Annotated in this window: 49 protein-coding genes (1 of these 49 running past the window's edge); 26 read left to right on the plus strand and 23 right to left on the minus strand. The window is 59.9% G+C overall.

Annotation, left to right across the window (positions count from 1 at the left end; genetic code table 11):
- Positions 1-75, minus strand: the beginning of a protein-coding gene (locus H8F21_RS23260; RefSeq protein ID WP_203585418.1) for an alkaline phosphatase family protein. Its footprint begins 732 nt before the window's first position; only the first 75 of its 807 coding nucleotides appear in the window; its start codon is at positions 73-75; its stop codon lies off the left edge, out of view.
- A 91-nt stretch (positions 76-166) separates the two neighbouring features.
- Entirely contained in the window at positions 167-1,231 is a 1,065-nt protein-coding gene (locus H8F21_RS23265; RefSeq protein WP_203585419.1) for an ABC transporter substrate-binding protein, read from the minus strand.
- A 292-nt stretch (positions 1,232-1,523) separates the two neighbouring features.
- Between H8F21_RS23265 and phnR the strand changes: the two genes are divergently transcribed.
- Positions 1,524-2,237, plus strand: a complete 714-nt coding sequence (gene phnR, locus H8F21_RS23270; protein WP_203479600.1) for a phosphonate utilization transcriptional regulator PhnR — start codon at positions 1,524-1,526, stop codon at positions 2,235-2,237.
- Here phnR and H8F21_RS23275 read toward each other — a convergent pair.
- The 7 genes from H8F21_RS23275 to minC form a co-directional block, all read right to left on the minus strand.
- Positions 2,234-4,390 (minus strand): mechanosensitive ion channel family protein, encoded by a 2,157-nt coding sequence (locus tag H8F21_RS23275; RefSeq protein ID WP_203479599.1) that lies wholly within the window; start codon positions 4,388-4,390, stop codon positions 2,234-2,236. The genes phnR and H8F21_RS23275 overlap by 4 nt on opposite strands.
- A gap of 48 nt (positions 4,391-4,438) precedes the next feature.
- On the minus strand, positions 4,439-4,603 hold the full coding sequence (locus H8F21_RS23280; protein ID WP_168198441.1) for a hypothetical protein: 165 nt from the start codon (positions 4,601-4,603) through the stop codon (positions 4,439-4,441).
- 151 nt (positions 4,604-4,754) lie between these two features.
- On the minus strand, positions 4,755-6,044 hold the full coding sequence (locus H8F21_RS23285) for a M18 family aminopeptidase (RefSeq protein ID WP_203479598.1): 1,290 nt from the start codon (positions 6,042-6,044) through the stop codon (positions 4,755-4,757).
- 124 nt (positions 6,045-6,168) lie between these two features.
- A complete protein-coding gene (locus tag H8F21_RS23290) occupies positions 6,169-6,804 on the minus strand; it encodes an RluA family pseudouridine synthase (RefSeq protein WP_203479597.1) in 636 nt (211 codons plus the stop codon).
- Positions 6,805-6,962: 158 nt separating this feature from the next.
- Positions 6,963-7,217 (minus strand): cell division topological specificity factor MinE, encoded by a 255-nt coding sequence (gene minE / locus H8F21_RS23295; protein ID WP_007898843.1) that lies wholly within the window; start codon positions 7,215-7,217, stop codon positions 6,963-6,965.
- A 3-nt stretch (positions 7,218-7,220) separates the two neighbouring features.
- Positions 7,221-8,033 carry a septum site-determining protein MinD gene (gene minD / locus H8F21_RS23300; protein ID WP_136475035.1) on the minus strand — a complete coding sequence of 271 codons (813 nt, stop codon included), beginning with the start codon at positions 8,031-8,033 and terminating at the stop codon, positions 7,221-7,223.
- Between the two features lie 99 nt (positions 8,034-8,132).
- Positions 8,133-8,894, minus strand: coding sequence for a septum site-determining protein MinC (minC, locus tag H8F21_RS23305; RefSeq protein ID WP_408004466.1), 762 nt, complete (start codon positions 8,892-8,894; stop codon positions 8,133-8,135).
- A 111-nt stretch (positions 8,895-9,005) separates the two neighbouring features.
- Here minC and H8F21_RS23310 point away from each other — a divergent pair, with 111 nt between their 5' ends.
- Together H8F21_RS23310 and H8F21_RS23315 are read left to right on the plus strand one after the other, a co-directional pair.
- Complete coding sequence (locus tag H8F21_RS23310; protein WP_203585420.1) at positions 9,006-9,938, plus strand: lipid A biosynthesis lauroyl acyltransferase; 933 nt, start codon at positions 9,006-9,008, stop codon at positions 9,936-9,938.
- A 36-nt stretch (positions 9,939-9,974) separates the two neighbouring features.
- Complete coding sequence (locus tag H8F21_RS23315) at positions 9,975-11,138, plus strand: patatin-like phospholipase family protein (RefSeq protein ID WP_203543010.1); 1,164 nt, start codon at positions 9,975-9,977, stop codon at positions 11,136-11,138.
- 6 nt (positions 11,139-11,144) lie between these two features.
- On the opposite strand, the gene H8F21_RS23320 is transcribed toward H8F21_RS23315, so the two are convergent.
- Entirely contained in the window at positions 11,145-11,930 is a 786-nt protein-coding gene (locus tag H8F21_RS23320; RefSeq protein WP_136475039.1) for an MlaA family lipoprotein, read from the minus strand.
- Positions 11,923-13,221 carry a serine/threonine protein kinase gene (locus H8F21_RS23325; RefSeq protein WP_203585421.1) on the minus strand — a complete coding sequence of 433 codons (1,299 nt, stop codon included), beginning with the start codon at positions 13,219-13,221 and terminating at the stop codon, positions 11,923-11,925. The genes H8F21_RS23320 and H8F21_RS23325 overlap by 8 nt, the downstream gene beginning before the upstream one ends.
- Positions 13,222-13,464: 243 nt before the next feature.
- On the opposite strand from H8F21_RS23325, the gene H8F21_RS23330 reads away from it, so the two are divergent.
- Positions 13,465-13,827, plus strand: coding sequence for a hypothetical protein (locus H8F21_RS23330; RefSeq protein WP_203479592.1), 363 nt, complete (start codon positions 13,465-13,467; stop codon positions 13,825-13,827).
- A 104-nt stretch (positions 13,828-13,931) separates the two neighbouring features.
- Here the strand turns inward: H8F21_RS23330 and H8F21_RS23335 are convergent, their stop codons facing one another.
- A complete protein-coding gene (locus tag H8F21_RS23335; protein WP_203585422.1) occupies positions 13,932-15,488 on the minus strand; it encodes a glycoside hydrolase family 17 protein in 1,557 nt (518 codons plus the stop codon).
- Between the two features lie 224 nt (positions 15,489-15,712).
- Here H8F21_RS23335 and H8F21_RS23340 point away from each other — a divergent pair, with 224 nt between their 5' ends.
- From H8F21_RS23340 to H8F21_RS23350, 3 genes are all read left to right on the plus strand, one after another.
- Positions 15,713-16,561, plus strand: a complete 849-nt coding sequence (locus H8F21_RS23340; RefSeq protein ID WP_203585423.1) for a glycine betaine ABC transporter substrate-binding protein — start codon at positions 15,713-15,715, stop codon at positions 16,559-16,561.
- Positions 16,562-16,753: 192 nt separating this feature from the next.
- A complete protein-coding gene (locus H8F21_RS23345) occupies positions 16,754-17,065 on the plus strand; it encodes a DUF485 domain-containing protein (RefSeq protein WP_107025985.1) in 312 nt (103 codons plus the stop codon).
- Positions 17,062-18,720 (plus strand): cation acetate symporter, encoded by a 1,659-nt coding sequence (locus tag H8F21_RS23350; protein ID WP_203479589.1) that lies wholly within the window; start codon positions 17,062-17,064, stop codon positions 18,718-18,720. Before H8F21_RS23345 ends, H8F21_RS23350 begins: the two co-directional genes overlap by 4 nt.
- A 114-nt stretch (positions 18,721-18,834) precedes the next feature.
- On the opposite strand, the gene H8F21_RS23355 is transcribed toward H8F21_RS23350, so the two are convergent.
- Entirely contained in the window at positions 18,835-18,993 is a 159-nt protein-coding gene (locus H8F21_RS23355; protein WP_136478888.1) for a DUF3309 family protein, read from the minus strand.
- A gap of 223 nt (positions 18,994-19,216) precedes the next feature.
- Here H8F21_RS23355 and H8F21_RS23360 point away from each other — a divergent pair, with 223 nt between their 5' ends.
- From H8F21_RS23360 to csrA, 3 genes are all read left to right on the plus strand, one after another.
- Positions 19,217-20,029: an SDR family oxidoreductase gene (locus tag H8F21_RS23360; RefSeq protein WP_203585424.1), complete on the plus strand. Its 813-nt coding sequence runs from the start codon at positions 19,217-19,219 to the stop codon at positions 20,027-20,029.
- Positions 20,030-20,109: 80 nt separating this feature from the next.
- Positions 20,110-20,442 (plus strand): YnfA family protein, encoded by a 333-nt coding sequence (locus tag H8F21_RS23365; RefSeq protein WP_203585425.1) that lies wholly within the window; start codon positions 20,110-20,112, stop codon positions 20,440-20,442.
- 135 nt (positions 20,443-20,577) lie between these two features.
- A complete protein-coding gene (gene csrA, locus H8F21_RS23370; RefSeq protein ID WP_136475046.1) occupies positions 20,578-20,760 on the plus strand; it encodes a carbon storage regulator CsrA in 183 nt (60 codons plus the stop codon).
- On the opposite strand, the gene H8F21_RS23375 is transcribed toward csrA, so the two are convergent.
- The 5 genes from H8F21_RS23375 to mnmC all read right to left on the minus strand — a co-directional run bounded on the left by H8F21_RS23375 (position 20,761) and on the right by mnmC (position 27,957).
- Entirely contained in the window at positions 20,761-20,988 is a 228-nt protein-coding gene (locus H8F21_RS23375; protein WP_107025990.1) for a YheU family protein, read from the minus strand.
- Between the two features lie 65 nt (positions 20,989-21,053).
- The gene (locus tag H8F21_RS23380; protein ID WP_203585426.1) at positions 21,054-22,238 is read right to left on the minus strand and encodes an osmoprotectant NAGGN system M42 family peptidase; all 1,185 of its coding nucleotides are present in this window, start codon (positions 22,236-22,238) and stop codon (positions 21,054-21,056) included.
- Positions 22,239-22,252: 14 nt separating this feature from the next.
- Positions 22,253-23,998, minus strand: coding sequence for an N-acetylglutaminylglutamine synthetase (ngg, locus tag H8F21_RS23385; RefSeq protein ID WP_203479586.1), 1,746 nt, complete (start codon positions 23,996-23,998; stop codon positions 22,253-22,255).
- A 3-nt stretch (positions 23,999-24,001) separates the two neighbouring features.
- The gene (locus H8F21_RS23390; protein WP_203479585.1) at positions 24,002-25,789 is read right to left on the minus strand and encodes an N-acetylglutaminylglutamine amidotransferase; all 1,788 of its coding nucleotides are present in this window, start codon (positions 25,787-25,789) and stop codon (positions 24,002-24,004) included.
- A 164-nt stretch (positions 25,790-25,953) separates the two neighbouring features.
- Complete coding sequence (gene mnmC, locus H8F21_RS23395) at positions 25,954-27,957, minus strand: bifunctional tRNA (5-methylaminomethyl-2-thiouridine)(34)-methyltransferase MnmC2/FAD-dependent 5-carboxymethylaminomethyl-2-thiouridine(34) oxidoreductase MnmC1 (RefSeq protein WP_203585427.1); 2,004 nt, start codon at positions 27,955-27,957, stop codon at positions 25,954-25,956.
- Positions 27,958-28,093: 136 nt separating this feature from the next.
- Here mnmC and pap point away from each other — a divergent pair, with 136 nt between their 5' ends.
- Together pap and H8F21_RS23405 are read left to right on the plus strand one after the other, a co-directional pair.
- Complete coding sequence (gene pap / locus H8F21_RS23400) at positions 28,094-29,587, plus strand: polyphosphate:AMP phosphotransferase (protein ID WP_203543003.1); 1,494 nt, start codon at positions 28,094-28,096, stop codon at positions 29,585-29,587.
- Positions 29,588-29,698: 111 nt separating this feature from the next.
- On the plus strand, positions 29,699-30,655 hold the full coding sequence (locus H8F21_RS23405) for a DMT family transporter (protein WP_203479582.1): 957 nt from the start codon (positions 29,699-29,701) through the stop codon (positions 30,653-30,655).
- Position 30,656: 1 nt separating this feature from the next.
- On the opposite strand, the gene H8F21_RS23410 is transcribed toward H8F21_RS23405, so the two are convergent.
- On the minus strand, positions 30,657-32,051 hold the full coding sequence (locus tag H8F21_RS23410) for a class II fumarate hydratase (protein ID WP_203585428.1): 1,395 nt from the start codon (positions 32,049-32,051) through the stop codon (positions 30,657-30,659).
- A gap of 157 nt (positions 32,052-32,208) precedes the next feature.
- Here H8F21_RS23410 and H8F21_RS23415 point away from each other — a divergent pair, with 157 nt between their 5' ends.
- From H8F21_RS23415 to H8F21_RS23445, 7 genes are all read left to right on the plus strand, one after another.
- Entirely contained in the window at positions 32,209-32,733 is a 525-nt protein-coding gene (locus H8F21_RS23415) for a DUF2059 domain-containing protein (protein ID WP_038608281.1), read from the plus strand.
- 15 nt (positions 32,734-32,748) lie between these two features.
- Complete coding sequence (locus H8F21_RS23420) at positions 32,749-33,048, plus strand: BolA family protein (RefSeq protein ID WP_136475054.1); 300 nt, start codon at positions 32,749-32,751, stop codon at positions 33,046-33,048.
- Positions 33,049-33,155: 107 nt separating this feature from the next.
- Complete coding sequence (trhO, locus tag H8F21_RS23425; RefSeq protein ID WP_203585429.1) at positions 33,156-34,094, plus strand: oxygen-dependent tRNA uridine(34) hydroxylase TrhO; 939 nt, start codon at positions 33,156-33,158, stop codon at positions 34,092-34,094.
- Positions 34,095-34,097: 3 nt separating this feature from the next.
- Positions 34,098-34,730, plus strand: a complete 633-nt coding sequence (locus tag H8F21_RS23430) for a DsbA family protein (protein WP_203585430.1) — start codon at positions 34,098-34,100, stop codon at positions 34,728-34,730.
- Complete coding sequence (locus H8F21_RS23435) at positions 34,723-36,555, plus strand: ABC transporter ATP-binding protein (protein WP_203479579.1); 1,833 nt, start codon at positions 34,723-34,725, stop codon at positions 36,553-36,555. Before H8F21_RS23430 ends, H8F21_RS23435 begins: the two co-directional genes overlap by 8 nt.
- Before the next feature lie 108 nt (positions 36,556-36,663).
- A complete protein-coding gene (locus H8F21_RS23440; RefSeq protein ID WP_203585431.1) occupies positions 36,664-39,120 on the plus strand; it encodes an EAL domain-containing protein in 2,457 nt (818 codons plus the stop codon).
- A 71-nt stretch (positions 39,121-39,191) separates the two neighbouring features.
- Entirely contained in the window at positions 39,192-39,944 is a 753-nt protein-coding gene (locus tag H8F21_RS23445) for a TenA family transcriptional regulator (protein ID WP_236043192.1), read from the plus strand.
- Positions 39,945-39,946: 2 nt separating this feature from the next.
- On the opposite strand, the gene H8F21_RS23450 is transcribed toward H8F21_RS23445, so the two are convergent.
- The 4 genes from H8F21_RS23450 to H8F21_RS23465 all read right to left on the minus strand — a co-directional run bounded on the left by H8F21_RS23450 (position 39,947) and on the right by H8F21_RS23465 (position 43,551).
- Complete coding sequence (locus tag H8F21_RS23450) at positions 39,947-40,687, minus strand: YciK family oxidoreductase (protein ID WP_203479576.1); 741 nt, start codon at positions 40,685-40,687, stop codon at positions 39,947-39,949.
- Positions 40,688-40,783: 96 nt separating this feature from the next.
- Positions 40,784-41,455 carry an N-acetylmuramic acid 6-phosphate phosphatase MupP gene (mupP, locus tag H8F21_RS23455; RefSeq protein ID WP_136475061.1) on the minus strand — a complete coding sequence of 224 codons (672 nt, stop codon included), beginning with the start codon at positions 41,453-41,455 and terminating at the stop codon, positions 40,784-40,786.
- Positions 41,456-41,457: 2 nt separating this feature from the next.
- Positions 41,458-42,156, minus strand: a complete 699-nt coding sequence (gene ubiG / locus H8F21_RS23460; RefSeq protein WP_203479575.1) for a bifunctional 2-polyprenyl-6-hydroxyphenol methylase/3-demethylubiquinol 3-O-methyltransferase UbiG — start codon at positions 42,154-42,156, stop codon at positions 41,458-41,460.
- A 63-nt stretch (positions 42,157-42,219) separates the two neighbouring features.
- Positions 42,220-43,551, minus strand: coding sequence for a TRZ/ATZ family hydrolase (locus H8F21_RS23465; RefSeq protein WP_203585432.1), 1,332 nt, complete (start codon positions 43,549-43,551; stop codon positions 42,220-42,222).
- A gap of 109 nt (positions 43,552-43,660) precedes the next feature.
- Here H8F21_RS23465 and mtnA point away from each other — a divergent pair, with 109 nt between their 5' ends.
- The 7 genes from mtnA to rpsA all read left to right on the plus strand — a co-directional run bounded on the left by mtnA (position 43,661) and on the right by rpsA (position 54,687).
- Positions 43,661-44,737, plus strand: a complete 1,077-nt coding sequence (gene mtnA / locus H8F21_RS23470; RefSeq protein WP_203542997.1) for an S-methyl-5-thioribose-1-phosphate isomerase — start codon at positions 43,661-43,663, stop codon at positions 44,735-44,737.
- A 279-nt stretch (positions 44,738-45,016) separates the two neighbouring features.
- A complete protein-coding gene (gene gyrA / locus H8F21_RS23475; RefSeq protein WP_203585433.1) occupies positions 45,017-47,644 on the plus strand; it encodes a DNA gyrase subunit A in 2,628 nt (875 codons plus the stop codon).
- A 96-nt stretch (positions 47,645-47,740) separates the two neighbouring features.
- Positions 47,741-48,826 (plus strand): 3-phosphoserine/phosphohydroxythreonine transaminase, encoded by a 1,086-nt coding sequence (serC, locus tag H8F21_RS23480; protein ID WP_203542995.1) that lies wholly within the window; start codon positions 47,741-47,743, stop codon positions 48,824-48,826.
- Positions 48,826-49,920 carry a prephenate dehydratase gene (gene pheA / locus H8F21_RS23485; protein ID WP_136475067.1) on the plus strand — a complete coding sequence of 365 codons (1,095 nt, stop codon included), beginning with the start codon at positions 48,826-48,828 and terminating at the stop codon, positions 49,918-49,920. Before serC ends, pheA begins: the two co-directional genes overlap by 1 nt.
- A 44-nt stretch (positions 49,921-49,964) precedes the next feature.
- Positions 49,965-52,205 (plus strand): bifunctional prephenate dehydrogenase/3-phosphoshikimate 1-carboxyvinyltransferase, encoded by a 2,241-nt coding sequence (locus tag H8F21_RS23490; protein ID WP_203585434.1) that lies wholly within the window; start codon positions 49,965-49,967, stop codon positions 52,203-52,205.
- Complete coding sequence (gene cmk, locus H8F21_RS23495) at positions 52,202-52,885, plus strand: (d)CMP kinase (RefSeq protein WP_136475069.1); 684 nt, start codon at positions 52,202-52,204, stop codon at positions 52,883-52,885. Before H8F21_RS23490 ends, cmk begins: the two co-directional genes overlap by 4 nt.
- A 125-nt stretch (positions 52,886-53,010) precedes the next feature.
- Positions 53,011-54,687, plus strand: a complete 1,677-nt coding sequence (gene rpsA, locus H8F21_RS23500) for a 30S ribosomal protein S1 (protein ID WP_136475070.1) — start codon at positions 53,011-53,013, stop codon at positions 54,685-54,687.
- The last annotated feature ends 181 nt before the right edge of the window (positions 54,688-54,868 follow it).

The raw sequence follows: 54,868 nt of genomic DNA on the forward strand, positions 1-54,868 counted from the left end.
CAGGTGACCCATGGCGTGGTGGGCTACCTGATAGTTCAGACCATCGAGCAGGACCAGAATGACGTTGTGTTTCATGGCTTCTCCGCGGTAGCAGGGGGCTTATCGCCGGGCAAGCCTGCTCCCCCAGGAGAAACCTGGTGGGTGCGGGCTCGCCCGGCGAATAACTTCACTCCATCTCGATAATCACTTGCTCCTGCCACATCTGTGGCAGCTTTTTGGAGGTCGCTTCCCAGGCCGCGGCGTCCTTGATTGGCTGCACAGACTTGTACTGCTCGTTCGGCAGCAGTTTGGCCTGTACCTCAGCGGGTAGCTTCAGATGCTCGGCGCGGATTGGTCGGGCGTGGCCTTGTGCCAGATTGATCTGTCCGGCATCGCTGAAGATGTACTCACGGGTCAGCTTGGCGGCGTTGGGGTGCTTGGCATATTTGTTGATGATGGTGGTATAGCCGGAAATCACCGAGCCATCAGACGGAATCAGAACCTCAAAACGTGTCGGGTCGATCTGCTGGCGATAGCTCAGGCCGTTGAAGTCCCAGACCACGCCGACTTCGATCTCACCCTTCTCCAGGGTCTGGATGGTCGGGTTGGCCAGCGACAAGCGCTTCTGCTGGGCCAGCTTGGTGAACAACTGCAAGCCTGGCTCGATGTTCTTTTCATCACCCTTGTAAGCGATGGCTGCGGCCAGTACCCCGTTGGCCGCCTGGGCCGCAGTGCCTACGTCACCGATGGCGACTTTGTATTTGCCTTTTTCCAGGTCATGCCAGGTTTTGGGCATGTCTTCGGCTTTGACCAGTTGCTTGTTGATAATGAAGGCAATGGAGCCGGTATAGGCCAGGGCCCAATGGCCATCTTTATCCTTGGCCCAATCCGGGATCTGATCCCAGGTGCTGGGCTTGTACGGCTGGGTCACACCCTTGGCCACGGCTATCGGCCCGAACGCAGCTCCGACGTCACCAATGTCTGCGCTGGCATTGTCTTTTTCCGCATCGAACTTGGCCACTTCCTGAGCCGAGCTCATGTCGGTGTCCATATGCTTGAGGCCGTACTTTTTCGCCAGGTCCTCCCAGGTGCCTTTCCAGTTGGCCCAGGCATCGGGCATGCCCACGCTATTGACGGCGCCTTCCTTGCGGGCGGCGTCCTCGAGGGCCGTGAGGTCGGTACCGGCGGCCATGGCCGTGGTAGACAGGGCGATGGTCGAACCGAGCAGTGAGGCCAGAAAAAGCTGTTTCATCCGAAGCTCCTTGATGGGTGCCGTGCAAAACGCGAAAAGTGTTGTTGGACGTTGTTGCGATTCGGTTGGTCTAGGTCAGCAATACCCGAGCCAAGGTAGGCCTGTTGCATGACAATTTAATGTCCGCAGCCACGCCTGCTCAGGGTCTGTGCCCCTGAAAATCAAGCGTAGACCACCTTGGCTGTCATCTGAGATTCATCTGTGGTGCCTAGGCTTGCACTATTCTCATAGCCCTGAAGGCGCCAATTGTGTGCGCTGCAGGTGCTGGACTAGTCCAGATAGGTAACCTTCGATGACGCCACTGCCACCCCGTGCAGTAACAGCCATCTGTCATGCCCTGCAGGAGCAGATCGAGCATGGTCTGCTGTCGCCCGGCTGCAAACTGCCGGCCGAGCGCAAGCTCAGTGAAGTGTTCGATACCACGCGCATTACCCTGCGAGAGGCACTGGTGCAGTTGGAGGCGCGCGGGTTGATTTATCGGGAGGAACGGCGCGGCTGGTTCGTCGCACCTGAACGGCTGACGTATGACCTTATCCAGCGCAGCCACTTCCATGCCATGGTCCGCGAGCAGGGCCGAGAAGCGCACACACAGTTGTTGTCGGCGCGCTTGTTGCCTGCAGCCGCGATGGTCTGCGCGCGTTTGCATCTGGCGCCGCTGTCCAGTGTTATCCAGATTTGTCGGCTACGGCGGATCGACGATCGTGCCGTGCTGTATGCCGAGCACTACCTCAACCCGGAGTATTTTCCGGGCATTCTCGATCACGACCTTAGCCAGTCGTTGACCGAACTTTACGCCCGTCATTACGGTATCGCCTATGGGCGGGTGGCGTTCGAGATCCTGCCAACGGCCTTGCCCTCGGCGGCAGCCACTGCGCTCAAGGTGTCGGTGGGTAACCCCGGGCTGCACATCACCCGAGTCAACAGCGATCAGCACGGCAGACTGATCGACTGTGACCTGGAGTATTGGCGCCACGATGCCATTCGCATCAAGGCCGAAGCGGGTTAAGCCTTACGTTCGCCATCGTTGAACGGCGTGCTGGCATCGCTGGTGATCACCTGTACGCTCAGGCGCGGCGTGGCCAGGTCCAGGCCTGCTTCGTCGAGTTGTCGCTTGAGTGCCAGGTTGAACGCCCGTGAGACTTCCCATTGCTTGATCGGCGCAGTCTTGAAGCGTGCCCGCAGAATGGCCGAGCCCGACTCGAAGCTTTCCACCCCTTGCAGCTCCAGCGGTGACCAGATATTGCGACGCATCAATGGATCGTTGCGCATCTTCTGGCCGACGTCGCGAATCAGGCTAATGGCCTGGTCGATGTTCATGCTGTGCGGGATGGCCACGCGGAAAATCGCGTAGCCGAACTCGCGCGAGTAGTTTTTGATGCTCTTGATTTCGCTGAACGGGATGGTGTGGACGATCCCGTCGATGTCGCGCAGGCGTACGGTGCGGATGGTCAGGCCCTCGACCGTACCCAGGTGACCGCCGACATCGACGTAGTCATCGATGGCCAGGGAGTCCTCGATAATGATGAACAAACCGGTAATGAGGTCGGCGACCAGCGACTGGGCACCGAAGCCGATGGCCAGACCGATGACACCGGCACCGGCCAGCAGTGGGGTGACGTTCATGCCCATGTTGGCCAGGGCTACGATCACCGCAATGATGAAAATAGCCACGAACAACACGTTGCGGATCAGCGGCATCATGGTTTGTGCGCGGGTATTGGCCAAGCCTTTGCGCGAGCGAGTCAGGGCATGGTGAACGGCGGTGTCGGCAAGAATCCAGACCAGCCAGGCGGCGATCAGGGTGCCGGCCAGACCGAGTAGCCGAACTGCCACTTCGTGGCCGTCGCCTTCAGTGAACGCGATCAGGGAGAAACCCCAGACGCGCAGCCCCAGCTCGATGAACACCAGCCAGATACTCATGTGCACCAAGGTGTAGCCGAAGTTGCGCAAGCGTTCGCTGTACACCGCCTGGCGGCGATTGGCACGTTGCGGCTTGAGGCCATGGCGGCGCACCAGGCCGTTGATGACCATGCACAGGATCAGCAGCACCGTGCACATCAGTGACTGGCGCAAGGCGGTACTGGTGTCGCCCGCAGAGATAAAGGTGGCAATCAGCGAGATCGCTACCAGTACCAGGGCCGGCAAATACCAGAAGGTGCCAAGAATTTCGATGGTGTCGCTCAAGGCGCGGCGGGTGAGACGCCGGGACAGCGGCTGGTTGCGAATCAGGTGGGCGATGGGACGCCGAAAACGCAGGATGAACAGCCCGGTGGACAGTCCGGCGAGCACATTGGCCAGGGTGGCCAGGGTATGGGCCAGATGATCGCCCAGAGTACCGGCCATGCGCGGATCGTTCATCGCCTCGCCAAAGGCGGCGAAGCTGCCGATCAGCCACAGCGGTCGGAAGGCCTGGTGACGGAGGATATGCAAGGCGCGATGGCGGTGCGGACCATCGAGCAGGGAGAAAGCGATAACACAGATGGCCGAGAAGCAGGTGCCTACCACCAAGGCGTAGGCCAGCACCATCGCCATCGACTTGCCCAGCGACGAGGGCAGAACGAAGCTCAGGTACACCGTAATGACCAAGGCCACCAGCCACGGCCCGAGCTTGCGCAAGGCAAAGCGCACAAGGTCCCAGGTACGAGGATGCTGCGGCAGCTCCTCGCTCAGGCCAAAGCGCAGGCGTACTTGGTGGCTGACCCAGTTGAGGGCGTAGGCCAGCAGGCTCCAGAGGGCAAGGATGGCGGCAAAGCCGAACAGAATCGGTGGCCATTCGTGCAGGGGCACCAGGCGCGCGTCGAATTCGATTTGTGCCAGTTCAAGTTCCCGACTCCAGCGCGTGAGCGGACTGGCATCGCCACTGAACTGTTTTTCCAGCTCGGCGAAGGTGGTGCCGATCAGGCCCAGCACGCCTTGCTCGGCATTGGGTTGGGCTTGTTTGGTGCTGTCGCGCAGCTTCTTCAAATCGGCCAGCAGCTTGGTGCGCTGCTGGTCGTTTTCCAGGGTCTTGATCACCTCATCCAGGGACTGGCCCAGCGGTTCGGTTGCCTCTGGCTGGGCCTTGCTGCCACCGAGCATGCTCGGCAGGCCGGCAGCATAGGCTGGGACTAAGGTGAATAACGCCAGGAATAAAGCTAAAACGCGGAAAAAGGCAGGCACCGGACAATCAACCTCAAAACGATCAATCGCCCGAGTGTAGTGTATTTGTCAGTTGAGTTTCTCGAGGATCTTCCAGCACATGATGCCGATCATGCCAAGGGTGCCGATCCACATCATCACCACGCCAAAATTGCGGTCGCGAAAGTTGAAGCCCACGGTCAGCATGATCAGGCCGGCCATAACGGGAAGGAATAGGGATTGAAAAGCTGACATGCGGCAAGGTCCTTGATTTCGAATTTATATTCAAGGATAGCGGGTATCGCTGTCGGAGGGGGTGACTGAGGTCAGTGGCGGGGCACGAACCCGGTTGCCCGGGCTCGTGTGGCGGCGACACGGTCGCCGCAATACGATGGTCGCTGCAAATCTACGGCAGGTCGCGGCTGCGATAGAAAGCAGTGAGTACCTTGACCAGGTGGGCCAGGTCCTGACTGCCGCAGAGTTCGCGAATCGAGTGCATGGCAAAGGTCGGCAAGCCGATATCCACCGTACGTACACCCAGGTGGCTGGCGGTGATCGGGCCGATGGTCGAGCCACACCCCATGTCACTGCGCACTACAAAGCTCTGCACCGGCACTTCTTCGGCCATGCACAAATGGCGGAAGAAACCGGCGGTCTCGCTGTTGGTCGCGTAGCGTTGGTTGTTGTTGACCTTGATGACCGGGCCGGCATTGAGCTTAGGGCCGTGGTTGCCATCATGCTTATCGGCATAGTTGGGGTGTACGCCGTGAGCGTTGTCGGCCGAGACCAGCAGCGAGCGCTGGATGACGCGCACGAAGTCGTCGCCATCGGGCATCAGGCGGCGCAGGGTCTGTTCCAGCATCGGGCCATCGGCGCCGCAGGCCGAGCTGGAACCGACTTCTTCATGGTCGTTGCACACCAGCACGCAGGTTTCTTCGCTGTCGGCGTTGAGCAAAGCCTGCAAGCCTGCGTAGCAGGACAACAGGTTGTCCAGGCGGGCGCCGGCAATGAACTCACCGTGCAGGCCGACCAGGGCTGCACTCTGGGTGTCGTAGAAGCTCAGTTCGTAGTCCAGCACCACATCGGCGTTCAGCTCATGTTCGCGGGCCAGTTGGTCGGTGAGCAGGGCGCGGAAGTCGACGCGTTCATCGCCTGCAACCTGGGCAAGGATCGGTGGCAGTTCGGTCTGCGGGTTGATCGCCCAGCCTTCGTTGGCGGTGCGATTGAGGTGGATCGCCAGGTTCGGGATGACGGCAATCGGCAGCTTGAAATCGACCAGCTGACTTTCAACCTTGCCGTCCCGTCGGAAGGTTACGCGTCCGGCCAGGGACAGGTCGCGGTCGAACCAGGGCGCGAGCAGGGCGCCACCGTAGACTTCCACGCCCAACTGCCAGAAGCCGTGGCGCTGCAGTTCGGGTTGTGGCTTGACCCGCAGGCACGGGCTGTCGGTGTGCGCACCCACCAGGCGAATACCGTCGAGCAGCGGCGAGTGACGACCGAGCTTGAAGGCGATAATCGAAGAGTCGTTGCGGGTCAGGAAATAACGACCGCCGGCTACGGTAGCCCAGCTATCGCGCTCGTCCAGGCGCTGGTAACCGGCAGCTTCAAGGCGCTGGGCCAAGGCTGCGGTGGCATGAAAAGGGGTGGGGGAGGCCTTGAGAAAGTCGATCAGGCCTTGATTCAGTGCTTCGCGCATAGGTCACTCCAGACAGCAGTGGCGCGAGTTTAACGTACTTGGCGGCGGATTTGTGGTGTGCCTGTCGTGGCGCAAGCCCGCTCCCAAACGGTCTGGAGGCGGGCTGGCGCCGCGGTGCGCTGTATTAGAACGGGGCCGGGCACTCGAAGCGCAGGCGCTCCCCGGAAACCGGGTGGGTAAAGCTGAGCATGCTCGCGTGCAGACACAGGCGCTCATGGGCAGCGAGCGCATCGGGGTAGGCGTACAGGCGGTCACCGAGCAGCGGGTGGCCAATCGAAAGCATGTGTACGCGCAACTGATGCGAACGCCCGGTGATCGGCGTCAGTTCCACGCGGCAATGATCGCCACAGCGCTCGACAATGCGCCAGAAGGTCAGGGCATGCTTGCCTTGTTCGTGGTCGACCACATGCCGTGGCTTGGTCGGCGGATCGTAGCGAAGCGGCAGATCGATACTGCCGCTGTCGAGCTCCGGCTGACCCCAGCACAGGGCGGTGTAGGCCTTCTCGGTTTCACGGTCATGAAACTGCCGGGACAGCTCGCGATGGCTATCGGCGTCGCGGGCCAGGAGGATGATGCCCGAGGTTTCCCAATCCAGACGATGGACAATCAGGGCATCGGGATAGCCGTTTTCCTGCAGGCGGGTGATCAGGCAATCCTTGTTGTCGTCGGCGCGCCCAGGCACCGACAACAGCAAGGTCGGCTTGTTTATCACCAGGATGGCGGCGTCTTCGAACAGGACTTGAACATTGGACAGCGGCATTGCGTGTTCTCTGCAAACGCCAACGGCGACGACTGACGCCTATGTGCAAGCGGGCTTGTCTCGCGATTGCGATTGTTCAGTTACATCGCTATCGCGGGGCAAGCCCGCTTCTACACAAGCACCAGCCATCGCCGTGGCAGGTTACCCGTAAGCGCCGATCAACGATCGGGCAGGGTGATGTTGAGTTCCAGGATTGAGCAGCTGCCCTGGTTTTCCAGAGCGACATGCACATCATCGGAGCCGATGTTGACGTATTTGCGGATTACTTCCACCAGTTCCTTCTGCAAGGCTGGCAAGTAGTCCGGAGTACTGCGCTGACCGCGCTCGTGCGCCACGATGATCTGTAGACGCTCTTTCGCGACCGAGGCGGTGCTTACTTTTTTGCTGGCACGAAAGAAGTCAAAAAGGTTCATTGGTTAGTTGCCTCCAAACAGGCGCTCGAAGAATCCCTTCTTCTTAACATCAAGGAACCGATGTTCCACATTTTTGCCCAACAGGCGGTCGACAGTATCGCTGTAGGCCTGGCCTGCATCGCTCTGGTCGTCGAGGATGACCGGGACACCCTGGTTGGATGCCTTGAGCACCGCCTGGGATTCCGGAATCACGCCCAACAGGGCAACCGAGAGGATTTCCTTGACGTCTTCAACGCCAAGCATTTCGCCCTGGCTCACCCGCTCTGGATGGTAGCGGGTGATCAGCAGGTGTTCTTTGATCGGATCTTCTTCGCGTTCGGCGCGGCGCGATTTGCTCGCCAGCAGGCCTAGCATGCGGTCCGAGTCACGTACGGAAGAGACTTCCGGGTTGGTCACGACGATGGCCTCGTCGGCGAAGTACATCGCCAGGTGGGCACCTTTCTCGATACCGGCCGGGGAGTCGCAGACCACGTATTCGAAGTCTTCCTTGAGCTGCATCAGGACCTTTTCAACGCCTTCCTGGGTCAGCGCATCTTTGTCACGGGTCTGGCTGGCGGCCAGGACATAGAGGTTCTCAAGGCGTTTATCCTTGATCAGCGCCTGTTGCAGGTTGGCTTCGCCATTTACCACGTTGACGAAGTCATACACCACGCGGCGCTCGCAGCCCATGATCAGGTCGAGGTTACGCAGGCCGACGTCGAAGTCGACGATGACTGTCTTGTGGCCACGCAGTGCGAGGCCGGTACCAATAGCGGCGCTGGTGGTGGTCTTACCCACACCACCCTTGCCGGATGTAACCACGAGAATCTTGGCCAAGGTGCTTCACCCCTAATGAAGAAGGACGTCGAGTCCCAAAAATACAAAAAAAACGGCAACATCGAAAAAAGTTGCGCAGAAAATGGCGGCAAGTATCCGTTAAAGACGGGTGATGTTCAACACGTCACCAGACAGGCTGATCTGCACACCGGCCCCCCATAGCGGATCGCGGCGCAAGTCCTCGGAGACCTTGTACTGTCCGGCGATCGAGACCATTTCGGCGGTCAGCTGCTGGCAGAAAATGCGCGCACGGGTATTGCCCTTGATCCCGGCCAGTGCACGGCCACGCATTGCACCGTACACATGGATGTTGCCATCGGCGAGAAGTTCCGCGCCCGGGCTGACCGACGACACTACTATCAAATCGCCACCCTGGGCGTAGATCTGCTGACCGCCACGTACCGGCGTGGTGATGATCTTGGTCGGCTTGATCGCAGGTTCCGGGGCAGGCGCGGGGGGCGGTGGTGGCGCCGGAGCAGGCTTGACCTCAGGCTCCGGTTCGACTGCGCGTTCGCGAGCGCCAGACGGCGGCAGCACCGGCAGGTCGATGGCAATCGCCGCGGCGATGTCTTCGATGCGGCTGGCACGGATGGCCAGGGTACGCAGGCCATGATGGCGGCAGACGCGCATCAGCGCCGGCAGATCGACCGCGCCTTCGCTTGCCGGGAGCTTGTCCAGGGCCAGCACCAGCGGCGTGTTGCTGAAAAAATTGGGCGCCTGGGCGACCTTGGCCGCCAACTGCCGGTTGAGGCTTTCGAGGTTGTTCCGGGCGAGCTCAAGCACAGTAATGGCGAGCATGCTGCCCTTGAGCTGGAACACGGGGTCTTGGTCTGACGTTTGGGTTTGGCTCATGGTCTGCATTGGACGGCTTGTTGCGAAAAAGTGCCCTGACTTATAACGAGAACGCCGGTTAGCCGCAACCCGTGCCGAACCGTTGTAGAATGCACGGCCATTGTCATTCCGGAATCTTTAATGGATCGCCCGCGTTTTCGTCGTTATTTTCTGCACCCGCGTTTCTGGCCGCTATGGTTGGGCCTGGGCCTGTTGTGGCTGATCGTGCAGCTGCCGTACCGGGTATTGCTGGTTATCGGGCGCGCTTTGGGTGCCTTGATGTATCGGGTGGCCGGTGAGCGTCGGTATATTGCTGCGCGCAATCTGGAGCTGTGTTTCCCGGAACTACCGTCCGTCGAGCGCAAGCGTCTGCTCAAGGAAAATTTCGCCTCCACCGGCATCGCCTTCTTCGAAATGGCCATGAGCTGGTGGTGGCCAAAGGCCCGCTTGGCACGCCTGGCCCATATTGAAGGATTGGAGCATTTGCAGGCTGCCCAGCGTGAAGGCCAAGGGGCCATTCTGATGGCCTTGCATTTCACCACCCTGGAAATCGGCGCAGCCCTGCTTGGCCAGGAACACACCATCGACGGTATGTACCGCGAGCACGGTAACCCTGTGTTCGACTTCATTCAGCGGCGCGGCCGCGAGCGGCACAACCTCGACTCGCTTGCCGTAGAGCGCGAGGACGTGCGCGGCATGCTCAAGCTGCTGCGCGCCGGACGCGCCATCTGGTACGCACCCGACCAGGATTATGGCGCCAAGCAAAGCCTGTTCGTGCCGTTGTTCGGTATCGAGGCGGCGACGGTCACGGCGACCACTAAATTTGCTCGCCTGGGCAAGGCACGGGTAATTCCCTTCACTCAGCAGCGTCTGGCTGATGGCAGTGGTTACCGCCTGGTGATTCATCCGCCGCTGGCGGATTTTCCCGGCGAGACCGAAGAGGCCGATTGCCTGCGCATCAACCAATGGATCGAAAGTGCCCTGCGCGAGTGCCCGGAGCAGTACTTGTGGGCCCACCGACGCTTCAAGTCACGGCCGGCAGGAGCGCCGAAGCTCTACGACAAGCGGCGTTGACGCCATTCGCGGGACGATTTTCTCTTGAGAGACACCATGTCAGCACAACCGATCACAGGATTGATCCTCTCCGGCGGTGGCGCCCGCGCCGCCTACCAGGTGGGTGTGCTGGCCGGGATCGCCGATCTACTCCCTGCCAATGCAGCCAATCCGTTTCCCGTAATCGTCGGTACATCCGCCGGCGCAATCAACGCTGTGACCCTGGCCAGTGGCGCGATGCATTTTGCCGATGCCATCCGTCGTCTCACCAGTTTCTGGCAGGGCTTTCGCAGTCACCAGGTACTGCGCAGTGATTGGCCCGGGGTCATTCGCCAGGCCAGCCGCTTTGTCGGGCATAGCCTTCTCGGACTGGGCGCACCGGTGCCGGTGGCGTTGCTCGACAGTTCGCCGTTGCGCCAGTTGCTCAACCAACACCTGGACATCAACGGCATCGCCCAGGCGCTCGAACAGCAGCACCTGCATGCGGTGGCGGTCACAGCCTTCGGATACGAGTCGGGTCAGGCGGTTACTTTCTTTCAGGGTAGGGGCGCTATCGATCCCTGGCTGCGCCACCGCCGTATTGGCTTGCCGACGCGCTTGAGCGTCGAGCACCTGCTGGCCAGCTCTGCCATTCCGCTGCTGTTTGCGCCAGTCAAACTGGGCGAGGAATACTTTGGTGACGGCGCGGTTCGCCAATCGGCGCCCATCAGTCCGGCGCTGCACCTGGGCGCCAGTCGCGTGCTGGTGGTCGGGGTCAGCGGCAACCCTCAACGGCCGCTGGAGGGTGAGTCGCGGGCGCGAGTGTTCAGCGGCCAGCAACCGAGCCTGGCGCAGATTGGCGGGCATATGCTCAACAGCACCTTCATCGATAGCCTGGAGGACGACATTGAGCTGTTGCAGCGCCTGAATCACCTCAGCCACCTGATGCCCGAGCACCTGGAACGCCGTCGCCTTGGCCTGGCGCCAGTCGATGTATTGGTGGTGGCCCCGAGTCAGCCGCTGGATGAAATCGCTGCACGCCATCGACGCGAGCTACCTGCGGCCCTGCGCCTGTTTCTGCGTGGCCCGGGGGCGACGAAAACCAGCGGTGCCGGTGTGCTCAGCTACCTGTTGTTCGAGGCGGGCTACTGCAGTGAGCTGATCGAGCTGGGGCGTCGCGATGCCCTGGCCAAGCGTCGGGAGTTGTGCAACTTCCTCGGCTTGCCCCAGGCCGCTGGCTGAGCAGGATTACTCGGCGATTTGTAGATGACGCGCTGCGGTGTACACGTAGCGGACTTTTTCATACTCGAATGGCGAGTTCAGTTGCCCATAGCGGAAGTTGGTGGTGTAGCGCTTGTCGATCGCGCGCAAAATCCACACTTCTGGATGGTTGCTGCTGACTTCGGCGACATTGAGGTAATTGATCCAGTTCTCAGCGCTGTAATCGACCACCAGCCCGCTGGTGTCACGCAAGTTCGACGGGCCCAGGATCGGCAGCATCAGGTAAGGGCCATCCGGCACGCCGTAGAAACCCAGGGTCTGACCGAAGTCTTCGCCTTGGTAGGGCAAGCCCATTTTTGTCGCCGGGTCCCACAGCCCGCCAACGCCGATGGTGGTATTGAGCAGCAAGCGTGCGGTGATCTCCATTGAGCGCTGGCCCTTGAACTGCAGCAGGCTGTTGAGCAAGTTGGGCACATCGCTCAGGTTGCTGAAGAAGTTGCTGACCCCGGTGCGCACAAAGCTTGGGGTGATGTAGCGATAGCCATCGACTACCGGCAGGAACACCCACTGATCGAAGCGATAGTTGAAGTGGTATATCCGCCGATTCATCGACTCCAGCGGGTCATAGACGTTGAGTGCCGCCAAGGTAGAGCGTTCGAACTCTCGCTGGTCCAGCCCGGGGTTGAATTTCAGTTCCTTGAGTGGTTCGGTGAAGCCATCGGCTTCGACTACGCTGGCACGCGGCGCGACTTCATCAGCCTGGGCCAGGGCGCTGGCAAACAGTGCAGTGGCAATCAATAAGTGTTTAACCACGGAAAAACTCCAGCATGGCGTCGCTGTTGACGCGGTAGTTGAGGTTGCCGCAATGGCCGCCGTGGGGATAAAGGGTCAAGCGATCGCCAAAGGTCTTGCGCAAAAAGCCAATGTCGCCCGGGCCGAGAATGACGTCATCGGCGTTGTGCATCACGGCGATTTTCGGGCTGTTTTGCAGGTAGTCCTGAAGCGCATAGAGGCTGACCTGATCGACCAGTTGGAGCAAGCTGCCGCCATCGGTGCGTGCCCGCCACATGGGAATGACCTGGTCGGTCAGGTAACAGTCGAAATCACACTGCAGCGCACGCTTGAAAAACGGCGTAAGGCTGCTGCCCTCGGTGATCGGATACTTGGGGGGAATGATCAGCCCGCGACGATTGATCAGGTCGGAGGTAAAGGCGATGTCGGCGGCAGAGAAGCGAAACGAGGTGCCGATAAGCATTGCCATCTGTTCGTTGCTCAGATGTTGACGCGATTGCTGGAAGTCATAGAGCAGGGCGTCGTTGAGGTCGATGTAGCCTTTTTGCTGAAAGTAGCGGGTGAGCTTGCTCAGCACCAGTTCGTAGAAAGTGGTGCTGGTGTTTACGCCCTTGACCTCGGTTTGCACCATCTTGTCGAGGTTGCTGATCGAGGTGTACAGGTTGACGGGTGGGTTGAGCAGCAGCACGCGCTTGAAATTGAAGCTGCGTCGGGTTTCATCCAGGTGGCTGACGAATGCTGCATCCAATGCACCCAGGCTGTAACCGCTGAGGTAGTACTCGGTCACCGGCAGTCGCGGATGTTGGGCGCGCACCGCTTGCATGACCCGGTAAAGGTCTTCGGCATCGTCCTGGCTTATACCCGGTGTGGCGTAGCGCGACGCCGAGGTGATGAAGTCGAAGCTGGTTGGCGAGGACAACTGCACTACGTGGTAACCGGCTTTGTAAAAAAGCCGCTTGAGGTATTCGTTGATACTGCTGGAGTAGGGGGCACCTGTACCGGCAATAAGAAATATCAGGGGGGCAGGGTGATCTTGTTTGGCCAGGCGGTACTTGAGCTTCTTCACTGCCCAGAAATTATCGGGGAGGGTGAAGGCACGTTCCGGCCGCAGATTCAGACTGTAGTCGGACTGAAAGATGTCATCGTCGGTGGGCAGTTCCGGACGTAGATCCGGGGGCGTGGTGGCGATGGTGGCTTCGAACGGATTGGTCAGCGGATAGCCGTAACTGGCGGCATCGATATCTTGTGCCGAAGCGGACGCACTCAGGAAAATGCCGCCGGCGAGGGCAGCGAGGCGTAATAATCGAAGCATGACGGATCCCCAAAAAAGGCAACTGCAAATTGCGTAACGCAGGCTAGGACCATGATGTCCTTGGCAAAGTTGCCTGGCGCTCCGGCATTTATCGTCCCAGATGTTGCCGCTTTTAATTGTGTCACGGCAACAATTGGTTCCATTTATCTTCAGTTCAAAGTAGCCGAGCCTGGCGCTTTTGCCTTGCATAGACGGCTCGGAGCATTATGCTGGGCGCCGAATTCGAAGATTCCGGAGCATTGCATGTCTCGCCGTTTGCCGCTGATCATATTGTTGCTGTTTGTGCCCTTATGGGTCGCGGTCAGTTACGGGGTGCGTTACGTGCTGATGGAAGATGGCCAATGGGTGGGTATCTGTGCCGAGCAGGCGCAACTGTGGGAGTGCCAGGCACGCTCGACCTTGGGGTTGATGATTCACTTTCGGGTCATCGCCTGGACCGCCCTGGGCCTGGCGCTGCTGGCGCAAGTGGTGCCTGCCCGTGCGGGTTGGCGGCTGGCGGTTCTGGCCTTGGTGTTCGGGATTCCGGCGCTGGTGTTGTACACCGCCAGCATCGCGGTGTTTGCGGTGGTACTGGCAGGATTGCGCCTGGTGCGCCGTTCGCGCTAGGGAACCAACCCCTGGTGGGAGCGGACTCATCCGCAAAGGGCTGCGTGGCAGTCCCATCGCCGGCAAGGCCGGCTCCCACATTGACGCGCTAACGACGTTTGGTGCTAGCCCTGAACACGAACCCGCAGGCTGCGCCACAGCGCCGCGACCATCAGCACACTGACGCCCGCCCATACCAGCGCCTGCTGGTTATTCAGGCCTTCACTGTACAGTTGCGGGGCGATGCCGGCACCAACGATAAAGGCCAGCAAGCCTATTTCTGCCCGCGGTGCGCGCACCGGGCGCAGCAGGTAAACCACCGCTGGCAGAATCAATGCGGCGCTCGGGAAGCTGCGATAACGCGGGTCAAACACCAGCGCCAGCATGCTCACTGCCGCAGCAAAACCTGCCGCCAGCAGCCACCAGCCAGCACGTGCTTCAAGCCAGGCAAATAGCCGCTGGCGCCATCCGTCCCGTTGCGCCAGTGCCAGCGCCGCGTGGGCGAGGACAAGCAGGTTCAAGCCCGCCAGCAACCCCGCCCAGATCCATTCGCCAACAAAGCGGCTGTTGATTCGTACCAGCTCGCCCCAGAGGCCCAGGCTCGCGGCACCAAGGGCTGCCAGTAGCGGCAACAGCAAGGCTGCGCGGGTGCTACTGACACGACCGGCCAGCAGTAGGGTGGCAGCAAACAGCAGGACACCTGCGATCAACCATTGCGACCAGAACACCAGATTGCTCACCGGGCCTTCAAGAATGCCCTTGTCCTGACGGTCTGCATCGTACAGGCCCCAGTACCCACCTACAGCGCCTTCGCTGGCACGCTTCCAGGGTTGGTCGAAGGCTTCGATCAGGTTGTAATGCCAGCCGTTCTGTTCGGCCATGGTGACGAAACCGCGAATGAACCGCGCTTCATTTACCCGGCTAGGCAATGCGGTTTCGCGTTGGCGACCCTCACTGGGCCATCCGGTTTCACCGATGACGATATCCTTGGGCGCAAAGCGGTTGCCGAACACCTGGCGAATCTCACCGACGTGCACCAGGGCATCGTCGATGCCCTTGGGATCATCTTCCCAATAAGGCAGCAGGTGGATGGTGAGAAAGTCTACGGTGGGGGCGATTTCCGGATGCTGCAGCCAGAACTCCCAGACGTCGGCATACGTCACCGGCACACTGACCTGGCTTTTCACTTGCTTGATCAATGCAGCCAATTGCGGGCCGGTTACTTCCTTGCGCAGCAGGGCTTCGTTGCCGACGATTACCGCCTTGACCACATCCGCATTCGCGTTGGCCGAGGCAATCAGGGCCTTGACTTCTTTTTGCGTATCGACTGGATTGGCGTTGATCCAGGCGCCGAGCATCACTTTCAAACCATGCTTGCGCGCAAGCTCGGGGATGGCTTCAAGCCCTGTCATCGAATAGGTGCGAATGCACTCGAAGCGCTGGGAAAGCAAGGCCAGATCGGCGTCCATACGCGCTGGGCGAAGCTTGAATGGCTGGTCGAACGGCGATTGGTCCTTGTCGAACGGGGTGTAGGAGGCGCACTGCAGTTTGTGCGAGGCGCTGGCCGCATCCGGCAGGACCACCGGCTGGCCCAGCCCATACCAGAGGCCTGCCAATGCAAACAGGCCAAGCAGGCAGGCAAATAGATACGGTAGCAGGGGGAAGCGGGCAGTCGGGGACATGGATCGGACCGTCAGGGAGCAAAGCCGTCAATAGTACCTGCAAATGAGCCGGGCTAAAGCCTTGGCCGGAAAACTTGGCTGTACTGCATGTTGCTTCATGTAACCGCGTTGGCAGCTGGCGATGTGATGTCGCTTCTCGATGCCTAAAGGTCGTTGCCAGAGCAGGTCTGGGGGCGGCAGCGGTTGATGATGCAACTTCCGTGACGTGACGAGGGGAAGCTTTGATGAAAATGCGACGACTCCTGGGGGTGGGCACAGCCCTGGTAATGGCCATTGGCGCTGTACACGCGTCGGCCAAGGAAGTGAGCATCGGCTACGTCGATGGGTGGTCTGACAGTGTCGCCACCACCAACGTGGCTGCCGAAGTGATCAGGCAGAAGCTCGGTTATGACGTCAAACTGCAGGCCGTGGCCACCGGCATCATGTGGCAGGGGGTTGCCACGGGGAAGCTCGATGCCATGCTCTCGGCCTGGTTGCCGGTCACCCATGGTGATTACTGGACCAAGAACAAGGATAACGTTGTCGACTACGGTCCGAACTTCAAGGACGCCAAGATCGGCCTGATCGTCCCCGAGTACGTCAAGGCGCAATCGCTTGCCGATCTGAAGACTGACGACAGCTTCAAGCACAAGATCGTCGGCATCGATGCAGGCTCGGGGGTAATGCTCAAGACCGACCAGGCGATCAAAGACTACGATCTTACCGGCTACAAACTGCAGGCCAGCTCCGGCGCGGCCATGACCGCTGAACTGGGCCGTGCCTATGCCAAGCAGCAATCCATCGCCGTCACCGGTTGGGTGCCGCACTGGATGTTTGCCAAGTGGAAACTCAAGTTCCTTGACGATCCGAAAGGCGTTTATGGCGCCTCTGAAACGGTCAAAAGCATCGGCAGTAAAGACCTGGACAAGAAGGCGCCCGAAGTCGCGGCCTTCCTGAAGAAGTTCCAATGGCAGTCCAAGGATGAAATCGGCGAGGTCATGTTGGCCATTCAAGAGGGCGCAAAGCCTGAAGCTGCAGCCAAGGATTGGGTGGCCAAACACCCCGAGCGCGTCGCTGAATGGGTCGCCAAGTAATGGCCTGACGCCTCTATCGCGCACCTTCCAGGGCCGCAGCACTGACAACAGTGCTGCGGCCCTTGTCGTTCCTGGCTGTTACCGATTCGGTAAAACAGTTTTGCATCTAAGACTAAGGTCGTCTGGAGTGCGTCCAAAGGCAGCATAAAGTGGAGCGGGTACTACCTAATCTGTGCTGCGAGGACAAAAACAATGAACGACAGCATTTATCTCTCGATACAAAACAGCCCGCGGTTCAAGGAGCTGGTGTCAAAACGTGAACGATTCGCCTGGATTCTCTCGGCGATCATGCTCGGTCTCTACTCCGCTTTTATCCTGTTGATCGCCTATGGCCCGCATGTATTGGGTGCCAAGCTCAGCCCTGACTCTTCGATTACCTGGGGGATTCCCCTCGGTGTTGGCCTGATTCTTTCGGCATTCGTGCTGACCGCGATCTATGTGCGTCGCGCCAACGGCGAGTTCGACGAGATGAACAAAGCGATCCTCAAGGAGGCACAGCAATGATCCGGCGTCTTCTGGCAACTCTGGCCTTCGGCATTTTCGCACCTGCCGTCTGGGCCGCCGACGCCCTGACCGGCGAGGTGCATAAACAACCTTTGAACATGGCTGCGATCCTCATGTTCGTCGCCTTCGTCGGTGCCACGCTGTGCATCACCTACTGGGCTTCCAAGCGCAACAACTCTGCCTCCGACTACTACGCAGCCGGTGGCCGTATCACCGGTTTCCAGAACGGTCTGGCGATTGCCGGTGACTACATGTCGGCAGCGTCCTTCCTGGGTATTTCCGCCCTGGTGTTCACCTCTGGCTACGATGGCCTGATCTACTCGATCGGCTTTCTGGTCGGCTGGCCAATCATTCTCTTCCTGATTGCCGAGCGCCTGCGTAACCTCGGAAAATACACCTTTGCCGACGTCGCCTCGTATCGCCTTGGCCAGAAAGAAATCCGCACCCTGTCGGCCTCAGGCTCGCTGGTGGTGGTGGCGTTCTACCTGATCGCGCAAATGGTGGGTGCTGGCAAGCTGATCCAGCTGCTGTTCGGTCTGGACTACCATGTCGCAGTGATTCTGGTCGGTATCCTGATGTGCATGTACGTGCTGTTCGGCGGCATGCTGGCCACCACCTGGGTGCAGATCATCAAGGCCGTACTGTTGCTCTCCGGTGCCAGCTTCATGGCGCTGATGGTAATGAAACACGTCAACTTCGACTTCAACGCCCTGTTCTCCCAAGCCATTGATGTTCACCCTAAAGGTGAAGCAATCATGAGCCCTGGCGGATTGGTCAAAGATCCTATTTCGGCGTTCTCGCTCGGTCTGGCACTGATGTTCGGTACCGCTGGCTTGCCGCACATCCTGATGCGCTTCTTCACCGTCAGCGATGCCAAGGAAGCACGCAAGAGCGTTCTCTACGCCACTGGTTTCATCGGTTACTTCTACATCCTGACCTTTATCATCGGCTTCGGCGCGATTCTGCTGGTCAGCACCAACCCGGACTTCAAGGACGCCGCTGGCGCCCTGATCGGCGGCAACAACATGGCAGCGGTGCACCTGGCTGACGCCGTCGGTGGCAGCGTGTTCCTCGGCTTCATTTCGGCGGTTGCTTTCGCGACCATTCTGGCAGTAGTGGCCGGCCTGACCCTGGCCGGTGCTTCCGCGGTGTCCCATGACCTGTACGCCAGCGTGATCAAGAAGGGCAAGGCGAACGAGAAAGATGAAATCCGTGTCTCGAAAATCACCACCATTGCCCTGGCAATTCTGGCGATCGGCCTGGGTATTCTTTTCGAAAGCCAGAACATTGCCTTCATGGTCGGCCTGGCGTTCTCGATTGCTGCCAGCTGCAACTTCCCGGTACTGCTGCTCTCGATGTACTGGAAAAAACTGACCACCCGTGGCGCCATGATCGGTGGCTGGTTGGGTCTGATCAGCGCCGTGGCACTGATGATTCTCGGCCCAACCATCTGGGTGCAGATCCTCGGTCACGAGAAAGCGATCTACCCGTACGAGTACCCGGCACTGTTCTCGATGCTCATTGCCTTCGTTGGGATCTGGTTCTTCTCGATCACTGACAAGTCCAAGGCAGCTGACGAGGAACGCGCGTTGTTCTTCCCGCAGTTTGTTCGTTCGCAGACTGGCCTGGGTGCCAGCGGTGCAGTCTCGCACTAAGTAATAAGGCAGCCCCTGGGTTCAGGGGCTGCCTTATTAGTCACCAACTGAACACCTCAAGCCGCACGTTACTGCAGTATGTGTACTGCATTGGCCTGCGGCTTTTTGCTGCGTCTAGATTTTGCCTAGTAGCAACAGGATCAACAGGATAATAAGAACCGTACCGATGATACCGGACGGGCCATAGCCCCAACTTCTGGAGTGCGGGAAGACGGGTAGACCACCGATCAGCAGCAGTATCAGAATGATGATGAGAATGGTGCCCATGGCAATTTCCTTGTTTGACTTGAGGGAGTAGGCGTATCGGTACAATCCATCTAATCGGTCATGGGTTTCATGCCCGCTTGTTAATTCCGACTCCTTTGCGCAGCGAAAAGTTTAATTCTGCTTTCATCACTGTTTGCCTGTGCCATTCAGCATCCTGATAGAGCGTGGGGGCAGGCCATGCCTTCGCTACACTGGCGCTAACTTTCAGAACCGTACAAGGCATCCGGCTATGCAAAATCGCATGATGATTACTGGCGCAGGCTCGGGCCTGGGCCGGGAGATCGCACTACGTTGGGCGCGCGAGGGCTGGCAACTGGCGTTGGCGGATGTCAACGAGGCTGGCCTCAAGGAAACCCTGGTATTGGTCAGCCAGGCGGGCGGCCAGGGTTTCGTGCAGCGCTGCGATGTGCGCGACTACAGCCAACTGACTGCACTGGCCCAGGCCTGCGAGGAAAAGTTTGGCGGTATCGACGTCATCGTCAACAACGCAGGTGTTGCTGCCGGTGGCTTCTTTGCCGAGTTGTCGCTGGAGGATTGGGAGTGGCAGCTGTCGATCAACCTGATGGGCGTGGTCAAGGGCTGCAAGGCATTTCTACCGATGCTCGAACGCAGCAAAGGCCGGATCATCAATATTGCCTCGATGGCGGCGTTGATGCAGGGGCCGGCCATGAGCAACTACAACGTGGCCAAGGCTGGTGTACTGGCGCTTTCGGAAAGCCTGTTGATTGAGCTTCGCCAGCAGGAAGTCGCCGTGCACGTGGTGTGTCCGTCGTTCTTCCAGACCAACCTGCTGGACTCGTTCCGGGGTCCGACCCCGGCGATGAAGGCGCAGGTCGGCAAGCTGCTTGAAAGCTCGCCGATTACCGCCGCCGATATAGCCGAGTACATCTACCAGCAGGTTGCTCAGGGTCAGTTCCTGATTCTGCCCCACGAGCAGGGGCGCGAAGCCTGGACGCTCAAGCAGCGCAACCCGCAATTGATCTATGACGAGATGGCCGTCATGGCAGAAAAAATGCGCGCCAAAGCCAAGCCTGTTGTGTAGTACAGGCCTGGCGCGTGCCACTGGCGAGGAACCGGATCGGCTATCCTAGGGCCGTTTTCAGTTGGAACGGGATTGCCGGTGTGATCAATTACGTGTTGTTTTTTCTTGCGGCGGTTTTTGAAATCGCCGGTTGCTACGCCTTTTACATGTGGCTGCGATTAGGCAAAAGCGGCTGGTGGATTGCGCCAGCGCTTTTGAGCCTGACCCTGTTCGCGCTGATTCTGACGCGCGTCGAAGCGGCCTATGCCGGGCGCGCCTACGCCGCCTACGGTGGGATCTATATCGCCACTTCATTGCTCTGGCTGGCGCTGGTGGAGCGGGCGCGGCCCTTGGGTAGCGACTGGATCGGTGCGTTGCTGTGTGTGCTGGGCGCAAGCATCATCGTGCTGGGGCCACGGTTGCAGAGTGCCTGAGCTGGCTCAGACGTCGAAAATCTGTAGGAGTTATCGCCAGCTTTGGTGGGATCGGTCTATTTGACCGGCGGAGTATTGAAGCGCTCTGACACCCCGTGCAGTCTCCGAATTCTCAGCTTAGTGGAGGATCGGAGCATGTTGGTAATAGGCCGCGAAGTTGGCGAAGTCATCACTATTGACGAGAAAATCAAGGTCAAGGTGCTGTCGGTGGAGGGCAATGTGGTGCGCTTTGGTATCAGTGCACCCCGTGAAATCGAAGTGCACCGCGCCGAGATCTACCGACGAATAGCCGAAAAGGTAGCCAAGAACCCGAGTTGATCAGTCGAACAATTCCTTGGGCACGTCGTGCTTGGCCAACAGCTGGCATTGCTGGCTTTCCAGATCGAAGAGGATAAACGCCTGTTTCTTCGCCAGCGCTTGGCGTACGCGCAACACGCGGGTTTCCAGCGGCGTGTCGTCACCGTTGTCGGTGCCGTCGCGCGTGACGAAGTCCTCGATCAGGCGGGTGAGGGTTTCGGCTTCCAGTTGGTCGTAGGGAATCAGCATAATCAGCGCAGGTTTGGCGAAATAAGTACGCATGCTACGCCAAACCTGCCCGTACTGTGTAGGCGCTAACCATTGTTGCCTACCAGACTGTCGACTGCCGGCACTCGCGTTTCACTTTCCATCTGGGTGTCGTGCTCCAACTGGTGGCTGAAGCTTTCCAGGGAGCTGCCGGTGGCATGCGAATCGCTGGCGAACACCGGTGGACTGAGCAAGTAGGCGGTCAGCAAACGGCTCAGTGCAGCCAGGCTGTCGATGTGGGTTCGCTCGTAGCCGTGGGTGGCATCGCAACCGAAAGCCAGTAATGCAGTGCGAATATCATGGCCTGCGGTGATTGCCGAGTGGGCATCGCTGAAGTAGTAGCGAAACACATCGCGGCGCGCCGGCAGTTCGTTGTCGCGGGCAAGTTTGAGCAAATGCCGCGACAGGTGATAGTCATAGGGCCCCGCCGAGTCCTGCATGGCAATGCTTACGGCATGCTCGCTGGAGTGTTGACCGGGGGCGACAGGCGCAATGTCGATTCCGACGAATTCGCTGACGTCCCAGGGCAAGGCAGCCGCCGCGCCTGAGCCGGTTTCCTCGGTGATGGTGAACAGCGGATGGCAGTCGATCAAGGGTTGTGCGCCGCTGTCGACGATAGCCTTGAGCGATGCCAGCAGTGCTGCAACGCCGGCCTTGTCGTCCAGATGACGGGCGCTGATATGGCCGCTTTCGGTAAATTCCGGTAAGGGATCGAAGGCCACGAAGTCGCCGATGTCGACCCCCAGGGTTTGGCAATCGGCACGGGTGGCGCAGTAGGCATCCAGGCGCAGTTCAACATGCTCCCAACTCACGGGCATTTGGTCGATGGCGGTGTTGAAGGCATGTCCGCTGGCCATCAGCGGCAACACGCTGCCACGCAGCACCCCGGTGTCGGTAAAGACGCTGACGCGGCTGCCTTCGGCGAAGCGACTCGACCAGCAGCCTACCGGCGCCAGCGACAGTCTGCCATTGTCCTGGATCGCCCGCACGCTGGCGCCGATGGTGTCCAGATGGGCTGAAACGGCGCGGTCCGGCGAGCTCTTGCGACCTTTCAGGGTTGCGCGAATGGTACCGCGGCGGGTCAGTTCGAAGGGGATACCGAGTTCTTCCAGACGCTCGGCAACATAGCGCACGATGGTGTCGGTAAAACCAGTGGGGCTGGGGATGGCGAGCATCTCCAACAAGACTTTCTGCAAATAATTGAGGTCAGGTTCCGGTAGCTGTTCAGCCATGTATCCTCCTGTGCTCAGGGTGCCGGCCGGCTGTGTGGAAACAGCAGGTCGACGAAGCGTTCGGCAGTGGGTTGTGGCTCGTGGTTAGCCAGCCCGGCGCGTTCATTGGCTTCGATGAAAACGTGATCGGGCTGGTCAGCGGCGGTGACCATCAGGTCGAGGCCGACGACCGCAATGTCCAGGGCGCGCGCGGCGCGGATCGCCGCGTCGGCCAGGGTCGGATGCAGGCGTTCGGTGACGTCCTCCAGGCAACCGCCGGTGTGCAGATTGGCTGTGCGTCGTACCGCCAGGCGTTGGCCGGCAGGCAACACGGTGTCGTAGTCGACCCCAGCCGCGTGCAGGGTGCGCTGGGTTTCGTCGTCGAGCGGAATGCGGCTCTCGCCGCCGGTAGCGCTCTGGCGGCGTCGGCTCTGGGCTTCGATCAGCGCGCCGACTGCATGTTGGCCGTCGCCGACAATGTGCGCAGGATGGCGTATGGCGGCAGCCACCACCTCAAAACCAATGACCACGATGCGCAGGTCCAGGCCTTCGTGGAAGCTTTCCAGCAACACACGACTGTCGAAGCGCCGGGCGTTTTCCACCGCCTGACTGATCTCTTCAAGGCTGGTGAGGTTGACGGCCACCCCCTGGCCTTGCTCGCCATCCAGGGGTTTGACCACCACCGCGCCATGGTCTTCGAGAAAGGCCAGATTGTCGTCGGCGTTGCCCGCCAGTTGTTGCGCCGGCAATTGCAGACCGGCGTTCTTCAGTATCTTGTGGGTCAGGCTCTTGTCCTGGCACAGGGTCATGCTCACGGCGCTGGTAAGGTCACTCAACGACTCGCGGCAGCGTACCCGCCGACCGCCCAGGCTGAGTGTGAACAGACCGGCGTCGGCGTCATCGACCTGTACCTCAATGCCGCGTCGGTAGGCTTCCTCGACAATGATGCGGGCATAGGGGTTGAGCCCGGTCTGCGGACCTGGGCCGAGGAACAAAGTCTGGTTGATGCCGTTTTTGCGTTTGATCGCGAAGGTCGGCAGGGTGCGAAAGCCCAATTTCGCATACAAACGCTTGGCCTGGCGGTTGTCGTGCAACACCGAAAGATCGAGGCAACTCAAGCCGCGACTCATGAAATGCTCGATCAAGTGCCGCACCAGCACTTCGCCCACCCCAGGCCGGGTGCAATGTGGGTCGACCGCCAGGCACCAGAGGCTGCTGCCGTGCTCGGGATCGGCAAAAGCCTTGTGATGATTCAAGCCCATCACGCTGCCGATTACCGCGCCGGTGTCTTCATCTTCGGCCAACCAGTACACCGGGCCGCCGAGGTGGCGCGGGGTAAGCAGCGCCGGATCGACAGGCAGCATGTTGCGCGCCAGGTACAGGGCGTTGATGGCTTGCCAGTCACTGTCGTTCTGCGCACGGCGGATACGAAAGCCACGAAACACCCGCTGCGCCGGACGGTAGTCAGTGAACCACAGGCGCAGCGTGTCGGAAGGGTCGAGGAATAACTGCTGGGGCGCCTGGGCCAACACTTGTTGAGGGGCGGCCACATACAGGGCGATATCGCGCTCGCCGGCACGCTCGTCCTGCAGCGCGCAGGCAAGGCTTTGCGGGTCGGGGTAGGTGTGACCGATCAGCAGGCGCCCCCAGCCGCAATGCAGCGAGCGCGGCTGGTCGTGAGGGTCGCTGCCATCGCCGGCCAGTTGCGCCTGCAGACGCTCGTAGGACGGCACCTGGCCGCGAACCAGGCGCTGACCATAAGGTGAAGCGTGGGCTTTCATCGATCAGATTCCTTGTTCGCTGAGCCACAGGTTCAAAGCCGCCAGTTGCCAAAGCTTCGAACCGCGCAGCGGCGTCAATTGGCCGTGGGGATCGCTGAGCAAGCGGTCCAGGGCGGCCGGTTCGAACAGGCCGCGATCCTGGCTTGGGTCGAGCAACAATTGGCGTACCCAGTCCAGCGTGGCACCTTGCAAATGCTTCAGGCCTGGCACCGGGAAGTAGCCTTTCTTGCGATCGATGACTTCGCTGGGAATGACCAGGCGCGCTGCTTCCTTGAGCACCTGCTTGCCGCCATCGGGCAGTTTGAAGCGCGCCGGGATGCGCGCCGACAGCTCCACCAGGCGGTAATCCAGAAACGGCGTGCGAGCTTCCAGGCCCCAGGCCATGGTCATGTTGTCGACGCGTTTGACCGGGTCATCGACCAGCATCACCGTGCTGTCCAGGCGCAGGGCCTTGTCCACGGCATCGCTGGCGCCGGGTTGAGCGAAGTGGTGGCGGACAAAGTCGCCGGCAGCGTCATGTTCGAGTCGCCACGGTTGTTGAACCGTCTCGGCATAGTCGTCAAAGCTGCGGTCGAAAAAGGCGTCGCGGTAGGCAGCATAAGGGTTCGATGCGCCATCGACCTGCGGGTACCAGTGATAACCGGCGAACAATTCGTCAGCGCCCTGGCCGCTTTGCACCACTTTGCAGTGTTTGGCCACCTCACGTGACAGCAGGTAGAAGGCGATGCAGTCGTGGCTGACCATCGGCTCGCTCATGGCACGGAACGCCGCTGGCAGTTGCTCGATGATTTCTCGCTCGTCGATACGCAACTGATGGTGGCGCGTGCCGTAGTGACGAGCGATCAGGTCCGAGTACTGGAACTCGTCGCCGCGTTCACCACCGGCATCTTCGAAGCCGATGGAGAAGGTCGACAAGTCTTCCACGCCCACTTCGCGCAGCAGCCCCACCAGCATGCTGGAGTCGACGCCGCCGGACAACAGGACGCCGACATCGACGGCGGCACGTTGACGAATTGCCACGGCTTCGCGGGTGCTTTCGAGCACGCGGTCACGCCAGTCTTCCAGGCTCAGGTCCAGCTCGTCGGTGCGCGGGCCATATTGCAACTGCCACCATACCTGCTGCTCAACACGGCCTTGGGCATCGATACGTATCCAGGTGGCTGGCGCCAGCTTCTGCACATTGGCCAGCAGGGTGCGCGGTGCAGGTACAACCGCATGGAAATTCAGGTAATGGTTGAGCGCTACCGGGTCGAGCATCGGGTTGATGTCACCGCCTTTCAACAAGGCCGGCAGGCTTGAGGCGAAGCGCAAACGCTCGCCGTTGCGCGACAGGTATAAAGGCTTGACCCCGAGACGGTCGCGGGCGAGAAACAGTTGCTGGGTGTCGCGCTCCCAGATCGCCAGGGCAAACATGCCGTTCAGGCGCGGCAGCAGATCGGCGCCCCAGGCATGGTAGCCCTTGAGCAGCACTTCGGTGTCGCCGTCTGAATAGAACCCGTAGCCGAGGTCTTCCAGCTCGCGACGCAGTTCAGGGAAGTTATAAATGGCGCCATTGAAGGCCAGTGATAAACCTAACTGACTATCGACCATGGGCTGCGCCGAGCCGTCGGACAGATCCATGATTTTCAGCCGACGATGGCCCAGCGCAATCGGGCCCTGGCTATGAAAGCCCCAGGCATCCGGGCCACGAGGTGCCAGGTGATGGGTCATTCGCTCGACCGCGGCGAGGTCCGCCGGGCGTGGTGGATGGGCAACAGGGGTGAAACGAAACTCTCCAGCTAATCCGCACATAAGTCCTTACCGGTTTTGCCGTTGGGGAAGGTGCCCAAAACGCGGGCACATTGAAACTGACCGAGCGGGCTGGCGAGAGTTTTAGAACGATTAGTTATATGCGGTGATGGCGGGCTTTGAGCTGAGAACTGCAAGCGGGAGGTGCCGCTTGCAGTACTTCTAGCTCAGGGCTTGGAGGTTGGCGCAGTTTTTTTTCCGCGAATCAGCTCGCGCAGCATGAAGCGGTTGGGGTGGCAGGCTTCGGCTACGTCGCGGGGGACCGGCAGTGGTGCATCGTCGATCCAGGCAGCGATCAGCTCGCCGCTCAGCGGGGCGGTGATGATTCCGCGTGAGCCGTGGCCGCTGTTGATGTACAGGCCTTCGATCCAGGGGCAGGGAGTATTGGGCACCTGACGGGCATCCTTGGCCAGGACGGCATATTGCTGGTCGAACAGTTGCCTCTCGGCCAGTGGGCCGACGATCGGCAGATAGTCTGGACTGGTGCAGCGAAAGGCTGCACGGCCCTGCAGGGTATGTGGGTCAATATGGTGGGTGTCGAGGCGTTCGGCGAGGTCGCTGGAAATTTCATCGAGCAGATGCAGGTTACCGATGTGCTCTTCAACGGTGGGGGTTGTGTCCAGGCTATGGAAGTCGAAGCTGGCGCCCAGGGTGTGTTCGCCACCTCGTGACGGTGCGACGTAGCCGTCGGCGCACACCACGGTATTCAATGCCTGGCTTCGGGCGGTAGCTGGCAAGCGGGTGATCTGCCCGCGTATGCGCTTGAGCGGCAGGCCGACACAGGGTTCGAAACGCTGGATTTCGGCGGCAGTGGCCAGCACGACCACCGCTGCACTGGCGAGGAATTTCTCGCTTTCCCAGGCCTGCCACAGGCCATCGACTTTTCGCAGTTGCATCACCTGGTGGTGGGTCAGCAGCGTAATATTGGGGTGCTGCAGTTGTGCCTGGCACAACGCCGGCGGATGCGCCCAACCCGCCTGGGGGTAGAACAATCCGCCACTGGCCAGCGCTACACCTGCCACCGCTTGCGCCTGCTCGCGACTCAGGCGTTGCAGCAGTTGCCGGTCGAAGGCATTGGCCAGGGTTTCCTGACGTTGCTCTTCCTTGCTGTCGAAGGCCAATTGCAGAACACCGCAAGCGTCCCAATCCTGCCCCCGCTGCAGGCATTGAAGCAGGCGTCTGGTGTAGCCGAAACCACTCAGAATCAGACGCGACAACGCCGTGCCATGGGCCGATAGCTTGAGGTAGAGCACTCCCTGCGGATTGCCCGAGGCTTCTGCAGCCACGGTCGCGTGGCGCTCCAGTACGCTGACCTGCCAGCCTCGAGCCGCAAGGCTGGCGGCGGTGGCACAACCGGCAAGCCCGGCGCCGATAACCAGCGCCTGGCGCGGGCCGGTCAAGACAAGAGGGCGGGCGAACCAGGGGGCGACGGTTACCGAGTTGTCCTGGGGCTCTGGAGTGCCACGAAAGACCCCACGCAGTACTTCCCACTTCTTGCCGATACCCGGGATGCGTTTCATCTCAAAGCCCACGGCAATCAGGCCGCGGCGCACCCAACCGGTGCTGGTGAACGTGCCGAGGGTGGCATTGGCAGCGCAGAGGCGGCCGATTTGAGTGAACAGTTCCGGTGTCCACATTTGCGGATTCTTTGCCGGGGCGAAGCCGTCGAGGAACCAGGCGTCGACCTCGGCATCGAGTTGTGGCAGTTGCTCCAGGGCATCACCAATCATCAGGGTCAACCGCACTCGGCCCTGATCGAAGACGAAGGTCTGGAAGCCATCATGCACCGCCACGTACTGCGCCAGCAGCGCAGCGCTGAAGGGCGCCAGCTCCGGCCACAGGGCCAAGGCACGAGCGAGGTCAGCATGACTGAGCGGGTACTTTTCCACGCTGATGAAATGCAGGCGGGCATCGGCGTTTGCGCATTCGTTGAACAGTTGCCAGGCACAGAAGAAATTCAGTCCCGTGCCAAAACCGGTTTCACCGATCACCAGGCACTGCTCCGGCGCCATCGTGCTGAAACGCTGGCGCAGGTCGTTCTGGTCAATGAACACATGACGGGTTTCTTCCAGGCTCTGGTCCTTGGAGAAATAAATGTCATCGAACTGGCGCGAATGGGGGCGGCCCTGCTCGTCCCAGTCGATCTGGGCGTATTGGGTTACTTCAGTCATGGTCGGCTCAGGTCAGGCTAGAACGGCATTTTAGCTGATCGACACGACACTGTTGTCTTCACCTGGGCATTCTTTGTTTGCCGGACAAAGAGGGCCTCGATCCGCTAGTCTTGCTTATCCATGTAGGGAGCCTGGTATGTTCGAATCCGCTGAAATTGGTCACGCCATCGATAAAGAGACCTACGACGCCGAAGTGCCCGCACTTCGCGAAGCGTTGTTGGAGGCACAGTTCGAACTCAAACAGCAGGCGCGTTTCCCGGTGATTGTATTGATCAACGGTATTGAAGGCGCTGGCAAGGGCGAAACGGTGAAGCTGCTCAACGAGTGGATGGACCCGCGCCTGATTGAAGTGCGTACGTTCGACCAACAGACTGACGAAGAACTCGCGCGGCCACCGGCCTGGCGCTACTGGCGCGCATTGCCCGCAAAAGGTCGAATGGGGGTGTTTTTCGGCAACTGGTACAGCCAGATGCTGCAGGGGCGAGTCCATGGGCATTTCAAGGATGCGGTGCTCGATCAGGCCATCCGCGGCGCCGAGCGCCTGGAGGAAATGCTCTGTGACGAAGGGGCGTTGATCTTCAAGTTCTGGTTTCACTTGTCGAAAAAACAGATGAAAGCCCGGCTCAAGGCGCTCAAGGATGATCCATTGCACAGTTGGCGCATCAGCCCGCTGGATTGGCAGCAGTCGCAAACCTATGATCGCTTTGTGCGCTTCGGTGAGCGGGTGCTGCGCCAGACCAGCCGTGATTACGCGCCCTGGCATGTCATTGAAGGTGTTGACCCGTATTACCGCAGCCTGGCAGTCGGGCGCATTCTGCTTGAAGGCTTGCAGGCCGCGCTCAAGGTCCAGCATGCACCGATTCATCGCCCCAGCGTCGCCCCGCTGGGCGAGAGTATCGATCAGCGCAGCTTGCTGGGTAGCCTGGACATGACCCTACGCCTGGACAAAAGCGAGTACCAGGAGCAGCTGATTACCGAGCAAGCGCGGCTGGCGGGTTTGCTGCGCGACAAGCACATGCGTCGCCATGCCTTGGTGGCGGTGTTCGAGGGCAATGATGCAGCGGGCAAGGGCGGCGCCATTCGTCGCGTTGCCGCGGCGCTGGACCCACGGCAGTACCGTATCGTGCCGATTGCGGCGCCCTCTGAAGAGGAGCGCGCACAACCTTACCTGTGGCGGTTCTGGCGCCATGTGCCGGCGCGCGGCAAATTCACCGTGTTCGACCGCTCCTGGTACGGCCGCGTGTTGGTCGAGCGCATCGAAGGCTTCTGCAGTCAGGCTGACTGGATGCGTGCCTATGGCGAAATCAACGACTTTGAAGAGCAACTGACCGATGCCGGTGTAGTGCTGGTCAAGTTCTGGCTGTCGATTGACGAACAGACCCAACTCGAGCGTTTCCAGGAGCGCGAAAAGATTCCGTTCAAGCGTTTCAAAATTACCGAGGAAGACTGGCGTAACCGCGAAAAGTGGGGGCAATACGCGGAAGCTGTCGGCGACATGGTAGACCGCACCAGCACCGAAATCGCGCCATGGACATTGGTTGAAGCCAATGACAAGCGCTGGGCGCGGGTGAAAGTGTTGCGCACTATCAACAATGCTCTGGAGGCAGCGTTCAAGAAAGACAAGAAATAGCAGTCGCTAGGGGAATGAAGTGCGGAAATCTTTTCTGCAATTGTACCTGTCGGCCCCCACAGCCAATCCGTAGAATTCAGGCTTCCGCCACACAGGGCTATTGAGGCTGTTATGCACATTTCTTCCGGACGCTGGGTCTACGGTCTGTCACTTTCACTGCTGACCGCCTTGCTCTGGGGCATCCTGCCGATCAAGCTCAAACAAGTGTTGCAGGTGATGGACCCGGTCACTGTCACCTGGTTTCGCCTGCTGGTTTCCGGCGGCCTGCTGTTTGCCTGGCTGGCAGCCAGCAAGCGCCTGCCATCGTTCAATCGTCTGGGGCGCAAAGGCTGGGCGCTGGTAGCGCTGGCCACGGGCGGCCTGGTAGGCAACTACGTGCTGTACCTGATGGGGCTCAACCTGCTCAGCCCCGGCACCGCGCAGTTGGTGGTACAGCTTGGGCCGGTGCTGCTGTTGGTGGCCAGTGTGATCCTGTTCAAGGAACGCTTCAGCCTCGGGCAGGGTGTGGGCCTGTTGATTCTGCTGATGGGGTTTGGCTTGTTCTTCAACCAACGCCTGGAAGAGCTGCTGACGTCCTTGAGTGTCTACACCACCGGGGTACTGACTATTATCCTGGCTACCACCATCTGGGTGTTCTACGCCCTGAGTCAGAAGCAATTGTTGACGGTGTGGAATTCGATGCAGGTGATGATGGTCATCTACCTGTGCTGCGCGGTGCTTCTCACGCCGTGGGTCCATCCGCTTGAAGCCTTGCAACTGAATCCACTGCAAGGGTGGCTGTTGCTCGCCTGCTGCCTCAATACCTTGGTTGCCTATGGGGCTTTCGCCGAAGCGCTTGCGCACTGGGAAGCGTCCAAGGTCAGTGCCACCCTGGCGCTGACGCCGCTGGTGACGTTTGTTGCCGTGGCGTTGGCGGCCTGGTTCTGGCCGGACTATGTGCACGCCGAGCAGATCAACACGCTGGGATATCTTGGGGCGATGGTGGTGGTAGTGGGCTCGGTGCTGACTGCGCTGGGGCCGTCGCTGGTTGCCGGCTGGCGGGCCAGGCGAGTGCGCCTGGCCCGCTGACTCAGCCTTTTTTACCCGGTTCGAGCATGTCTTGCGGGCGTACCCACTGATCGAACTGTTCGTTGCTCAGGTAGCCCAGGCTCAAGGCTGCATCGCGCAGGGTGGTGCCTTCGCTGTAGGCCTTCTTGGCAATCTCCGCCGCCTTGTCGTAGCCGATGTGCGGATTGAGCGCGGTGACCAGCATCAGCCCGCGTTCCAGGTGCGCTGCCATTTGTTCGGCATCGGGTTCGATGCCGGCCACGCAGTGCTGCTGGAAGTTGCGGCAGCCGTCGGCCAGCAGCTCGATGGATTGCAGCAGGTTGTGAATGATGACCGGCTTGAATACGTTCAACTGCAAGTGCCCCTGGCTTGCCGCAAAGCCAATCGCCGTGTCGTTGCCCAACACCTGGCAGGCGAGCATCGACAGTGCCTCGCACTGCGTCGGGTTGACCTTGCCAGGCATGATCGAGCTGCCTGGCTCGTTGGCCGGCAGGCGTACTTCGGCAAGGCCTGCACGCGGGCCTGAACTCAACAGGCGCAGGTCATTGGCGATTTTCATCAAGGCCACCGCCAGGGTCTTCAAGCCACCGGCCAAGGTGGTCAGCGGCTCATGCCCGGCCAGGGCGGCAAACTTGTTCGGCGCCGTCACGAAGGGCAGGCCGGAGAGGGCGGCCAACTCGGCAGCGATAGCTTCGGCAAAACCATATGGGGCGTTGAGGCCGGTGCCGACCGCGGTACCGCCCTGGGCCAGCTCGCACACGGCGGGCAGCGCGGCACGGATTGCGCGCTGGGCGTAATCGAGCTGGGCGACATAGGCCGATACTTCCTGGCCAAACGTGATCGGGGTGGCATCCATCATGTGCGTGCGACCGGTCTTGACCAGGTGCAGATGACGTGCCGAGAGTTCGGCCAGGCCTGAGGACAACTCGGTGATCGCTGGCAGTAGATGGTGCTGAACAGCCTGCGCCGCGGCAATGTGCATGGCCGTTGGGAAGCAGTCGTTGGAACTTTGCGAGCGATTGACATGATCGTTGGGGTGAACCGGAATCTTGCCGCCGCGGCCTTTGCCGGCCAGTTCGTTGGCGCGCCCGGCGATAACTTCATTAACGTTCATGTTGCTTTGCGTGCCACTGCCTGTCTGCCAGACGACGAGTGGAAACTGATCGTCCAACTGGCCATCGAGCACTTCATCGGCCGCTTGTTCGATCAGGCGGGAAATATCGGCCGGCAGGTCTCCGTTGCGGTTATTGACCCGTGCAGCAGCCTTTTTGATCATTGCCAGCGCATGCAGGACAGCGATTGGCATGCGCTCCTTGCCGATGGCGAAGTTGATCATCGAGCGTTGTGTCTGGGCTCCCCAGTAGGCCTGCTCAGGAACTTCGACCTGTCCCAGGCTGTCAGTTTCGATACGGCTCATACTGCACTCACTCCCTTGTGGTCTGAATTCGCAGTTTAGGTCTCTTTTAGTCGCAGCGGTTCCATCGCTCGTCGACCCACTTGAGTGCTGCGCCCGAGTCGGCGCAGAATGCTCTACTCTGGGGTACTACCTCCTCTGTCCTAATGAAGGAATTACGATGACCCGTCTTCGCGCCCTTTGCACTGCTGTTGCGCTGGTCTGCGCCAGCGGCCAGGTGCTTGCCGATACCGCCAGCCACAACGCCAGTGCCGAAAAATTCCTCATGATGGCGCACGCTGACAAGCTGGGCACCCCGGTGTATATGCAGGTCCAGCAGATGTTTGCCCAGCGTTTCGAGCAGACCAAGGCGCCTGCTTCGAAAAAGTCCGTGCTCGACAGCTACCAGGCCAAGGCCAACGCCGCGCTGGACCAGGCTATCGGCTGGAACAAGCTCAAGCCCGACATGGTCAAGCTGTACACCAGCACCTTCAGCGAAAGCGAGTTGAAAGACCTGGTAGCCTTCTACCAGTCGCCGCTGGGCAAGAAAGTCCTGGAAAAAATGCCTCAGGTTACCCAGCAATCGGCGCAACTGACCCAGCAAAAGCTGGAAAGTGCAGTGCCGGTGGTCAACAAGCTGTTGGCTGATATGACCAAGGAACTTGACCCGAACGCTGGCAAGGCCGCCGCGCCAGCGAAGAAGTAATACGCGGAGCCGTCCATGTCCATGCAGCAAAAGATTGAACAAAGCCTGGCCGCGCTGGCGCCTCAGCACCTGTCGGTGCTCGACGAAAGCCATATGCACAGCCGTGGGCAGGAAACCCATTACAAGGCTGTACTGGTCAGCGAGCAGTTTACTGGCCTGAACAGCGTGAAGCGCCACCAGAAGGTTTATGCCACCCTCGGCGAGTTGATGGGCCAGGTGCATGCCTTGGCCCTGCATACCTACACCCCTGAGGAATGGCAGAAAGTCGGCGCAGCACCCGCTTCACCCACCTGTGCAGGTGGTAGCAAACACTGATTTCATCGTCAGGTTTTTGCTAGAATGTGCAACGCGCCGCTCGACGGCGCGTTTTTTTTGTCATCCGGTCCGCCCTTTACGAGGGTGACCACCTGGAGATTCATTGCATGACCCAAGCTATCGTCGTGGCGGCGCTGTACAAATTCGTCACCCTGAAAGATTACGTCGAGCTGCGCGAACCGCTGCTCGAAACCATGTTGAGCAACGACGTCAAGGGCACTTTGCTGCTGGCCGAAGAAGGCATCAACGGTACCGTGTCGGGCACCCGTGAAGGGATTGATGGCCTGTTGAGCTGGCTGCGCAGCGACGCACGGCTGGTGGATATCGACCATAAGGAATCCTATTGCGATGAACAACCGTTCTATCGCACCAAGGTCAAGCTCAAGAAAGAGATCGTTACCCTGGGTGTGCCAGGCGTAGACCCTAACCACAAGGTTGGTACCTACGTTGAGCCCAAGGACTGGAATGCGCTGATCAGCGACCCGCAAGTGCTGCTCATCGACACCCGTAACGACTACGAAGTGGCCATCGGCACCTTTGAAGGCGCAATTGATCCGAAAACCACTACCTTTCGTGAGTTTCCGGACTACATCAAGGCCAACTTCGACCCCTCGCGCCACAAAAAAGTGGCCATGTTTTGCACCGGCGGCATTCGTTGCGAAAAAGCCTCCAGCTACATGCTCGGTGAAGGTTTCGAAGAGGTCTATCATCTTAAAGGCGGCATCCTGAAATACCTCGAAGAGGTACCGCAGGAAGAAACCCGTTGGCAGGGCGACTGCTTCGTGTTCGACAACCGGGTCACTGTGCGCCACGACCTGAGCGAGGGCGACTACGACCAGTGCCATGCCTGCCGTACACCGATCAGCGTCGAAGAACGTGCGTCCGAGCATTATTCGCCAGGTATCAGTTGCCCGCATTGCTGGGACAGCTTGAGCGAAAAGACCCGTCGCAGCGCCGCTGACCGGCAGAAGCAGATCGAATTGGCCAAGGCCCGCAACATGCCGCACCCAATCGGTCACAATTACCGCAAAGCCGCCGAGGCCTGATAGATGTCCGCACGCCTGCTCTATGTGATGGACCCGATGTGCTCCTGGTGCTGGGGCTTTGCACCCGTAGCGCAGGCCTTGATCGCCCAGGCCCGAGACGCCGGTATTGAAACCCACCTGGTGCCAGGCGGCTTGCGTACCGGCAGCAGTGCGCTGGACGCGTCGACGCGCGGCTACATCCTTGATCATTGGCAGGCGGTCAATACCGCCACCGGTCAGCCCTTTACCCTCGAAGGTGCGATGCCGGAAGGTTTCGTCTACGACACCGAGCCCGCCTGTCGGGCATTGGTGGCGGCGCGCGGCCTGGACGTGCAGCGCACCTGGGCATTGCTCGCGGCAATCCAGCAGGCGTTCTACCAAGGTGGTGAAGACGTCACCCTTGCACCGAAACTGGTGGAGCTGGCTGAACAGGTCGGCTTCGACCGTGCGCTGTTTGCCGAGCGCTTTGCCAGTGCTGACGTGCGCTCGGCCACGGCCTCCGATATCACCTGGGTGCAGGATCTGGGCATCGCCGGGTTCCCCACCTTGCTGGCCGAACGTAATGGTCAGTTGGCGCTGTTGACCAACGGTTACCAGCCGCTTGATTCCCTCAGCCCGCTGCTCGGCCGCTGGCTGCAGCAGGCAGCGTGTGCTTGATGTCCCAGGGTCACCCGACCCTGTGCCGGGGCCGGCGCCCGCCGTTGCCGATCGGCTGAGCTGGGCGGAAATCCGCCGCCTGGCCTTGCACCATAAAAAAGCCCTGTGGATTGCCAACGGTGTCGCGGTACTGGCAGCCCTGTGCAGCGTTCCTATCCCGCTCTTGTTGCCATTGCTGGTCGATGAAGTGTTGCTTGGGCATGGTGACGCCGCGCTCAAGTGGATGAATCAGTTTTTGCCGGGCAACTGGCAGGTAGCGGCAGGCTACATCGGTTTGATGCTGGTGCTTACGCTGTGCCTGCGGTGTGCCGCGCTGGCCTTCAACGTGGTGCAGGCCAAGCTGTTCGCCGGCCTTGCCAAGGACATTGTCTACCGCCTGCGCATCCGCCTGATCGAGCGGCTCAAACGAATTTCCCTCAAGGAGTACGAAAGCCTGGGCAGCGGCACCGTGACCACGCATTTGGTCACTGACCTGGATACCCTGGACAAATTCGTCGGAGAAACCCTCAGCCGCTTCCTGGTTGCCATGCTGACCCTTACCGGCACTGCGGCGATCCTGATGTGGATGCACTGGAAGCTGGCGCTGTTGATTCTGCTGTTCAACCCCCTGGTCATTTTTGCCACGGTGCAGTTGGGCAAGCGGGTCAAACACCTGAAGAAGCTGGAGAACGACAGTACTTCACGCTTCACCCAGGCGCTGACCGAAACCCTGGATGCCATCCAGGAAATCCGTGCCAGCAACCGTCAGGGCTATTTTCTCGGGCGTCTGGGCTTGCGTGCCCAGGAAGTGCGCAACTATGCGGTAGCTTCGCAGTGGAAGAGTGATGCCAGCGGCCGCGCCAGTGGTCTGTTGTTTCAGTTCGGTATCGATATCTTCCGCGCCGCAGCGATGCTCACCGTACTGTTTTCCGACTTGTCGATCGGGCAGATGCTGGCAGTGTTCAGTTACCTGTGGTTCATGATCGGTCCGGTCGAACAGTTACTGAATCTGCAATACGCCTACTACGCCGCAGGCGGCGCACTGAGCCGGCTCAACGAGTTGCTGGCGCGTGCCGACGAGCCGCAATACCCAGGCGGCGTCGACCCATTCAAGGGGCGCGACACCGTCGGTATCGAAGTGCAGGGCTTGCGTTTTGCCTATGCCGACGAACCGGTGCTCGACCAGTTGAACCTGTCCATTGCCCCAGGTGAAAAGGTGGCCATCGTCGGTGCCAGTGGTGGCGGCAAAAGCACCTTGGTGCAGTTGCTGCTTGGCCTCTATAGCCCGCAGGCCGGCACCATTCGCTTCGGTGGCTCGACCCTGCAGGACATCGGTCTGGAAACCTTGCGCGAGCATGTCGCTGTGGTGCTGCAGCATCCGTCGCTGTTCAACGACACCGTGCGTGCCAACCTGACCATGGGCCGTGATTGCAGCGACGAAGCCTGCTGGCAGGCGCTGGCAATTGCCCAGTTGGAAACGACCATTGCCGCGTTGCCCCGTGGCCTGGACACCGTGGTCGGTCGCTCGGGTGTGCGCCTCTCGGGCGGCCAGCGCCAGCGTCTGGCAATCGCACGCATGGTACTGGCCGAGCCCAAGGTGGTCATACTCGATGAAGCAACCTCGGCCCTTGATGCGGCGACCGAATACAACCTGCACCAGGCGCTTGCGCGCTTTCTCAGTGCGCGAACCACGTTGATCATTGCCCATCGTCTGTCCGCAGTGAAGCAGGCAGACCGGGTACTGGTTTTTGATGGCGGGCATGTGGCCGAGGATGGCGATCATCAGCAGTTGATCGCCGATGGTGGCTTGTACGCCAAGCTGTATGGTCATCTGCAACAGAGTTGAGCTTAAACTGCGTGTAACGGAGAAAAGCGCTCCAGTATTGCGAGCAAATAGCCTAGGCTGTGCCTTTATAAGATAAAGATTCATCCGGCTCTGTGTGCAAGGGACCTCATGAAGCGAAAAAGGACTCTCGAAACCCCGAACTTGTTCGGCATCATCTGGCCATTTGTTGCCGTGGTGTTGTTCCAGGCATTGTTGGGGGGGATCAGTCTCTACGCCTTGTCGGCAGTGCGTGGCTACGTAGCAGGGGAGAGCCTTTGGTCCAAGGGGCAAAAGGACGCCATCTATTACCTCAACCTGTATGCCGACAACCGCGACGAAGCGGTTTTCGCAAAGTACCAGACTGCCTTCGCCGTGCCGCAGGGCGGACACGACCTGCGTGCTGCCCTGGATCTGCCCGAACCGGATCTGGACGCGGCGCGACGCGGTATTTTGCAGGGCGGCAATCACCCCGATGATGTCTCCAGTCTTATCTGGTTGTACTTGAACTTTCGCCAGGTCAGTTACCTGGAAAAGGCCATTGAGCTGTGGTCGGTGGGCGATAGCTTTCTGAATCAGCTCAACGATGTCGCTCAACAGATGCAGGACGGCTTTCGCAGTAACACCGCCACCGCCAGCGATGTGGCCGAATGGAAGGCGCGCATCGCCACGATCAACGATGGTGTAACGCCTGCGGCCCGGGCATTCAGCGATGCCCTGGGCGAAGGTTCGCGGGTACTGCTGCGGGTGCTGCTGGTGACCAACCTGGCCACCGCCTTTTTTCTGATTGCCTTGGCATGGATGCGCTCAAGCAAGCTGCTGGCGCAACGACAAGCCTTTGCCAACGCCTTGGAGGTAGAAAAGGAGCGGGCGCAGATTACCTTGGAGTCGATAGGCGACGGCGTGATCACCACCGATGTTGAAGGCTGCATCGCTTACATGAACCCTGCGGCCGAGCAATTGACTCACTGGCATGCGGCCCAGGCCCTGGGCTTGCCCCTGGCGGCGCTGTTCAGCCTGCTCGACGAGAATGCCGAGAAAAACAGCCTGACACTGGTCGAGCGTATTCTGGGTGGAGACTTCAGCGGCGGCACTGAACATACCAAGCTGATCCAGCGCCTCGATGGCAGTACCGTCTCAGTGACCCTGGTGGGGGCACCGATCATGGCTGAAGGGCAGATAAGCGGCACTGTGCTGGTTTTGCATGACATGACTCAGGAGCGGCAGTACATCGCCAATCTGTCCTGGCAGGCAACCCATGATGCATTGACCGGGCTCGCCAACCGCCGCGAATTCGAATATCGCCTGGAGCAGGCACTCAACACCTTGGCACGCAAGCCGGCGCGGCATGCGCTGATGTTCCTCGATCTTGACCAGTTCAAGCTGGTCAACGACACCTGTGGGCATGCCGCCGGTGACGAACTGCTCAGGCACATCTGTGCGGTGCTCCAGGCGGGATTGCGCGACGGCGATACCCTCGCGCGCCTGGGCGGTGATGAGTTCGGCATTCTTCTTGAGAATTGTGGGCATGAGCTGGCTGAGCGCATTGCTGAAAGCCTGCGCCAGGCCGTTCAGAACCTGCATTTTGTCTGGAAGAACCGCCCGTTCATGACCACCGTGAGTATCGGGCTGGTGCATGTATCCCAAGCCCCTGTCACCCTTGAGGCCTCCCTGCGTGCCGCGGATATGGCGTGCTACATGGCCAAGGAAAAGGGTCGCAATCGGGTGCAGGTGTATCACGCTGACGACAGCGAGCTGTCCATGCGTTTTGGCGAAATGGCCTGGATTCAGCGGCTGCATGTGGCGCTGGAAGAAAACCGCTTTTGCCTGTACGCCCAGGAAATCGCGGCCCTTGGGGAGCATGACGGGTCAGGGCATATCGAAATTCTCTTGCGCCTGCAGGATGAAAACGGACGCATCATTTTGCCCGACAGTTTCATTCCTGCCGCCGAGCGCTACGGTTTGATGACAGCGCTGGATCGTTGGGTGGTGCGCAATGTGTTCGAGGTGATTCGCCAGTGCCTGGATGAGCGCGGTGATGGCCCACTGGCCATGTGTGCGATCAATCTGTCGGGTAGCAGCATTGGCGATGACAAATTCCTCGAGTACCTGCGCCGGCTGTTCGGTGAGTATGATATTCCGCCGCAAATGATCTGTTTCGAGATCACCGAAACCAGTGCCATTGCCAATCTGGGCAGTGCCATACGCTTTATCAACGAGCTGAAAAGCCTCGGTTGCCGGTTCTCGCTGGATGACTTCTGCGCCGGAATGTCGTCATTTGCTTACTTGAAGCATCTGCCCGTGGATTTCCTGAAAATCGACGGCAGTTTCGTCAAGGACATGCTCGATGACCCGGTCAATCGAGCTATGGTTGAGGTCATCAATCATATCGGCCATGTCATGGGCAAACGCACCATTGCCGAGTTCGTCGAAACGCCGTTGATTGAGCAAGCCCTGCAGGAAATAGGCGTCGACTACGCCCAGGGCTACCTGATCGAGCGACCGCAGGCCTTTACCTGCGACAGCTTGCAGCGCCAACGGATTGCAGCAAGGCCTTTGTTGTTCAAGGCACCAGGGACTTTTCGCTGAAATCTGCACGAATAATCACAAGGAACAAGGAGCTAAAAGTGATTGACGCGTTTGTTCGTACCGGTCCATTGATGGACCCCACCAGTTACCCGCTCTGGGCCCAGCAGTTGATCAAAGACTGCCATGAGAGCAAGCGCAGGGTAGTCGAACACGAACTCTACCAGCGTATGCGTGACGGCCGACTCAGCAGTCGGACGATGCGCCAGTACCTGATTGGCGGCTGGCCGGTGGTCGAGCAGTTTTCCCTGTACATGGCCAAGAACCTGACCAAGACCCGCTATGCCCGCCATCCCGGCGAAGACATGGCGCGTCGCTGGTTGATGCGCAACATTCGTGTCGAGCTCAATCATGCCGATTACTGGTTGTACTGGAGCCAGGCCCATGGCGTCAGCCTTGAAGACCTGCAGGCCCAGGAAGTGCCGACCGAACTCAATGCATTGAGCGATTGGTGCTGGCACACCTGTGCCACCGATTCGCTGGTGGTGGCGGTGGCGGCGACCAACTATGCAATCGAAGGAGCGACGGGCGAATGGTCGGCGGTGGTGTGCTCCACCGGTGTCTATGCCCAGGGTTTTCCGGAGGAAGGTCGCAAGCGCGCCATGAAGTGGCTGAAGATGCATGCCCAGTACGATGACGCCCACCCATGGGAAGCACTGGAAATCGTCTGCACCCTGGCGGGCAATCACCCTACCCAGGCGCTGCAGACCGAGCTGCGTCGGGCGGTGTGCAAGAGCTACGACTACATGTACTTGTTTCTGGAGCGCTGCATGCAACTGGAACAGCACCAGCCCGCCCGGGTTCAGGCGGAACTGGTAGAGGGCTGAGCTTACTGGGCGTTGAACGCCTGGCCGTTGACGCCAGCGCTGTCCGGGCCCATCAAGTACAGGTAGACCGGCATGATTTGCTCAGGCAAAGGGTTGTTCTCCGGGTTCTCGCCCGGATAAGCCTGGGCACGCATGCTGGTGCGGGTGGCGCCCGGGTTGATGCTGTTGGAGCGAACCGGGGCGACGTTTTCCAGTTCGTCGGCGAGGGTTTGCATCAACCCTTCGGTAGCGAACTTCGACACACCGTAGGCGCCCCAGTAGGCCCGGCCTTTGCGCCCGACGCTGCTGGAAGTGAAGATCACCGATGCATCCTTAGACAGCTTGAGCAGCGGCAGCAGGGTGCTGGTGAGCATGAACATGGCGTTGACGTTGATTTGCATGACGCGCATGAAGTTGTCGCCAGACAACTGCTCCAGCGGCGTGCGCGGGCCAATGATCGAGGCGTTGTGCAGCAAGCCGTCGATGTGGCCGAACTCGTTTTCAATCATTGCTGCCAGTTCGTCGTACTGATGCGGCAACGCGGTTTCCAGGTTGAACGGAATGACTGCAGGCGTGGGGTGGCCAGCCGCTTCGATCTCATCGTAGACCTGGCTCAGGTTGCCTTCGGTCTTGCCCAGCAACAGTACGGTCGCGCCGTGGGCGGCGTAGGCCTTGGCCGCAGCTGCACCGATTCCACGACCAGCGCCGGTGACCATGATGGTCCGGCCTTGCAGCAGGTCGGGGCGGGCGGAATATTCGAACATGGGGTTACCTCGTGGGAAGTGGGACGTTTCATCGCGGGCAAGCCCGCTCCCACAGGGGAGACTACCAGCCTGTGGGGGCTTGCCCGCGTGACCAAATCAGCAGCCGCAGAGTGCGCTATCGAGCACCTTGCGCAGCTCCAGCGGATGATCGACCACAACATCCGCACCCCAGTTGTTGGGGTTGTCGTCCGGGTGAATGTAGCCATAGCGCACCGCTGCGGTGCGGGTGCCGGCATCACGACCAGACTCGATGTCGCGCAGGTCATCACCGACGAACAGCACGCTGGCCGGGTCCAGGTTCAAGGTTTTGCAGGCAAGGATCAGCGGCTCGGGGTCTGGTTTGCTGTTCTTCACGTGATCGGGGCAAATCAGCAAGGCCGAGCGTTCAGCCAGGCCCAACTGCTGCATGATCGGCTCGGCGAAGCGCACCGGCTTGTTGGTGACCACGCCCCACAGCAGGTTGCCCTTTTCGATGTCGGCGAGCAGTTCAGCCATGCCGTCGTAGAGTTTGCTGTGAACCGCACAACCTTGTTGGTAGCGCTCGAGGAACTCCAGGCGCAGGGCTTCGAATTCCGGCGCTTCTGGGTCGAGGTTGAAGGTGACCGCTACCATCGCCTTGGCACCACCGGAGACCACGTCGCGGATGCGCTGGTCGTCGATTGCCGGCAGGCCACGTTCGGCGAGCATCGCCTGGCAGATGGCGATGAAGTCCGGCGCCGTGTCGAGCAGGGTGCCGTCCATGTCAAAAAGTACTGCTCTCAGGCGCATGCTCATTCCTCGCGCAGGGTCTGGATCATGTAATTGACGTCGACATCGTTGGCCAGCTTGTAGTGCTTGGTCAACGGGTTGTAGGTCAGGCCGATGATGTCCTTGACGTTCAGGCCGGCTTCACGGCTCCAGGCGCCGAGCTCGGAAGGGCGGATGAACTTCTTGAAGTCGTGGGTACCGCGCGGCAGCAGCTTCATGATGTATTCAGCGCCGATGATCGCGAACAGGTAAGCCTTTGGGTTGCGGTTGATGGTCGAGAAGAACACCTGGCCGCCGGGCTTGACCATGCGGTAGCAGGCACGGATCACCGAAGAGGGATCAGGCACGTGCTCGAGCATCTCAAGGCAGGTCACCACGTCGAACTGCTCGGGCATTTCTTCGGCCAGCGCCTCGGCGGTGGTCTGGCGGTATTCGACCTCTACGCCGGACTCGAGCTGATGCAGGCGGGCCACGGCCAGTGGCGCTTCACCCATGTCGATACCCATGACAGTGGCACCGCGCTGGGCCATGGCCTCGCTGAGGATACCGCCGCCGCAACCGACGTCGAGAACCTTCTTGCCGGCCAGCTTGACCCGCTCATCAATCCAGTTGACCCGCAGTGGGTTGATGTCGTGCAGGGGCTTGAATTCGCTTTCACGGTCCCACCAGCGATGGGCCAGGGCTTCGAATTTAGCGATTTCTGCGTGGTCGACGTTGCTCATGGAGCGCTCCTCTGAAACTTTGATTAAAGGTGTCACGGGCTGGCAGCCACAGCGGCCGGCCGGTTATTCGCTACGCTCGCCGATCCGCTCGCCCCAGGCGCAGGCGGCGGCATGCAGGGCCTGCTCGTCCATGCGGGTCAGGCGGCGCTCATCGAGCAATTGTTGACCAGCAACCCAGACATGCTTCACGCAGTCACGATTGCTGGTGTAGATCAGTTGTGAAACCGGCTCGTAGATTGGCTGCTGGGCCAACCCCGACAGATCGAATGCGACCAGGTCGGCAGCCTTGCCCACTTCCAGTGAGCCGGTCACTGTCTCCAGGCCCAGCGCCCGCGCCCCATTGAGGGTAGCCATGCGCAAGGCCCGGTGGGCATCCAGGGCGGCGGCCGAACCGGCCACTGCCTTGGCCAGCAAGGCGGCAGTGCGGGTTTCACCGAGCAGGTCGAGGTCGTTATTGCTGGCCGCGCCATCGGTACCCACAGCTACATTGACACCTGCTTGCCACAATCGCTCCACAGGGCAGAAACCACTGGCCAACTTGAGGTTGGATTCCGGGCAATGCACCACACTGGTGTTGCTTTCTACCAGCAGGGCCAGGTCGTCGTCGCTGATCTGAGTCATGTGCACAGCCTGCAGGCGCGGGCCGAGCAGGCCCAGGCGCGCAAGGCGGGCCAGCGGGCGCTCGTTGCGGGTGGCCAGCGATTGCTCCACCTCAAACGCGGTTTCGTGGATGTGCATGTGTATCGGCGCGTCGAGTTCTTCGGCGATGACGCGGATTTTTTCCAGGTTTTCGTCGCTCACCGTGTACGGGGCATGCGGGCCCATGGCCACGGTTATGCGCGGGTGATAGCGCAGGTCGCCAAACAGTTCGACGGCCTGATGCAGGCCGTCTTCGGTGGTGCGTGCGCCGGGTATCGCGAAGTCGAGCAGCGGTACGGCGATTTGCGCGCGGATGCCGCTGTTGTGCGCCCGCTCACTGGCGACCTTGGGGAAGAAATACATGTCGGAAAAGCAGGTAACGCCACCTTTTATCTGCTCGGCGATCGCCAGGTCGGTGCCATCACGCACGAATGCTTCATCCACCCAGCGGCCTTCGGCCGGCCAGATGTGTTCTTCGAGCCAGGTCATCAGTGGCAGGTCGTCGGCCAGGCCGCGAAACAGGCTCATGGCGGCATGGCCGTGGGCGTTGATCAGCCCGGGGCTGAGCAGGCAACCTGGCAGCTCGCGGGTTTTGCTGGCGACAAAGCGCTCGGCTTCGGCGCGGGTGCCGATGAAAACAATGTGGCCATCACGAATACCCAGGCCATGATCCTTCAATACCACCCCGGCAGGTTCGACAGGCACCAGCCAGGTAGGCAGGAGCAACAGGTCGAGCGGTGTAGCGGGTTTGGGCATGGCAGGATTTTCCTGGGACACATGGGCTGAGGGCGAAGTATACCCGAGCGTCTGCGCCTGGGGCTCGCTATAATCGTGCGCTTTTGATGTCCGAATGACGGGGTGAGGCATGCGCGATCGACTACTGGCAGCAGAGAAGGTGGACGCCATCGATTGGCGTGATGGCATCTTGTACTTGCTCGACCAGCGCGTTCTGCCAACTGAAGAGCGCTGGCAAGCCTGTTCCGATGCTGCCCAGGTGGCGCAAGCCATTGCGTCGATGCAGGTGCGCGGCGCGCCTGCCATCGGCATTTGTGCGGCCTATGGCCTGGCCATGGCCGTGCGTCAGCGCCTGGCTGCGGGCGATGATTGGGAGATGGCCCTGGAAGAAGACTTCGAGAGCCTGCTGCATTCACGTCCAACCGGCGCCAACCTGTTCTGGTCACTCAATCGCATGCGCGAGCGTCTGCTGCGAATCAAGGAAGGCGAGGATGTAGCGGCCATCATGGAGGCCGAGGCCATTGCCATCCACGACAGCGATCGAGAAGCAAACCTGACCATGGCCCAGTTGGGCGCCGAGCTGATTCGCAAGCATCAGGGCAACGAACAGGCGGTGCTTACCCACGGCAATGCCGGCGCGCTGGCAACCGGCGGTTTCGGTACTGCCCTGGGGGTGATTCGTGCCGCTTATCTGGAGGGCATGGTTGAACGGGTGTATGTCGACGAAACCCGGCCATGGCTCCAAGGTTCACGGCTGACGGCCTGGGAGCTGGCCTGCGATGGCATTCCTGTAACCGTCAATGCCGATGCCGCCGCTGCCCACTTGATGAAAACCAAGGGTATTACCTGGGTTATTGTCGGTGCCGACCGTATTGCCGCCAATGGCGACGTGGCCAGCAAAATCGGTACTTATCAGTTGGCAGTCAATGCCATGCACCACGGTGTGCGCTTCATGGTGGTTGCATCGAGTTCGAGCATCGACCTGAACCTGGACAGCGGTGAAGACATCCTCCTGGAAGAGCGTGATGCCGGCGAGCTGATGGAGGTTGCCGGCAAGCGCGTGGGCGCCGAGGTCGACGCGTTCAATCCGGTATTTGATGTAACCCCGGCGGACCTGATCGATGTCATTGTCACCGAGAAAGGCATTGTCGATCGTCCAGACACGGTAAAGATGGCGCAATTGATGTGTCGCAAGCGCTTGCATTGAGTGTTTGGCTTCGCTTGCGGCCTGCGGGTACGGCCTGGCGGGCGTTACTGACGAGCAGTAGGGTAGTAGTGCCGCAGCCTACTCCCACCGTCTGGGCGATTGTGGTAACATCCGACGGTTTCCAAGGCAGCCTTATGAGGCTGTCTTTACTGCGCAGATCCATGGCTTAACTCGTTGATTTGTCGTAAGTCGCTGCAAGGAGTCACTTTGCAGCGGCGAGCTTCGTTCGTCCCATATGGATGTGACGAGGTTTCACCAGAAAAAGGAATCAGGCTTCTCATGGGCGAACTGGCCAAAGAAATCCTCCCGGTCAATATCGAAGACGAACTGAGACAGTCCTACCTCGACTACGCGATGAGCGTCATTGTCGGGCGTGCACTGCCCGATGCGCGTGATGGCTTGAAGCCCGTGCATCGCCGCGTTCTGTTTGCGATGAGCGAACTGGGTAACGACTGGAACAAACCGTACAAGAAATCCGCCCGTGTGGTCGGTGACGTGATCGGTAAGTACCACCCGCATGGTGATACGGCTGTTTACGACACCATCGTACGTATGGCGCAGCCATTCTCGCTGCGGTACCTGCTGGTCGACGGCCAGGGTAACTTCGGTTCGGTGGACGGCGACAACGCCGCGGCCATGCGATATACCGAAGTGCGCATGACCAAGCTGGCCCATGAGCTGCTGGCCGACCTGCACAAGGAAACCGTCGATTGGGTGCCCAACTACGACGGCACCGAGCTGATCCCGGCGGTCATGCCGACCAAGATCCCCAACCTGCTGGTCAACGGTTCCAGCGGTATTGCCGTGGGCATGGCAACCAACATTCCGCCGCACAACCTCGGTGAAGTCATCGACGGTTGCCTGGCGCTGATCGACAACCCGGAAATCTCCATTGATGAACTGATGCAGTTCATCCCGGGTCCGGACTTCCCGACCGCAGCAATCATCAACGGTCGCCAGGGCATCATTGAGGCCTATCGCACCGGTCGTGGCCGCATCTACATGCGTGCGCGCTCGATGGTCGAGGACATCGACAAGGTCGGTGGTCGTCAGCAGATCGTCGTTACCGAGCTGCCGTATCAGCTCAACAAGGCGCGTCTGATCGAGAAGATCGCCGAGCTGGTCAAGGAAAAGAAACTCGAAGGCATCACCGAGCTGCGCGACGAGTCCGACAAGGACGGTATGCGTATCGTCATCGAGCTGCGTCGTGGCGAAGTGCCTGAGGTTATTCTCAATAACCTCTACGCCCAGACCCAGCTGCAGAGCGTTTTCGGTATCAACGTGGTAGCGCTGATCGATGGCCGCCCACGGGTACTGAACCTCAAGGACCTGCTCGAAGCATTCGTTCGTCACCGTCGCGAAGTTGTTACTCGCCGTACCGTGTTTGAGCTGCGCAAAGCGCGTGAGCGTGGCCATATTCTTGAAGGCCAGGCGGTTGCCTTGTCCAACATCGATCCGGTCATCGCCCTGATCAAGGCTTCGCCGACGCCGTCGGAAGCCAAGGAAGCGCTGATCAGCACGCCGTGGGAATCGAGCGCCGTACAGGTCATGGTCGAGCGCGCGGGTGCCGACTCCTGCCGTCCGGAAAACCTCGACGAGCAGTTCGGCCTGCGTGATGGCAAGTACTTCCTGTCGCCGGAACAGGCCCAGGCCATTCTTGACCTGCGTCTGCACCGTCTGACCGGTCTGGAGCACGAGAAGCTGCTGGCCGAGTACCAGGAGATTCTCAAGCAGATTGGCGAGCTGATCCGCATCCTCAACAGCGCTGAGCGCCTGATGGAAGTGATCCGCGAAGAGCTGGAACTGATCCGTGCCGAATACGGCGACGTGCGCCGCACCGAAATCCTCGATGCGCGTCTCGATCTGACCCTGGGCGACATGATTCCGGAAGAAGAGCGGGTTGTGACGATCTCCCACGGCGGCTACGCCAAGACCCAGCCACTGGCGGCCTATCAGGCTCAGCGTCGTGGCGGCAAAGGCAAGTCGGCAACTGGCGTCAAGGACGAGGACTACATCTCGCACCTGCTGGTAGCCAACAGCCACACCACGTTGTTGCTGTTCTCCAGCAAGGGCAAGGTGTACTGGCTCAAGACTTACGAAATTCCGGAAGCCTCCCGTGCTGCGCGCGGTCGACCACTGGTCAACCTGCTGCCGCTGGACGAAGGCGAGTACATCTCGACCATGTTGCCGGTCGAGGAATACACCGAAGGTCACTTCATCTTCATGGCGACCGCCAACGGTACCGTGAAGAAGACCCCGCTGGAGTCGTTCAGCCGTCAGCGTAGCGTCGGTCTGATCGCCCTGGAGCTGGACGAAGGTGACGTACTGATTTCTGCCGCCATCACCGATGGCGAGCGCGAAGTCATGCTGTTCTCCGACGCTGGCAAGGTCACCCGTTTCAAAGAATCCGATGTTCGTGCCATGGGCCGTACCGCCCGTGGTGTACGCGGCATGCGTCTGGCCGAAGGGCAGAAGCTGATCTCCATGATCATTCCGGAGGAGGGCAGCCAGATCCTCACCGCCTCCGAGCGTGGTTTTGGCAAGCGTACCGAAATCGGCGAGTTCCCCGAGTACAAGCGTGGCGGTCAAGGCGTTATTGCCATGGTCAGCAACGAGCGTAACGGCCGTCTGGTCGGTGCGGTACAGGTGCAGGAAGGCGAAGAAATCATGCTGATTTCCGACCAGGGCACCTTGGTCCGTACCCGCGTTGGTGAGGTTTCCAGCTTGGGTCGTAACACCCAGGGTGTCACCCTGATCAAGCTGGCCAGCGACGAGACCCTGGTAGGTCTGGAACGTGTCCAGGAGCCATCCGAAGAGGAAGGCGACGAAGACTACGAGGAAGATGCTGACGCCGTTGAAGCACCAGAGGCCGCTGCCGCTGGCGACGAAGAGGCGCCGCAGGAATAACCAACAGTAGCGTAATCCAGGTGGGGTGGCCGTAGCGCTGCAGGTTTGCAGCGTACGGCCCGCTCCCCGGACATCATGAGCAGAGCGAGAGTGGATGTGAGCAAACGAGCCTTTAACTTCTGCGCAGGCCCTGCTGCGCTTCCCGATGCTGTTCTGCAGCGCGCCCAGGCCGAAATGCTGGACTGGAATGGCAAGGGTCTGTCAGTGATGGAAATGAGTCACCGTAGCGACGACTACGTGGCCATTGCCGAAAAGGCCGAGCAGGATCTGCGCGACCTGATGTCCATTCCCACCAACTATAAAGTGCTGTTCCTGCAGGGCGGTGCGAGCCAGCAGTTCGCCGAAATCCCGTTGAACCTGCTGCCTGAAAATGGCACTGCCGACTATATCGAAACCGGTATCTGGTCGAAAAAAGCCATTGAAGAAGCCCGTCGCTTCGGCAACATCAACGTTGCTGCCAGCGCCAAACCCTACGACTACCTGAACATCCCTGGTCAGAATGAGTGGAACCTGACGCCGGGTGCCGCCTACGTGCATTACGCCTCGAACGAGACCATCGGTGGTCTGGAGTTCGACTGGGTGCCGCAAACCGGTGACGTACCGTTGGTCGTCGACATGTCCTCGGACATCCTTTCCCGTCCCGTCGATGTTTCCGATTTCGGTCTGATTTACGCCGGCGCGCAGAAAAACATTGGCCCAAGCGGCCTGGTCGTTGTGATTGTCCGCGAAGACCTGCTCGGTCGTGCCCGCAGCAGCTGCCCGACCATGCTCGACTACAAGGTCGCAGCCGACAACGGCTCGATGTATAACACCCCGGCGACCTATTCCTGGTACCTCTCGGGCCTGGTCTTCGAGTGGCTCAAGGAGCAAGGTGGCGTTGAGGCCATGGAGCAGCGCAATCGGGCCAAGAAAGATCGCCTGTACGGCTTTATCGACAGCAGCGACTTCTACAGCAACCCGATCAGTGTCAACGCCCGTTCCTGGATGAACGTACCGTTCCGCCTGGCTGACGAGCGCCTGGACAAGGCTTTCCTGGCCGGTGCCGACGCTCGTGGCTTGCTCAACCTCAAGGGTCACCGTTCGGTGGGCGGCATGCGTGCCTCCATCTACAACGCCCTGGGCCTGGACGCGGTCGAAGCGCTGGTAGGCTACATGGCTGAATTCGAGAAGGAGCACGCTTGATGTCTGAGCAGGAACTCAAGGCGCTGCGGGTGCGCATTGACAGCCTCGATGAGAAAATTCTCGAGCTGATCAGTGACCGTGCCCGCTGTGCCCAGGAAGTGGCTCGGGTCAAGATGGCAGCACTGCCTGCCGGTGAAGAGCCGATCTTCTACCGCCCGGAGCGTGAAGCCCAGGTGCTCAAGCGCGTCATGGACCGTAACCAGGGGCCCCTGGGTAACGAAGAAATGGCCCGTTTGTTCCGGGAGATCATGTCCTCGTGCCTGGCTCTGGAGCAACCGCTGAAGGTTGCCTACCTGGGGCCTGAGGGTACCTTCACCCAGGCCGCGGCAATGAAGCACTTCGGTCACGCGGTCATCAGTAAACCGATGGCTGCCATCGACGAAGTGTTCCGCGAAGTGGCGGCCGGTGCCGTCAACTTTGGTGTGGTGCCGGTGGAAAACTCCACCGAAGGTGCCGTCAACCACACCCTGGACAGCTTTCTTGAGCATGACATGGTCATCTGTGGCGAAGTTGAGCTGCGGATTCACCACCACTTGTTGGTGGGTGAAAACACCAAGACCGACAGCATCAGCCGTATCTACTCCCACGCCCAATCGCTGGCCCAGTGCCGTAAGTGGCTGGATGCCCACTACCCGAACGTCGAGCGCGTGGCGGTAGCGAGCAACGCCGAGGCTGCCAAGCGGGTCAAGGGTGAGTGGAACTCGGCTGCCATTGCTGGCGACATGGCCGCAGGCCTGTATGGCTTGACGCGCCTGGCCGAGAAAATCGAGGACCGCCCGGACAACTCCACGCGGTTCCTGATGATCGGCAGCCAGGAAGTGCCACCCACCGGCGACGACAAGACCTCGATCATCGTCTCCATGAGCAACAAGCCGGGTGCCTTGCACGAGCTATTGGTGCCGTTCCACGAAAACGGCATCGACCTGACGCGTATCGAAACCCGTCCGTCGCGCAGTGGTAAATGGACCTACGTGTTTTTCATCGACTTCATCGGTCACCACCGTGATCCGCTGATCAAGGCCGTGCTGGAGCAGATCAGCCAGGAGGCCGTGGCGCTCAAGGTCTTGGGTTCCTATCCAAAAGCGGTACTTTGAAGTAATGAGTGGCGTGCACGCAGATTTGAATAGGGTCCTGCCCCGTGGTTGAAGTCGTGGTAAACAAAGCCGGGCCGCTTATCGGCCGCTTGGTAGTGGTCGGTCTCGGGCTCATTGGTGGCTCGTTCGCCAAAGGGCTGCGCGAAAGCGGCTTGTGCCGAGAAGTGGTCGGTGTCGACCTGGACCCACAGTCACGCAAAGTCGCGGTGGAGCTGGGCGTGGTCGACCGCTGCGAAGAAGACCTGGCTGTTGCCTGTGTCGGTGCCGATGTCATTCAGTTGGCGGTGCCGATCCTGGCCATGGAAAAGCTTCTGGCGCGGTTGGCTCAGCTTGATCTTGGCCAGGCGGTGCTGACAGATGTCGGCAGCGCCAAGGGTAATGTGGTGCGTGCTGCGCGTGAGGCTTTGGGCGAGAAACTGCCTTGCTTCGTGCCCGGGCACCCGATTGCCGGCTCCGAGCAAAGCGGGGTAGAGGCCTCCAATGCTGCGCTGTTCCGCCGCCACAAGGTCATTCTTACGCCGCTGGCTGAAACCGCACCAGAAGCCCTGGCGCTGGTCGATCGGCTCTGGCGTGCGCTAGACGCCGATGTCGAGCACATGCAGGTCGAGCGCCACGACGAAGTACTGGCGGCGACCAGCCACCTGCCGCACCTGCTGGCCTTTGGTTTGGTCGATTCGCTGGCCAAACGCAATGAAAACCTGGATATCTTCCGTTACGCTGCCGGAGGTTTCCGCGATTTCACAAGAATCGCCGGAAGCGACCCGGTGATGTGGCACGACATATTTCTCGCCAACCGCGAAGCTGTTCTGCGCACACTCGATACATTTCGCAGCGACCTCGACGCCTTGCGCGACGCGGTCGATGCAGGGGATGGGCATCAATTGCTGGGCGTCTTCACGCGCGCCCGGGTTGCCCGCGAGCATTTCAGTAAAATCCTGGCCCGCCGGGCCTATGTGGACGCTATGAACTCCAACGACCTGATTTTCCTGGCAAAACCTGGTGGCCAACTGTCTGGCCGAATTCGCGTACCAGGCGACAAATCGATTTCCCATCGCTCGATCATGCTGGGCTCCCTGGCCGAAGGCACCACTGAAGTCGAAGGCTTCCTTGAGGGTGAAGACGCGCTGGCGACCCTGCAGGCGTTCCGCGACATGGGCGTAGTCATTGAAGGCCCGCACCATGGCCGAGTGACCATTCACGGTGTCGGCCTCAATGGCCTGAAGCCGCCGCCGGGCCCGATCTACCTGGGTAACTCCGGTACATCCATGCGCCTGCTCTCGGGTTTGCTGGCCGCGCAACCTTTCGACACCGTGCTGACCGGCGATGCGTCGCTGTCCAAGCGTCCGATGAACCGTGTTGCCAATCCTTTGCGGGAAATGGGTGCGGTGATCGAGACTGCAGCAGAAGGTCGTCCACCGATGACCATTCGTGGCGGTCACAAGCTCAAGGCGCTGACCTACACCCTGCCAATGGCCAGTGCCCAGGTTAAATCCTGCCTGCTGCTGGCCGGCCTGTACGCCGAAGGCAAAACAACCATCACCGAGCCTGCACCTACCCGTGACCATACCGAGCGTATGCTCCGCGGTTTCGGCTACAAGGTTGAGGTCGATGGTCCGACTGCCTCCCTGGAAGCAGGCGGCAAGCTCACTGCGACCCACATCGAAGTGCCGGCAGACATCTCCTCGGCAGCGTTCTTCTTGGTAGCCGCGTCGATTGCCGAAGGCTCGGAGCTGGTGCTCGAGCATGTGGGTATCAACCCGACCCGTACTGGCGTCATTGATATCCTCAACCTGATGGGCGGTAGCATCACCCTGGAAAACCAGCGTGAAGTAGGCGGTGAGCCGGTCGCAGACCTGCGCGTACGCGGCGCTAAACTCAAGGGTATCGAGATTCCAGAGCACCTGGTGCCATTGGCTATCGACGAATTCCCGGTGCTGTTCGTAGCCGCGGCGTGTGCTGAAGGGCGCACCGTACTGCGCGGCGCCGAAGAGCTGCGGGTCAAGGAATCCGACCGCATCCAGGTCATGGCTGATGGCCTACTGACCCTGGGTGTGAAGTGCGAGCCGACCCCGGACGGTATCATCATTGAGGGTGGTCCGATTGGCGGCGGTGAAGTACATGGGCACGGCGACCACCGTATTGCCATGGCCTTCAGTGTTGCTTCGCTGCGTGCCACCGCGCCAATTCGTATCCATGATTGTGCAAACGTTGCTACTTCGTTCCCGAACTTCCTGTCGCTGTGCGCTGAAGTCGGGATTCGTGTTGCAGAAGAGGGCAAGTCGTGAGCGTAGCGCCAGTTATCACCATCGACGGTCCAAGTGGCTCGGGTAAAGGTACCGTTGCCGGTCTTCTGGCGCGTGAGCTGAACTGGAAACTGCTGGACTCGGGTGCGCTTTATCGCCTGTTGGCGTTTGCTGCCACCAACCATGGCGTCGACCTGACCAACGAAGAGTTGCTGGTCAAGTTGGCTGCACACCTGGATGTGCAGTTTATTGCCGCCGAGCCAGGCAAGTTGCAGCAGATCATTCTCGAGGGTGAGGATGTCAGCAACGTCATTCGTACCGAAACCGTCGGTGCCGGGGCCTCGATGGTCGCCTCGCTACCTGCGGTGCGCGATGCATTGTTGCAGCGCCAGCGCGCGTTCCAGGAAGCGCCGGGGCTGATCGCCGACGGTCGCGACATGGGTACGGTGGTGTTCCCCGATGCGCCCTTGAAGGTTTTTCTGACCGCCAGCGCCGAGGAGCGTGCCCGTCGACGTTACTTGCAGTTGAAGGGCAAAGGCGAAGATGTTAGTCTGTCGAGTCTGCTAGATGAGATTCGTGCGCGCGATGAGCGTGATACCCAGCGCGCAGTGGCCCCGCTCAAACCGGCGGCCGACGCGATACAGCTGGATTCCACGGAGTTGTCCATCGAGCAGGTGTTGCAACGCATCAAGAGTGAAATCGCACTTCGCGATATCGCCTGATGACCAGGTAAGCAGGCAGGGGCACCAGTCAACGTCCTGTCCGCTTTCCTTTATATGAACGAAACCCACATTGTCTGGAATGTGGCTGATGGGCGTATGTTTCGCCCTAATTTACAGGAATTAAAATGAGCGAAAGCTTTGCAGAACTCTTTGAAGAAAGCCTGAAAACCCTCAATCTTCAGCCGGGTGCGATCATCACCGGTATCGTTGTCGACATCGACGGCGACTGGGTTACCGTACACGCTGGCCTGAAGTCCGAGGGCGTCATCCCGCTCGAGCAGTTCTACAACGAAGCTGGCGAGCTGACCATCAAGGTCGGTGACGAAGTTCACGTTGCGCTGGACGCGGTCGAAGACGGCTTTGGCGAAACCAAACTGTCCCGTGAAAAAGCCAAGCGCGCCGAGTGCTGGATTGTTCTGGAAGCAGCTTTCGCCGCCGAAGAAGTGGTCAAGGGCGTTATCAACGGTAAAGTTAAAGGCGGCTTCACTGTCGACGTTAACGGTATCCGTGCGTTCCTGCCGGGCTCCCTGGTTGATGTCCGCCCAGTGCGCGACACCACCCACCTCGAAGGCAAAGAGCTGGAATTCAAGGTCATCAAGCTGGACCAGAAGCGCAACAACGTTGTCGTTTCCCGTCGCAGTGTCCTGGAAGCCGAAAACAGCGCCGAGCGCGAAGCTCTGCTGGAATCGCTGCAGGAAGGCCAGCAGGTCAAAGGTATCGTCAAGAACCTCACCGACTACGGCGCATTCGTTGACCTGGGCGGCGTTGATGGCTTGCTGCACATCACCGACATGGCCTGGAAGCGTATCAAGCACCCATCGGAAATCGTCAACGTTGGCGACGAGATCGATGTCAAGGTTCTGAAGTACGATCGTGAGCGTAACCGTGTATCCCTGGGCCTGAAGCAACTGGGTGAAGACCCATGGGTTGCTATCAAAGCTCGTTACCCAGAAAGCACTCGCGTAATGGCGCGTGTTACCAACCTGACCGACTACGGCTGCTTCGCAGAGCTGGAAGAAGGCGTGGAAGGTCTGGTGCACGTTTCCGAAATGGACTGGACCAACAAAAACATCCACCCTTCGAAAGTCGTACAAGTCGGCGACGAAGTGGAAGTTATGGTTCTGGACATCGACGAAGAGCGTCGTCGTATCTCCCTGGGCATCAAGCAGTGCAAGTCGAACCCATGGGAAGACTTCTCTGGCCAGTTCAACAAGGGCGACAAGATCTCCGGCACCATCAAGTCGATCACCGATTTCGGTATCTTCATTGGTCTGGACGGCGGCATCGACGGCCTGGTTCACCTGTCGGACATCTCCTGGAACGAAGTCGGCGAAGAAGCCGTACGTCGCTTCAAGAAGGGCGACGAGCTGGACACCGTCATCCTGTCTGTTGATCCAGAGCGTGAGCGCATCTCGCTGGGCATCAAGCAGCTGGAAAGCGATCCGTTCTCCGAGTACGTTCAAACGAACGACAAGGGTGCAATCGTTAAGGGTGTTGTAAAAGAAGTTGACGCCAAAGGCGCCATCATCACCCTGGCCGACGACATCGAAGCTACTCTGAAAGCTTCCGAAATCAGCCGTGACCGCGTTGAAGACGCGCGTAACGTTCTGAAGGAAGGTGAAGAGATCGAAGCCAAGATCATCAGCGTTGACCGCAAGAGCCGCGTAATCAGCCTCTCCATCAAGTCGAAAGACGACGCTGAAGAGAAAGAAGCCATCCAGAGCCTGAAAGAAACTGCTCCGGAAGCTGCTGATACCACCATGGCCGCGCTGCTGCGTCAGGCAATGGCCAAACAGAACTAAGTTCTGCTTGGATCAAAAAAGGGCGGCCTTCGGGTCGCCCTTTTTTTATGCCTGTGTCCCGTCCTGAATAAGGTTTACACCTCCCATCCCGAATTTCCGGAGAGTCAGATGGAGCAAGGTGTAAAGCGCACACAGCGTGATTACTCACTGTCTTTTAAATTGGCGGTGGTTGATCAGATTG

The organism is Pseudomonas arcuscaelestis, assembly GCF_016881005.1.
GTDB classification, from domain to species: Bacteria; Pseudomonadota; Gammaproteobacteria; order Pseudomonadales; family Pseudomonadaceae; genus Aquipseudomonas; species Aquipseudomonas arcuscaelestis.

Bases quoted from the DNA above. Each gene is read 5' to 3' on its own strand.
- H8F21_RS23465 (WP_203585432.1), bottom strand. From the start codon at position 43,551: ATGCCCAAACCCGCTACACCGCTCGACCTGTTGCTCCTGCCTACCTGG.
- H8F21_RS23310 (WP_203585420.1), top strand. From the start codon at position 9,006: ATGGATCGCCCGCGTTTTCGTCGTTATTTTCTGCACCCGCGTTTCTGG.
- H8F21_RS23315 (WP_203543010.1), top strand. From the start codon at position 9,975: ATGTCAGCACAACCGATCACAGGATTGATCCTCTCCGGCGGTGGCGCC.
- H8F21_RS23290 (WP_203479597.1), bottom strand. From the start codon at position 6,804: ATGCCGCTGTCCAATGTTCAAGTCCTGTTCGAAGACGCCGCCATCCTG.
- H8F21_RS23280 (WP_168198441.1), bottom strand. From the start codon at position 4,603: ATGTCAGCTTTTCAATCCCTATTCCTTCCCGTTATGGCCGGCCTGATC.
- H8F21_RS23350 (WP_203479589.1), top strand. From the start codon at position 17,062: ATGATCCGGCGTCTTCTGGCAACTCTGGCCTTCGGCATTTTCGCACCT.
- mupP (WP_136475061.1), bottom strand. From the start codon at position 41,455: ATGCGCCTGAGAGCAGTACTTTTTGACATGGACGGCACCCTGCTCGAC.
- H8F21_RS23415 (WP_038608281.1), top strand. From the start codon at position 32,209: ATGACCCGTCTTCGCGCCCTTTGCACTGCTGTTGCGCTGGTCTGCGCC.
- H8F21_RS23410 (WP_203585428.1), bottom strand. From the start codon at position 32,051: ATGAGCCGTATCGAAACTGACAGCCTGGGACAGGTCGAAGTTCCTGAG.
- H8F21_RS23390 (WP_203479585.1), bottom strand. From the start codon at position 25,789: ATGTGCGGATTAGCTGGAGAGTTTCGTTTCACCCCTGTTGCCCATCCA.
- H8F21_RS23265 (WP_203585419.1), bottom strand. From the start codon at position 1,231: ATGAAACAGCTTTTTCTGGCCTCACTGCTCGGTTCGACCATCGCCCTG.
- H8F21_RS23405 (WP_203479582.1), top strand. From the start codon at position 29,699: ATGCACATTTCTTCCGGACGCTGGGTCTACGGTCTGTCACTTTCACTG.
- H8F21_RS23325 (WP_203585421.1), bottom strand. From the start codon at position 13,221: ATGCTTCGATTATTACGCCTCGCTGCCCTCGCCGGCGGCATTTTCCTG.
- H8F21_RS23420 (WP_136475054.1), top strand. From the start codon at position 32,749: ATGTCCATGCAGCAAAAGATTGAACAAAGCCTGGCCGCGCTGGCGCCT.
- H8F21_RS23430 (WP_203585430.1), top strand. From the start codon at position 34,098: ATGTCCGCACGCCTGCTCTATGTGATGGACCCGATGTGCTCCTGGTGC.
- H8F21_RS23285 (WP_203479598.1), bottom strand. From the start codon at position 6,044: ATGCGCGAAGCACTGAATCAAGGCCTGATCGACTTTCTCAAGGCCTCC.
- H8F21_RS23360 (WP_203585424.1), top strand. From the start codon at position 19,217: ATGCAAAATCGCATGATGATTACTGGCGCAGGCTCGGGCCTGGGCCGG.
- ngg (WP_203479586.1), bottom strand. From the start codon at position 23,998: ATGAAAGCCCACGCTTCACCTTATGGTCAGCGCCTGGTTCGCGGCCAG.
- H8F21_RS23440 (WP_203585431.1), top strand. From the start codon at position 36,664: ATGAAGCGAAAAAGGACTCTCGAAACCCCGAACTTGTTCGGCATCATC.
- mtnA (WP_203542997.1), top strand. From the start codon at position 43,661: ATGCGCGATCGACTACTGGCAGCAGAGAAGGTGGACGCCATCGATTGG.
- H8F21_RS23445 (WP_236043192.1), top strand. From the start codon at position 39,192: ATGGACCCCACCAGTTACCCGCTCTGGGCCCAGCAGTTGATCAAAGAC.
- mnmC (WP_203585427.1), bottom strand. From the start codon at position 27,957: ATGACTGAAGTAACCCAATACGCCCAGATCGACTGGGACGAGCAGGGC.
- H8F21_RS23340 (WP_203585423.1), top strand. From the start codon at position 15,713: ATGAAAATGCGACGACTCCTGGGGGTGGGCACAGCCCTGGTAATGGCC.
- pheA (WP_136475067.1), top strand. From the start codon at position 48,826: ATGTCTGAGCAGGAACTCAAGGCGCTGCGGGTGCGCATTGACAGCCTC.
- minE (WP_007898843.1), bottom strand. From the start codon at position 7,217: ATGAACCTTTTTGACTTCTTTCGTGCCAGCAAAAAAGTAAGCACCGCC.
- H8F21_RS23335 (WP_203585422.1), bottom strand. From the start codon at position 15,488: ATGTCCCCGACTGCCCGCTTCCCCCTGCTACCGTATCTATTTGCCTGC.
- ubiG (WP_203479575.1), bottom strand. From the start codon at position 42,156: ATGAGCAACGTCGACCACGCAGAAATCGCTAAATTCGAAGCCCTGGCC.
- trhO (WP_203585429.1), top strand. From the start codon at position 33,156: ATGACCCAAGCTATCGTCGTGGCGGCGCTGTACAAATTCGTCACCCTG.
- H8F21_RS23330 (WP_203479592.1), top strand. From the start codon at position 13,465: ATGTCTCGCCGTTTGCCGCTGATCATATTGTTGCTGTTTGTGCCCTTA.
- H8F21_RS23450 (WP_203479576.1), bottom strand. From the start codon at position 40,687: ATGTTCGAATATTCCGCCCGCCCCGACCTGCTGCAAGGCCGGACCATC.
- H8F21_RS23345 (WP_107025985.1), top strand. From the start codon at position 16,754: ATGAACGACAGCATTTATCTCTCGATACAAAACAGCCCGCGGTTCAAG.
- rpsA (WP_136475070.1), top strand. From the start codon at position 53,011: ATGAGCGAAAGCTTTGCAGAACTCTTTGAAGAAAGCCTGAAAACCCTC.
- pap (WP_203543003.1), top strand. From the start codon at position 28,094: ATGTTCGAATCCGCTGAAATTGGTCACGCCATCGATAAAGAGACCTAC.
- minC (WP_408004466.1), bottom strand. From the start codon at position 8,894: ATGCAGACCATGAGCCAAACCCAAACGTCAGACCAAGACCCCGTGTTC.
- H8F21_RS23375 (WP_107025990.1), bottom strand. From the start codon at position 20,988: ATGCTGATTCCCTACGACCAACTGGAAGCCGAAACCCTCACCCGCCTG.
- phnR (WP_203479600.1), top strand. From the start codon at position 1,524: ATGACGCCACTGCCACCCCGTGCAGTAACAGCCATCTGTCATGCCCTG.
- gyrA (WP_203585433.1), top strand. From the start codon at position 45,017: ATGGGCGAACTGGCCAAAGAAATCCTCCCGGTCAATATCGAAGACGAA.
- csrA (WP_136475046.1), top strand. From the start codon at position 20,578: ATGTTGGTAATAGGCCGCGAAGTTGGCGAAGTCATCACTATTGACGAG.
- H8F21_RS23380 (WP_203585426.1), bottom strand. From the start codon at position 22,238: ATGGCTGAACAGCTACCGGAACCTGACCTCAATTATTTGCAGAAAGTC.